Genomic DNA, 57,671 nt, shown 5'->3' with positions numbered 1-57,671 from the left:
AATAACCTGAATACGCAGGTGAGTAGCCTTGATACCCGTGTCACCAATATCGAAAATTCTGTCGGCGATATTGTCACTACGGGGAGCACCAAGTACTTCAAGACCAACACCGATGGCGTAGATGCAAATGCCCAAGGTACGGACAGCGTCGCGATAGGTTCCGGATCTATTGCGGCTGCTGAAAACAGCGTGGCGTTAGGTACAAATTCAGTCGCAGATGAAGCGAATACGGTGTCTGTCGGTTCTTCTACTCAACAACGTCGTATTACCAATGTTGCCGCAGGGGTGAACAACACTGACGCGGTTAATGTGGCGCAACTGAAAGCTTCAGAAGCAGGTTCCGTTCGTTATGAAACCAATACCGATGGCTCGGTTAACTACAGTGTGCTCAACCTGGGAGACGGGAGTGGCGGTACCACTCGGATCGGCAATGTTTCAGCGGCGGTGAACGATACGGATGCGGTGAACTATGCGCAATTGAAACGCAGCGTAGAAGAAGCAAACACCTATACCGATCAAAAAATTGGTGAAATGAACAGTAAAATCAAAGGAGTAGAAAACAAGATGAGCGGCGGTATTGCCTCAGCAATGGCCATGGCTGGTCTTCCACAAGCTTACGCACCGGGAGCCAACATGACCTCGATTGCTGGGGGTACGTTTAATGGTGAAAGTGCCGTCGCCATTGGTGTCTCCATGGTAAGTGAAAGCGGGGGCTGGGTGTATAAATTGCAAGGAACCAGCAACAGCCAGGGCGATTACTCTGCAGCCATTGGTGCTGGCTTCCAGTGGTAATGAAGTAACAATACTCCCGACATCAAAGGCAATGGCATCATGCCATTGCCTTTTCACTTCTCTTTGTTGCCCTCACTCCGCCAATTGGCCCTACCAATTTTAGCCAGATCATACCAACACCTCACATTTCATTAAAATGTGAGTACAATACCGTTGCCAATAAATAACATTTGATTAACCATTCATTGTCATTACCCCTACACAACAATATTGGCAGGGCCACTTTTACACATAATGTGACGAAGATTTGAGCAAAGACTCATTCCATTATGTCAGCGGCCCCCAGGAGACCTGCAATGAATCTCTGGCAACAGAACTACGACCCGGCCGGTAATATCTGGCTTTCCAGCCTGATCGCATCGCTCCCTATCCTGTTTTTTTTCTTCGCCCTGATTAAGCTCAAGCTGAAAGGCTATGTTGCGGCGTCCTGGACGGTGGTGATTGCTCTGGCAGTCGCCCTGCTGTTTTACAAAATGCCGGTCGATCACGCGCTGGCATCCGTAGTGTACGGTTTCTTCTACGGTCTGTGGCCAATTGCCTGGATCATTATCGCCGCGGTATTCGTCTATAAAATCTCGGTGAAGACCGGACAGTTCGACATTATCCGATCATCGATACTCTCGATTACCCCAGACCAGCGTCTGCAAATGCTGATTGTCGGTTTCTCCTTTGGGGCATTCCTCGAAGGAGCAGCAGGCTTCGGTGCTCCGGTAGCGATTACCGCCGCACTGCTGGTCGGTCTTGGCTTTAACCCGCTGTATGCGGCAGGTTTGTGCCTGATCGTAAATACCGCGCCGGTCGCTTTTGGCGCAATGGGCATTCCGATTCTGGTTGCCGGTCAGGTTACCGGACTGGACAGCTTCGAGATTGGCCAGATGGTAGGTCGTCAACTGCCGTTCCTGACCATTATCGTGCTGTTCTGGATTATGGCGATTATGGATGGCTGGCGTGGTGTCAAAGAAACCTGGCCTGCGGTGATGGTCGCTGGCGGCTCGTTTGCTATCGCACAGTACCTCAGCTCTAACTTTATCGGGCCGGAACTGCCGGACATCATCTCTTCTCTGGTCTCACTGGTGTGTCTGACGCTGTTCCTGAAACGCTGGCAGCCGGTACGCATCTTCCGTTTTGGCGATATGGGCGCTTCGCAGGTCGATATGGATCTGTCACGCACCCGCTACACCGCTGGGCAGGTGGTACGCGCCTGGTCACCGTTCCTGTTCCTGACCGCTACCGTCACGCTGTGGAGCATACCGCCGTTTAAAGCGCTGTTTGCGCCAGGCGGCGCGATGTACCACTGGGTGGTCAATATTCCGGTTCCGTTCCTCGACAAGCTGGTTGCCCGTATGCCGCCGGTCGTACACGAAGCCACAGCCTACGCGGCGGTGTACAAATTTGACTGGTTCTCCGCGACCGGTACTGCGATTCTGTTTGCCGCCCTGCTGTCTATCGTCTGGCTGAAGATGAAGCCATCTGCTGCGCTGCAGACCTTTGGTAGCACGCTGAAAGATCTGGCGCTGCCTATCTACTCCATCGGGATGGTGCTGGCGTTCGCGTTTATCTCTAACTACTCCGGGCTTTCATCCACCCTGGCACTGGCCCTGGCACATACCGGCAGCGCATTTACCTTCTTCTCGCCGTTCCTTGGCTGGCTGGGGGTATTCCTGACCGGGTCCGACACCTCATCAAACGCATTGTTCGCCGCCCTGCAGGCCACGGCCGCTCAGCAAATCGGCGTTTCGGATGTGCTGATGGTGGCCGCAAATACCACCGGCGGCGTGACCGGCAAGATGATCTCTCCGCAATCTATCGCAATCGCCTGTGCGGCAGTGGGATTAGTGGGGAAAGAGTCTGATCTGTTCCGCTTTACCGTGAAGCACAGTCTGATTTTCACCTGCATGGTGGGTGTGATTACCACGCTGCAGGCCTATGTCTTAACCTGGATGATTCCATGATAGTGATGCCCAGACGCCTGTCAGACGAAGTCGCATCTCGTGTGCGGGCGCTGATTGAAGAACAACAGCTGGAGGCGGGCATGAAGTTGCCCGCTGAGCGCCAACTGGCCGTACAGCTCGGCGTATCGCGCAACTCGCTGCGCGAGGCGCTGGCGAAACTGGTGAGCGAAGGCGTGTTGATTAGCCGTCGTGGCGGCGGGACGTTTATCCGCTGGCAGCATGAGGCCTGGTCTGAACAAAACATCGTTCAGCCGCTGAAAACTCTGCTGGCGGACGACCCTGATTACAGTTTCGATATTCTGGAAGCCCGCCACGCCATCGAAGCCAGCACCGCCTGGCATGCAGCTATGCGTGCCACTGCTGCCGACAAAGAGAAGATCAGACTCTGTTTCGAGGCCACACAAAGCGAAGATCCAGATCTCGCCTCGCAGGCAGACGTTCGCTTTCATCTCGCCATTGCGGAAGCCTCGCACAACGTGGTGCTGTTACAGACCATGCGCGGTTTCTTCGACGTATTGCAGTCTTCGGTGAAACAGAGCCGCCAGCGAATGTACCTTGTGCCGCCCGTATTTTCGCAACTGACGGCGCAGCATCAGGCCGTCCTGGATGCGATTGTTGCCGGAGATGCCGACGGAGCGCGTAAAGCAATGATGGCGCACCTCAGTTTTGTCCACACCACGATTAAACGATTTGATGAAGATCAGGCCCGCCAGGCGCGTATCACCCGCCTGCCCGGTGACCCTGGTGAGAATAGCAGGGAGAACAACACATGATTATTTCAGCAGCCAGCGACTATCGCGCCGCAGCCCAGCGCATCCTACCCCCCTTCTTGTTCCACTATATAGACGGTGGGGCGTATGCAGAGCACACTCTGCGCCGTAACGTGGCAGACCTGTCTGAAGTGGCACTTCGCCAGCGCGTGCTGAAGAATATGTCCGACCTGAGCCTGGAGACAAAGCTGTTCAACGAAACGCTCTCCATGCCGGTGGCCCTTGCACCTGTCGGTCTGTGCGGCATGTACGCGCGCCGGGGCGAAGTTCAGGCCGCCGCCGCCGCTGATGCCAAAGGCATTCCATTTACGCTTTCCACGGTATCCGTATGTCCGATTGAAGAAGTCGCCCCAACCATCAAACGTCCGATGTGGTTTCAGCTATATGTTCTGCGCGATCGCGGCTTTATGCGCAACGCGCTGGAGCGCGCCAAAGCGGCGGGTTGCTCCACGCTGGTCTTTACCGTCGATATGCCAACCCCTGGTGCACGCTACCGTGACGCCCATTCCGGGATGAGCGGCCCAAATGCCGCACTACGCCGCTACTGGCAGGCAGTCACCCATCCACAGTGGGCATGGGACGTTGGCCTGAACGGTCGCCCACATGATTTAGGTAATATCTCGACTTATCTTGGTAAACCTACCGGTCTTGAGGATTACATCGGCTGGCTGGCGAATAACTTCGATCCGTCGATTTCCTGGAAAGACCTCGAGTGGATCCGCGAATTCTGGGATGGCCCGATGGTGATCAAAGGGATCCTCGATCCCGAAGATGCCCGAGACGCCGTACGCTTTGGTGCGGACGGCATCGTTGTCTCTAACCACGGTGGTCGCCAGTTAGACGGCGTGCTGTCTTCAGCTCGCGCGCTGCCCGCCATTGCCGATGCGGTAAAAGGCGATATCACCATTCTGGCAGACAGTGGGATCCGCAACGGTCTGGACGTCGTACGTATGATTGCGCTGGGCGCGGATAGTGTTCTGCTGGGACGTGCTTATCTGTACGCGCTGGCCACCCACGGTCAGGCCGGGGTGGCGAATCTGCTGAATCTGATCGAGAAAGAGATGAAGGTGGCAATGACCCTTACCGGGGCGAAATCGATTAGCGAAATCAGCCGTGATTCGCTGGTACAGGAACTGGGCAAACAGGTGGCTGACTACCCGATGCAGCCCAAACGTGGAAATGCGGCGTAAACATTAATTTGCTATGCTGCCCCGTACTTAAGGGGGCAGCATGCTAAACATCGTTTTATTCGAACCAGAAATCCCGCCAAATACCGGCAATATTATCCGTCTTTGCGCCAACACCGGCTTTCGTCTGCATATTATTGAGCCAATGGGCTTTACCTGGGACGACAAGCGCCTGCGTCGCGCGGGGCTGGATTACCATGAATTTACCGCTGTGCTACGCCACCCTGATTACGCCGCCTTCGTCGCCGCAGAAAATCCGCATCGTCTGTTTGCCCTGACCACCAAAGGTACGCCAGCGCATAGCGCGGTAAGCTATCAGGATGGGGATTATCTGATGTTTGGCCCGGAAACTCGCGGTCTGCCAGCCAGCATCCTCGACGCGCTGCCTGCCGAACAAAAAATTCGTATTCCGATGATGCCGGACAGTCGCAGCATGAACCTGTCGAATGCGGTGTCGGTGGTGGTGTATGAGGCCTGGCGCCAGTTAGGTTATCCCGGCGCGATATTGCGTAGTTGATTTTTGTCGGATGGCGGCTGACGCCTTATCCGACCTACGAAAGAATTTACCGTTATTTTTCGAGCGTTATCGGCGCAGTCAGGTTGGACACGGACTGCGCTTGCCGACCTGCGCGTACACGTAGTACGTGAGGATGGCGAGCACAGCCCAGGTTCAAGATGACAAGTAAGATAGCTCGGAAATCAGATTCCATCGCCGTATTCGAACGTATGATGTATCCCATTGAAATGCTGATCCATATCCATGGACGGCTTATCGCTGTCTGGCTTACCGACGATGCGTGCCGGAACGCCTGCGGCGGTGGTATGCGGCGGTACGGGCTGTAGCACGACCGAACCTGCGCCAATCTTCGCGCCGCGCCCGACTTCAATGTTGCCGAGAATTTTTGCTCCCGCGCCGATCATCACGCCTTCACGAATTTTCGGGTGGCGGTCACCGCCGGCTTTACCGGTCCCGCCCAGCGTGACGGATTGCAGAATAGAGACGTCGTTTTCAATCACCGCGGTTTCACCAACCACAATGCCGGTGGCGTGATCGAGCATAATCCCACGGCCAATTTTTGCCGCCGGATGAATATCTACCTGGAAGGTAACGGACACCTGATTTTGCAGGAAGATCGCCAGTGCCTGACGCCCCTGATGCCACAGCCAGTGACCGATACGGTAGGCCTGAAGCGCATGAAAGCCCTTCAGATACAGCAGTGGAGTGGAATATTTATCGACAGCCGGGTCACGCGTGCGTACTGCCTGAATATCGCAGGCCGCTGAGGCAATCATTTCAGGATCGGCCGCGTAGGCCTCTTCTACGACTTCGCGAATCGCAATGGCGGGCATGATTGGAGAAGCGAGTTTATTCGCCAGCATATAGCTTAGCGCACTGCCGAGATTTTCATGCTTGAGCAGCGTTGCGTGGTAAAAACTGGCCAGCATTGGCTCACATTCCGCCAGTGCCCGGGCTTCTGCTTTAATGTTTTTCCAGACGATATCCAGTTCTTCACACGGCATTGCGTACTCCAGAAGGTAGCAAAACGACCGATCCGTTCTTCGCGGATCGGGTCGTTATATTCAACAGTTCCTTACAGCTAGTGGCGGCTCAGCTCGTCCTTGCGTGCACGGCCTAATAACGTCAATGCTGCCTCGCGCGCGTTTTTTCCGCAATACAATACTTGATAAATTTCCTCGGTTATTGGCATCTCAACACCAAAACGGTGCGCCAATTCACGAACTTCTTTCGTATTGCGATAGCCTTCAACCACTTGGCCAATCTTGTCCTGCGCACCCTGCACGTCCATCCCCTGGCCGAGCATCATGCCAAAACGACGGTTGCGCGACTGGTTGTCGGTACAGGTCAGCACCAGATCGCCTAAACCCGCCATCCCCATAAAGGTGGCAGGATCGGCCCCCAGCGCCGCACCAAGACGAGACATTTCGGTCAGCCCACGGGTGATCAATGCGGTTCGTGCATTCGCGCCAAAACCGATGCCGTCAGACATCCCCGCACCAATGGCAATGACGTTTTTCACCGCGCCGCCAAGCTGCACGCCAATGAAATCCGGGTTGCTATAAACGCGGAAGCTTTTGCCGCAGTGCAGCAACTGCTGGAGATCGTCAGCAAAAGTGTCGTCCGTCGAGGCCAGAGAAATCGCCGTCGGCATGCCCGCAGCCAACTCTTTGGCGAACGTCGGGCCGGAAATAACCGCCAGTGGAATTGAGTCCCCCAGCGCTTCACGCGCGACGTCCTGCAGCAGACGCCCTGTTTCCGCTTCCAGACCTTTTGTCGCCCAGACCAGTCGTGCGTCAGGACGCATCAATGGTTTGATGTTACGCAGCACTTCGCCAAAGACGTGGCTCGGCACCACCACCAGAATATTACGACTGGCGGCCAATGCAGTGGCTAAATCACTTTCCAGGCGCAGCGTGTCGGGAAAAGGCACATCAGGAAGGAACGCGACGTTGCAGCGATCGTGCTCGAGAGTCGCGATATGTTTAGGATCATGGCCCCACAGGACAACCTGATGGCCATTTCTTGCCAGGGTGATGGCAAGAGCGGTGCCGTACGAGCCGGCACCAATCACAGTCATTGAAGCATTACTTTGGTTCATCAGGCATCCTGATGTTCTTCAGTACCTTCGCCAGCCTGCTGCTGTAAATAGTTCATGAACAGCGCATCAAAGTTGACCGGCGCAAGGTTCAGTTGCGGGAACGTACCGCGTGAAACCAGGCTGGTGATGCATTCGCGGGCATACGGGAACAGAATGTTCGGGCAGTATGCGCCCAGGCAATGCGCCATCTGAGTCCCTTCAATACCACTGATGGAGAAAATACCGCCCTGCTGAACTTCGCACAGGAACGCAGTTTCTTCACCCAGGGAAGCCGTTACGGTGACACGCAGCACTACTTCATACACGTCATCTGCCAGTTGGGTAGATGCGGTATCAAGATCCAGTTTAACCTCTGGCTGCCAATCTTTCTGGAAAACATGCGGTGCATTTGGCGCTTCGAAAGACACATCCTTGGTATAAATACGTTGGATCTGGAAAGCCATTTCAGTGTTATTTTGTTCTGACATGTTGAGAAAACCCTTTAGTGTTGTCCTTTAAATACTTCGGTACGCCTTAACGCAGCAGCGGATCCAGTCCACCACGCGCATCCAACGCATACAAGTCGTCACAACCACCAATGTGCTGTGCATCAATAAAAATCTGCGGAACCGTAGTACGGCCACTGCGCTTGATCATTTCTTCACGCTTCACGGCATCGCCGTCAATCGGAAGCTCCTGGAAACTCACACCCTTGCTGTTCAGGAGCGCCTTTGCGCGATGGCAAAACGGGCAGGTTGCTTTGGTATAGATCTCAATATTGGCCATGACTTATCTCCAGTGTTCTTTTTACCCTGCGGCATGAAAGAAGACGGGTAAATTACTTGCCGCGAACCAGTGGCAGATTCTCACCACTCCAGCCCGCTACGCCATCTTTCAGTACAGACACCTGCTCAAAACCGGCTTTGATCAGCGCAGTCGCTGAATCCTGGCATTGCATGCCTGAGCCATCAACCACAATAACAGGTTTGTTTTTGTGTTTTTCCAGTTCGCCAAAGTTGTTGGCTTTGATTTCGCTCGGCAGCAGGTTCGTAGAGCCTGCGATATGGCCTTTGCGGAAGTCGTCGCGCTGACGTAAATCCACGACAACGGCGTCTTCTTTATTGATGAGACGTGTGGCTTCTCCGCGCGTAATCACCTTCACTTTGGAAGTCAGGCTCTTAAACGTGGTAAATAATACAGCCGCCAGTAACGCAATCCAGGCGATACTCAATACAGGGTGGCGACTAACAAATTGCATAATTTCTTGCATGGGGGGTAACAACTCCCGACTCAGTGATTAAAAAACCAGGAAAGGAGTATACCTGCGCGTTGGCGCAAATACAGCCAGAGCGTGCATTGGATTGCATTTTTGCGGGGCGCTACGGAAAAAAAAACGTAAATCCGCGCCCTCTGCGGTGCGCTCTGGTCGATTATTTGATCTTCCGGGGCTACTTTATCGATTCAGCTGTAGTAAAATTACGCAATTATTTTTTATCTATTAAGTGTGAGGTTGTCGCAATGTCGGTTTCTAAAAAACCTATGGTACTGGTGATTCTGGATGGCTACGGTTATCGTGAAGACAGCCAGGATAACGCCATCTTTAATGCCAAAACCCCGGTAATGGATGCCCTGTGGGCAAAACGTCCGCATACCCTGATTGATGCGTCTGGCCTGGAAGTTGGCCTGCCCGATCGCCAGATGGGCAACTCCGAAGTCGGTCACGTCAACCTGGGCGCGGGCCGCATCGTGTATCAGGACCTGACCCGTCTGGATGTAGAAATTAAAGAGCGTACTTTCTTCGCTAACCCGGTGCTGACCAATGCGGTCGACCAGGCAAAAAATAGCGGCAAAGCGGTTCACATCATGGGTCTGCTCTCTGCGGGCGGTGTTCACAGCCACGAAGATCACATCATGGCGATGGTAGAAATGGCTGCTGAACGCGGCGCGGAAAAAATCTATCTGCACGCTTTCCTTGATGGCCGTGATACCCCGCCGCGCAGCGCTGAACATTCACTGCAGAAATTCGAAGAGAAATTTGCCGCACTGGGCAAAGGCCGCGTAGCGTCCATCATCGGTCGTTACTACGCGATGGACCGCGACAACCGTTGGGATCGCGTTGAACAGGCTTATGACCTGATGACGTTGGCTAAAGGCGAGTTCCAGTTCGCTACGGCGGTTGAAGGCCTGCAGGCTGCTTATGCCCGCGACGAAAACGACGAATTCGTGAAAGCGACCGTGATCCGTGCTGAAGGCCAGGCTGAAGCCGCCATGGAAGACGGCGATACGCTGATTTTCATGAACTTCCGTGCTGACCGTGCGCGTGAAATCACTCGTGCGTTTGTTAACGCTGACTTCGACGGCTTCGCCCGTAAGAAAGTCGTTAACCTCAACTTTGTGATGCTGACCGAATACGCGGCCGACATCAAAACTGCGGTTGCTTACCCACCAGCATCTCTGGCTAACACCCTTGGCGAGTGGATGGCGAAGCACGACAAAACGCAGTTGCGTATTTCCGAAACCGAAAAATATGCGCACGTGACCTTCTTCTTCAACGGCGGCGTAGAAGAGCCGTTCAAAGGCGAAGACCGCATCCTGATCAACTCGCCGAAAGTTGCGACCTACGATCTGCAGCCGGAGATGAGCTCTGCTGAGCTGACCGAAAAACTGGTTGCGGCGATTGAGAGCGGAAAATACGACACCATCATTTGTAACTACCCGAACGGCGACATGGTTGGTCATACCGGAGTGATGGAAGCAGCGGTTAAAGCGGTTGAAGCGCTGGATCACTGCGTTGAACAGGTCGCGAAAGCGGTTGAATCCGTTGGCGGCCAGTTGCTGATCACCGCGGACCACGGTAACGCAGAGCAGATGCGCGATCCGTCCACCGGTCAGGCGCACACTGCGCACACCAACCTGCCCGTTCCGCTGATTTATGTCGGTGGTAAGAACGTTAAAGCAGTCGAAGGCGGCAAACTTTCTGATATCGCCCCGACGATGCTGACGCTGATGGGTATGGAAATCCCGCAAGAGATGACTGGTAAGCCGCTGTTCATCGTGGAATAATCCCTCCCCATGAGGGGAAAGGCGATTAATACCATCACTCGGGCCGTGAAACCACGTAAGTTTTCAGTCAGGCCCTTGTTCTACGCCAGCGCGCTTAGCGCTGGCGTATTGCTGTGCGCCTTTTCCGCCCACGCGGACGAACGCGACCAGCTCAAATCTATTCAGGCTGATATCGCGGCAAAAGAACGCGCGGTACGCCAACAGCAACAACAACGCGCCACCCTCCTCGCTCAGCTTAAAGCTCAGGAACAAGCCATCGCCGTTGCCGCAAGGCAGTTGCGCGAAACGCAAAACTCACTGGCACAGCTGAATGCGCAAATCGCAGAGATGAATGCAGCACTCGCGAAGCTGGAAAAACAGCGGGCCGCGCAAGAACGCAGCCTGGCAGCGCAGCTAGACGCAGCTTTTCGCCAGGGCGAACACACCGGCATTCAGCTCATTCTTAGCGGTGAAGAAAGCCAGCGTGGGCAACGCCTGCAGGCCTATTTCGGCTATCTGAACCAGGCGCGGCAGGAAACCATCGCGCAGCTGAAACAAACCCGCGAAGAGGTCGACTCGCAAAAAGCCGAGCTGGAAGATAAGCAGAGCGAGCAGCAGACGCTACTGTACGAACAGCGCGCTCAGCAGGCTAAGCTGGAACAGGCACGTAACGAACGTCAAAAAACGCTTTCGAGTCTGGAATCATCGATTCAACAGGGTCAACAGCAACTGGGCGAAATGCGCGCCAACGAATCCCGTCTGCGCAACAGCATTGCCCGTGCCGAAGCCGCAGCCAAAGCGCGTGCGGAACGTGAAGCACGCGAGGCGCAGGCCGTGCGCGATAAGCAACAGGATGCGTCACGAAAAGGCTCAACCTATAAACCGACCGAAAGTGAAAAATCACTGATGTCGCGTACCGGCGGTTTGGGCTCGCCACGCGGTCAGGCATTCTGGCCCGTTCGTGGTCCAACGTTACATCGTTATGGCGAACAGCTGCAGGGTGAGCTACGTTGGAAGGGGATGGTTATTGGTGCATCCGAGGGCACCGAAGTTAAAGCCATTGCCGATGGTCGTGTCATTCTGGCGGACTGGCTGCAGGGCTATGGCCTGGTGGTCGTCGTTGAACACGGTAAAGGCGATATGAGCCTGTACGGTTATAACCAGAGCGCACTGGTCAGCGTCGGTACGCAGGTTCGCGCCGGGCAGCCTATAGCACTTGTGGGTAGCAGCGGCGGTCAGGGCAGGCCGGCACTCTATTTCGAAATTCGTCGCCAGGGTCAGGCGGTCAATCCACAGCCGTGGTTGGGAAGATAAGTTTTGCCACAACAATTTCGTCGTCTACTACTCTCTCTCGCCAGTCTGCTGGCCTTCGCAACACCTGTATTTGCTGGCAAACTCGCCATCGTCATTGATGATTTCGGCTATCGCCCACACACTGAAAACCAGGTACTGGCGATGCCTTCTACCATCTCCGTTGCCGTTCTGCCTAACGCCCCACATGCGCGTGAAATGGCAATCAAAGCGCATAACAGCGGGCATGAAGTCTTAATCCATCTGCCAATGGCGCCGCTGAGCAAGCAGCCGTTAGAGAAAGACACGTTACGCCCTGAAATGAGCAGCGAAGAGATTGAGCGGATCATTCGCGACGCGGTAAGCAAAGTACCGAATGCGGTCGGTCTGAACAACCATATGGGCAGCGCGATGACCTCCAGTCTTTTCGGCATGCAGAAGGTGATGCAGGCGCTGGAACGCTACGACCTCTACTTCCTGGACAGCATGACCATCGGTAACAGCCAGGCAATGCGCGCAGCGTCAGGCACCGGTGTGAAGGTCATCAAACGCAAAGTCTTCCTGGATGACACGCAAAACGAAGCCGATATTCGCCGTCAGTTTAATCGTGCCGTCGAGCTTGCACGCCGCAACGGTTCCGCAATCGCCATTGGCCACCCTCACCCGTCTACGGTTCGCGTCCTGCAGCAGATGCTGTATAGCCTGCCAGCTGACATCACGCTGGTTCGCCCAAGCAGCTTGCTCAATGAACCACAGGTGGATACCTCCAAGCCAAACCTCACGCCACCGAAGAACGGTACGCCTGATGCTCCGCGTAATCCTTTCCGCGGGGTGAAATTATGCAAACCGAAACAGCCGTTAGAGCCGGTGTACGCCAGCCGCTTCTTCAGCGTGCTCGGCGAAAGCATCACCCAAAGCACGCTGGTGCAGTATATGCGCCTGCAGTGGCAGGGCTGGCAATAATCAGTCTTTACTATCCAGCGTTAAATGGGCCAGGCGGCGCGGCGTCAATGATTTATCGCGCCACTGGCTAAAACGGATAGCCCACAACAGCACCTGATAACCCAGCTTAACGCTGCAGATATTACTCACCATACGCTTGAACATACCCGATACAAATACTTCAGCAATCATGCGCTGGCGGATTTTTTCGTCCGGCTCTTTACGTATGCAATGACAAACGCGTAGCGCTTCGTAAATCACCTGCTGTTTGAATTCCGGGTAAATTGGAATGCGTCCGGCGTAGTCGTGATTCATCTTATCCAGCAGACGGGTAATTTTGATGTAGTGGCGCTGGTAAGCGAGGTTTTTCAGCCCGGTGCGCGGCAGACGGCTAACAGATGCGCCGTGCAGGAAGTATTTGTACAGCGGGACTTCCGTGTAACGCGCGCGCTTCGCATTAAACATAAACTCCGTTGTCCAGATAATATCCTGGTGGTGCAGGCCAGACAGAAAGGTCAGCCCCGCGTCGCGGATAGTCTGATGACGATAAACGCCCATCCAGACAACGTGCCGCCAACGGCGGCTGGCTAACGCTTTGCGTAACCAGTCTGGCCCGGTCATCACGCCGGTAGAACGAATACGATCGGTAGGAATGGATGCCCAGGTGTGGCCCGTCTCGGCAATACACCAGTCAGCGTTGCACTGCGCAACATCCAGGTTGTCTTTCAGCGCCATATTCATCAGCGTTTCATACATTTCCGGATAGGCAATATCATCGCCGTCTACGTACGCGATATACTCTCCCCTGGCAACTTTCATACCGGTATTGCGCGCCGCAGAAACGCCCCCATTGCGCTGGTGCAGCAGATGAACGTGCGGATAACGATCCGCATAAGACTGAGCAAGCTCCGCAGAGTTATCCGTAGAGCCATCATTAACAATAATGATCTCCAGGTTCTTCCAGGTTTGCGCAATCAGTGAATCCATACACGCAATGAACGGCTCACCCGTGTTGTAAAGCGGCATAATGACGCTCAGGAGACCAGGGGTATAGGTCATATCAAATCCTGCCAAACAGTAGAGTTATCGGCACTTTTTAGCATATTAAGCGGTAGATTTTCAGAAAAAAATATTAATTCTTTAGCGGAAAATGCGCCGGGCAGGAGGAAGCAAAAAAACCCCGGATGGTAATGATAATCAACATCCGGGGACAACACACAGAATCCACAGGGTGGATACGGTTAATCCCAGCTCAGGATCACTTTACCTGACTGGCCTGAACGCATCGCGTCAAAGCCCTGCTGGAATTCATCGATGGAGAATCGATGGGTGATGATCGGCGACAAATCCAGACCAGACTGGATCAGTGCAGCCATTTTGTACCAGGTTTCAAACATCTCACGACCGTAGATACCTTTAATAAACAGCCCCTTAAAGATAACTTTGGTCCAGTCGATGGACATATCAGATGGCGGAATACCCAGCATAGCAATACGGCCACCGTGGTTCATGGTGTCCAGCATGGCGCGAAACGCTGGCGGCGCCCCTGACATCTCCAGGCCCACATCAAACCCTTCGGTCATACCCAGTTCAGCCATCACGTCGGTCAGATTCTCTTTCGACACGTTGACCGCGCGGGTGATACCCATTTTGCGCGCCAGCTCAAGGCGATACTCATTAACGTCGGTGATCACCACGTGGCGTGCGCCAACATGCTTCGCGACCGCTGCCGCCATAATACCGATTGGACCCGCACCGGAAACCAGCACATCTTCCCCAACCAGATCGAACGACAGCGCCGTGTGCACTGCATTACCGAACGGATCGAAGATAGACGCCAGGTCGTCGGAGATATTGTCCGGGATTTTAAATGCGTTAAATGCCGGGATCACCAGGTACTCCGCAAAGCAGCCAGGGCGGTTTACACCGACACCGGTCGTATTGCGGCACAGGTGAGTACGTCCACCACGGCAGTTACGGCAATGCCCGCAGGTGATATGACCTTCGCCTGAAACGCGATCGCCGATTTTAAAGCCTTTAACTTCCTGACCGATGCCAACAACTTCGCCGACATATTCATGCCCAACGACCATCGGTACCGGGATGGTTTTTTGCGACCATTCATCCCAGTTATAAATGTGAACGTCAGTCCCGCAGATGGCTGTTTTACGGATTTTAATCAGCAAATCGTTATGACCGACTTCCGGTTCAGGAACGTCGGTCATCCAAATGCCCTCTTCCGCTTTCAGTTTGGATAACGCTTTCATTTCACATCCTCAGGCAATAACGCCCAGTTGTTTACCAATGCGTGTGAACGCCTCAACAGCACGCGTAATCTGCTCAGGGGTATGCGCCGCAGACATCTGGGTACGGATACGCGCCTGGCCTTTTGGAACCACCGGATAGAAGAATCCGGTAACGTAAATCCCCTCTTTTTGCAGCTCGCGGGCGAATGCCTGCGCCACTACTGCATCACCCAGCATAACCGGGATGATCGCGTGATCCGCACCGGCTAACGTAAAGCCTGCGGCAGACATTTGCTCGCGGAACTGACGTGCATTCGCCCACAGGCGATCGCGCAGGTCGCTGCCAGCTTCAACCATTTCCAGCACTTTAATGGAAGCCGCAACAATCGCTGGTGCCAGTGAGTTGGAGAACAAATAAGGGCGGGAACGCTGACGCAGCCACTCAACAACTTCTTTGCGCGCTGCGGTGTAACCACCGGATGCGCCGCCGAGTGCTTTACCCAGCGTACCGGTGATGATGTCCACGCGACCCATCACGTCACAGTATTCATGGGAGCCACGACCATTTTCGCCGACAAAACCGACGGCATGGGAATCATCAACCATGACCAGCGCGTCGTATTTATCCGCCAGATCGCAAACGCCTTTCAGGTTAGCGATTACCCCATCCATAGAGAACACGCCATCAGTGGCGATCAGGATATGACGAGCGCCCGCTTCACGCGCTTCTTTCAGGCGAGCTTCCAGTTCCACCATATCGTTGTTGGCGTAACGGAAACGTTTTGCTTTACACAGACGCACGCCATCAATGATAGAAGCGTGGTTCAGGGCATCGGAAATAATTGCGTCTTCTGCGCCCAACAGCGTTTCAAACAGGCCGCCGTTGGCGTCGAAGCAAGAAGAGTAAAGGATGGCATCTTCCATACCGAGGAATGCCGCCAGTTTTTGCTCCAGTTGTTTATGGCTGTCCTGGGTACCGCAAATAAAGCGAACCGAAGCCATACCAAATCCGTGAGAATCCATACCCGCTTTTGCCGCTGCAATCAGTTCCGGATGGTTAGCCAGTCCCAGATAGTTGTTCGCACAAAAGTTAATAACGTGGCTTCCATCCGCCACGGTGATATCCGCCTGCTGGGCAGATGTAATAATGCGTTCTTCTTTAAACAATCCTTCCGCACGTGCGGTTTCGAGATCGTTCGTTAACTGTTTGTAAAAATCCCCACGCATTTCAATTCTCCAGACTGGGCAAATTTCAGCACATATTACCCAAAGCTATACGTTGATACGAGATGACGCATCATCACTTCTTCAAAATGAAGCATAAATCACGTGTACCCGCACGGCTTATCGGTGAATGGCTGAAGCCTAAGCCATGTAGTGATATGATAGAAGTATTCGTGTCTGAGATTGTCTCTGACTCCATAATTCGAAGGTTACATTTATGATCATCGTTACCGGCGGCGCGGGCTTTATCGGCAGCAACATCGTTAAGTCCCTGAATGATAAAGGCATCACCGACATCCTGGTGGTGGACAACCTGAAAGACGGCACCAAGTTTGTTAACCTGGTGGATCTGAATATTGCTGACTACATGGACAAGGAAGACTTCCTGATCCAGATTATGGCCGGGGAAGATTTCGGCGATATCGAAGCGATTTTCCACGAAGGCGCATGCTCTTCCACCACCGAGTGGGACGGCAAGTATATGATGGATAACAACTATCAATACTCCAAAGAGCTACTGCACTACTGCCTGGAGCGTGAAATCCCGTTCCTGTACGCGTCCTCTGCCGCCACCTACGGCGGGCGCACTTCTGATTTCATCGAATCCCGTGAATATGAGAAACCGCTGAACGTCTACGGCTACTCAAAATTCCTGTTCGACGAGTACGTGCGTCAGATCCTGCCAGAAGCCAATTCACAGATTGTTGGCTTCCGCTATTTCAACGTCTACGGACCGCGTGAAGGCCACAAAGGCAGCATGGCAAGCGTTGCTTTCCACCTCAACACCCAGCTTAACAATGGCGAAACGCCAAAACTGTTTGAAGGCAGTGAAAACTTCAAACGTGATTTCGTTTACGTAGGCGACGTGGCTGCGGTAAACCTGTGGTTCCTGGAAAACGGGGTTTCCGGCATCTTTAACCTCGGTACAGGTCGTGCGGAATCTTTCCAGGCCGTTGCCGATGCTACGCTGGCGTACCACAAAAAAGGCAGCATTGAGTACATTCCATTCCCGGAAAAACTGAAAGGCCGCTACCAGGCATTTACCCAGGCAGATCTGACGAACCTGCGCGCAGCGGGCTATGACAAGCCGTTTAAAACCGTCGCCGAAGGCGTCACGGAATATATGGCCTGGCTGAACCGCGACAACACTACAAATTCACAAAATCATTCGAGCGGTATCAAGGCGGCAACTAAGTGAACCTCCGGGAGCTTACAAGAGTAAGTGACCGGAGTGAACGCAGGCAGCCAACGCAGAGACAGCTTGAAGGATGAAGTGAATGAAGATTTTGGTGGTTGGCCCGTCTTGGGTGGGCGACATGATGATGTCGCAAAGTCTCTATCGCACGCTCAAGGCGCGCTATCCCCAGGCGATAATCGACGTGATGGCACCTGCCTGGTGCCGTCCGTTATTGTCGCGCATGCCAGAAGTCAACGAAGCTATCGCCATGCCGTTGGGGCACGGCGCGCTGGAGATCGGCGAGCGCCGTAAACTCGGCCATAGTCTGCGTGAGAAGCGCTATGACCGCGCTTATGTGCTGCCTAACTCGTTTAAATCCGCTCTGGTGCCATTCTTTGCGGGTATTCCCCATCGTACCGGTTGGCGTGGCGAGATGCGCTACGGTCTGCTGAACGATGCGCGCGTACTGGATAAAGACGCATGGCCACTGATGGTCGAGCGCTATGTGGCTCTGGCTTATGATAAAGGCGTGATGCTGACGGCCAAAGATTTGCCGCAGCCTCTGCTATGGCCACAGTTGCAGGTCAGCGAGGGTGAAAAATCGCTAACCTGTAGCCAGTTCTCCCTTTCAGCCGAACGCCCCATCATCGGTTTTTGCCCAGGTGCGGAATTTGGTCCAGCAAAACGCTGGCCACATTACCACTACGCAGAGTTGGCGAAGCAGTTGATCGATGAAGGCCATCAGATTGTGCTGTTTGGCTCAGCAAAAGACCATGAAGCTGGCAATGAGATCCTGGCAACGCTGAGCACTGAACAGCAAGCCTGGTGCCGTAATCTGGCGGGCGAAACACAGCTGGAACAGGCCGTCATTCTGCTCGCCGCCTGCAAAGCGGTCGTCACCAACGATTCTGGATTAATGCACGTGGCCGCAGCACTGAACCGTCCACTGGTCGCATTGTATGGTCCAAGCAGCCCGGATTTTACGCCCCCGCTTTCCCACAAGGCACGTGTCATTCGCCTGATTACGGGGTATCACAAAGTGCGTAAGGGCGATGCGGCAGAAGGCTATCACCAGAGCCTGATTGACATCACACCCCAGCGCGTACTGGAAGAACTCAACGACCTGTTGTTACAAGAGGAAGCCTGACGGATGCGGGTTCTGATCGTTAAAACGTCGTCTATGGGCGATGTACTGCATACGTTGCCTGCATTAACCGATGCGCAGCAGGCTATTCCGGGTATTCAATTTGATTGGGTGGTGGAAGAAGGGTTCGCTCAAATCCCCTCCTGGCATTCAGCCGTTGACCAGGTTATTCCAGTAGCGATCCGTCGCTGGCGTAAAGCCTGGTTTTCAGCGCCGGTTAAAGCCGAGCGTAAAGCGTTTCGTGATGCGGTGCGTTTACAGCAGTATGACGCGATAATCGATGCTCAGGGTTTAGTTAAGAGCGCCGCGTTGGTGACACGTCTGGCACGTGGCATCAAGCATGGTATGGACTGGAGCACAGCCCGCGAACCGCTGGCGAGTCTGTTTTATAATCGCAAACATCACATAGCCAAACAGCAGCACGCGGTAGAACGTACGCGTGAATTGTTCGCCAAAAGTCTGGGGTATGCTAAACCGCAGTTGCAGGGTGATTACGCGATTGCGCAGCATTTTATGAATGAACATAAGGCTGATGCAGGCCAGTATGCTGTATTTCTGCACGCCACGACACGTGATGATAAGCACTGGCCAGAAGCCAACTGGCGGGAGCTGATTGGCCTGTTAAATAATACGGGCATCCGTATTAAACTGCCCTGGGGTGCTCCTCATGAAGAAGAGCGCGCCAAAAGGCTGGCAGAAGGGTTTCCCTACGTTGATGTCCTGCCGCGAATGAGTCTGGAAGATGTGGCTCGCATTCTGGCGGGGGCAAAGTTTGTGGTGTCGGTTGATACAGGATTGAGCCATTTAACCGCCGCGTTGGATCGCCCTAATATTACGTTGTATGGCCCAACGGATCCCGGACTGATTGGGGGATATGGGAAGAATCAATACACACAGCAAAGCCATTCCGGAAAATTGCAGGATCTGGATGCTAACTTAGTCAACATATCGCTAGTTGATAATAATTTGCTCTAACTTTAAGAGATGAACCATGCTTCGCCAACACATGTTTTCTCGCTTTATTTATAGTATAAAAAATAATCCATTCGATTTTATATACTTCTTATTTTACGCTGGGATCCTGGCAACGCTTGCGATGGTGCTGGTCAATCCAGATGAAGCGCTGAAGGTATTTATTTTCTCCACGGCGCTATCTCTACCGCTTATAGGAAAAAATATAAAACATGTGTGCAGTAACAAACAAAACCTGGTTTTACCTGTTATGTTGTTGCTCTTCGGTTTACTCCAGATTATTTGGGTAGAATTATTTAAACAGCCAGGATCTGCTTTTACCGGAGCCTATAGGTCATACCAGAACGGTGGAAAAGTGATGATTTTTGCCGCACTGGTTATGACCGCTTTGGCATCGCGAGAGCCATGTGCCAACAAAACTCGCATCACCAGTATCTGGACGATTCTTACAGCAATAGGCCTGTATCTTTTCGCAGGCTACGAGGTCGCCGGGGCACCAGATATTATGACCTACCGTGTTGCGCTGGGCTTTGAACACCAAACCGGCACAGCCTACGCTCTGACGCTAATTGCATTATTAGCCTCTCAGGCCATTATTAATCTGCGTCTAAAACACACCGTTGCACTCTATCTGTTACATTTTTTGATATCGCTGGCAGTCATCATCACAACGCAAACTCGAGCCGCTATTTTGGTATACCCGATCCTGAGTATCGGCCTATTCCTGATGTACTATCGTCACAACCGCACTATGCTATTAAGGGCACTGCTGGGTTTTGTAATACTGGTGGGGGTTGCTGCAATCCCCTTAAAACCAATCATTGAAAGCCGCTATCAGAACTTCCTGGTTGATCTGCACTCTTATAATCAAAACAATAGTAATACTTCTATCGGCGCGAGACTGGCGATGCAACGGGCAGGTATTGAAGCCGGGAAAATGCACCACTGGGGACAGTCACTCGAACAACGCGGAGCAGAAATTCAGCGACTTGCGGTGCAGGACACCTCGCTGCAAGGGGCACTTGAGTTCATTAACGTCCACCTACATAACGAAATAGTTGATACCTTCTCACTAAAAGGCATCCCTGGTGTTGTTGTGCTACTCTTGCTCTATACTGCCATGTTTTTAATAGCTTACTGGCAACGTAGTCCTCTGTTGTTCGTCGTCTCAGGCGCTATCGCAGTCTATGGCTTGAGTGATTTATTATTGTATGCCAAAGGTGAAGCCCTGAGCAGCGTGCTGGCGTTATGTGTAGCAGCAGTACTGAGCTCGAATCCAACAAGAGAACGATGCCATGGTTAACGCTTCCGGTTATTTACTGAGCATTATTATACCTACATACAACAACGCTGAACTCATCACAGCGACGTTGGCGTCTATACATCAGAGCATCACTGATGATGTGGAGGTAATAATTGTTAATGATGGCTCTACGGATTTAACCGAAGAGCGTATAAATGCGTTTTACCGCGAAAAAGATTGTCATAATGTTAAATATATAAGTCAAAAAAATCAGGGTGTTGCAATCACCCGTAATGTTGGGCTTGCTCATGCGACAGGGAAATATATTGGCTTTGTAGACAGTGATGATATTGTCTGCCAGAATTATTTTACAATTCTCCTGCCTAAGTTAAGAGACGAAAAATATGACATCATCGAATTTAACTTAACTCGAGATATAAACAATTTGTATAAGAACGCGCCGAAAATGGAAAACAACATTACCCAGCGCGAAATAATCTTATCAGATGACAATTACGCCCCTCTATTACCAATATTCAAGGCAGGGCAATGGCATCTGATGACAAAAATCTTTCACCGTAATATCATTGGTAGCGATAAGTTCGAGGAACATCATCGCTACGAAGACATGATTTTTTGTCCATTCCAGTATTTTAAATGCCATAAGATTCTAAAAATCGAGAATAAGTTATATTACTACCGAGTAAACGATAAAAGTATTACCGAGAACATTATTGATAGTGACGCTGACAGCATTTTCTTTGCTATGCGAAAAATGTATAAATATATTAATGAAAATAGTTCCAAGCGTACTGTTGCGACATTTATGATTATCAATTGCTTTCTCGAAGGACGTAAACTTTTACGCAAGAAAAAAGGCTATTATCGCTATAGCGAGAGTATGCTAAATGACATTCAGAATGCACTTGCATGCTGCGATACGAAAATCGTTAAGAAGAAAATAATTCTGAAGATGAAATATCCCCATATCGATCGTTCTATTTCTGAAACAAGATATAAGATAATATCTGCTTGCAAAAGCTTATTCTTGCGAAAGGGATTTTAACATGTTTGAAAAAGTTGACCGGATTCTTATTTGCAAACTCAAGTTTTATGGGGATGTTCTGCTAACTACACCTGTTATTGCCAGCATTCGAGCTCGTTATCCGCAAGCTAAGATCGATTTGCTGCTCTATAAAGATACCAAAGCAATCTTAGCCGCCCATAAAGATATCAATAATTTTTATCTGATTGAGAAAAAGCAAGGCCTGCTGTCAACAGTGAAAAATTACCTTTCAGTGCGTAAGCAACTGAAGAAAAATCACTACGACCTGATCGTTAACCTCACCGAACAATGGCCGATCGGCGCTCTTATAGCGTCTTTGCATTGCCCTTCAATTGCTTTTGAGCGCGAAAAAGATCAGTGGAACCGACTTTTTACGCGAGTAACGCCATCCATTGGAACACATATTGTTGAACAAAATTTATCTATTCTAAAAGGTATCGGGTTTAGCGAAACAGAACTGAAGAAAGAGATGTCTCTTTGTTATCGCCCTGACGACTATCAACATTTAGTTACCCAGCTCCCGGCATTGCCATCACAAAAATATGTTGTTATTCAACCTACTGCCAGACAAGAGTTTAAATGCTGGGATGATGATAAATTTGCGCATGTTATAGACCACCTTCATCGGCGTGATCTGCATGTTTATCTTACCTGTGGGCCAGCGCTAAGTGAGCAGCAGCAGGTTCAGCGCATTGCTGAACTGTGTCAATCTTCCCCTGATCTGACGCTGGCAGGTAAAACCACCTTTTTACAGTTGGCTGCATTGATCGATCATGCCGTTCTGTACATTGGCGTCGATTCTGCTCCTATGCATATGGCAGCGGCGCTAAAGACACCGCAGGTCTGCCTGTTTGGCGCCACCAATTATCAACAGTGGAAGCCATGGTCGGATAAAGCTTTATTGATTTGGGCTGGCGATTATCATCCGATGCCTTCTCGAGATGAACTCGACAGATCTAAAAAATATCTAACATGGATACCGGAGCAAGCTGTGATTGACGCTATCGATAAGGTACTTCATGATAGTGACAATATAAAAGGTAATGAGAAAGCATAAATGGACAGCAAAAAAAACGTTATTAACATTGCTTACTGTACAGATGCCAATTATCTGGAATATGTAGCAGTGTCCATTATGTCTGTCATAATGAACAACCCGGGGCAGGATCTGTCATTCTTCGTCTTTGTCTATGACGTTACAGATGAAGAAATCAATAAACTACGTTCTACCAGTGATAAAATTCAGGTTATCAATATCGATAAGGAAGAGATTGAAAAGTATAACAATGACTTTGCAATCAAACACCTGAACCGTTCTACCTATATGCGTCTGGCCGTACCGCGCTTACTTAAGGATAAGGTTGAACATTTTATCTATTTAGATGCTGATACACTATGTTTTGATAAGCTCAATGATATTAACAGCATTGATATTAGCAATGTCATTTGCGCTGTCAGCCATGATTCTCTCGATATTCATGATACAAAAAATGCCAAACGTCTGAGCCTTAATACTGGTCATTATTTCAATGCTGGTTTTTTATATATTAACATTGAAAACTGGATCAAGTATGACATTGAAAATAAAGCAAACACAGTGTTATTTGAACAAGGTAAGTCCTTACCTTACTTTGATCAGGATGCACTGAACATCGCAATGAACGGTAACGTTAAATTTATTGATAAGCGATGGAATTTCTTATTTAACTGGTTCACAGACCAGCAAAAAGATACCTTTTTTTATCAAAAAGATAGCTTACCTCGAATTATTCATTTCACCGGTGGAAGGAAACCCTGGTATAAAGAACATACTGGGCTTTCACAGCAACTTTATCTTTTCTACCATCATTTCACACCATGGCGAAACACAGAAATGCGTTCTTACGCTCCACGCATGAGACCTACTGATTATCGGGTCTATTCACGCCAGGAAGCTAAAAAAGGGAATTATTACGCCTCATTTAAATGGTATTTGAAATACCTTAAGACTAAATTACGTTAATAAAAAACTCCCTTACGGGAGTTTTTTTACTTACTTTTTAATTTTTCACGCAAATAACCAATATAACTGATTACCGAGGTGAAATACTTCCCTTGTAATCTTTCATGGCGTGATTTCTTTTTATACTGTTTTGGCGTTCTGGCTGGTAGCAGTGGAACATCCGCCCACGGCGAAGCTTTCCAGGCTTCAACAAAGTACTGTGCAGAGGGATAGTCAGCCCATGAATTCCATGGTTTAGTTACACCTATATAATGGATAAGAATCGTTTCAGGCGTTATATACTCTTTATATTTTGAAAGGTTCTTGCTTTTTAATTCTTGCTTAATACCATAGATAGCATTAAATCTTCTTTCCAGAAAAATTACTTTTTTAAAGAAAAGAATATTCAAGACATCCTGATCTGGAAATGAAAGTTTGTTATTTTTGTCTAATAAGATATCAAAAGCTGCATTGATAAAATTCTGCTCTTTCCACTTTTTCAGGTTTGCAAATATGACACCTGAATTAAAATAATCTTTATTTATCTCAATATCTCTGGCAGGGCTATCATCCACATCAGTAATTACCGCTGCAACATATTCTCCAAGATCAATCTGCGTGAGTTCAAAAAGTGAACCTTTGCACATCACATCCGCATCAATGTATAAAAGTGAATCAATTTTCTCACCAAGATATTCAAAGGCAATAAATCTGAAGTACATTGCGTGTGACCAAGCGTGGCCACTTGGTAAAACCTTTAACCCATTAGCATCCATAACATAAATTGAGATGTTTGTGGAAAATTGCTCTGCTAATTTAGAAATCCGCTGCTGGTAATCAGCATCAATGTAGTCAGTAAAAAGATGAAAATGGATATTTAAATCTTTATTATTCAATAGTACCGATGTCATCGAAATTGCAGCACCAAACATAAAATTCCTGTCAACACCCCAGGCGATGTTAAGTTGTATTTTTTGTTCGGTCGGCGCTTGATTAAACTCAAGTATCTTTTTTATAGACTGATGACAATCAAAGTTCATTCGCTACACCTATTTAATCTATTATCAATAAGTTATTGTTTCTATATTCAATATGCTTTTGAATTGTTTAACTTATTTTTTATATACATTACATGACTAAGTACCGAGCGAATATATTTACGCTGCACTCTTTCATGCCGTGACTTACGTTTATACAACTTTGCCGTATTTGCATTTAACAAGGATTGTTCCGCCCATGCGGATTTTTTATATGCTTCGATGAAGAATTTAGCCACCGGATATTTAGCCCATGTATGCCATGGCTTAGTAACACCGACATAATGGATTAAAACAGTATCATCTGTAATATAATCCTGATAAATCTTATCGTTTTTGTTTTTTAGTTCCTGATCCACACCATAAATACAGTTAAAATCTCTTCTCAGGAAAATCACATTCCCTACAAATAATATATTTAACACATCCTGGTCAAAATATAGAAGTTCCTTTTGACGTTTTTCTAAAATAGAAAATGCTTTGGTCAACAGCTTCTGTTCACGCCACACTTCGAGATTAGCAAATACCACGCCAGAGTTAAAGTAACCGTTACTCAGTTCAGGAATACCGAGTCTGTTACCGGATTTAATACGCACTTCATCAATATCATTAATAACAGCGGCATATTCTCCACAGAAATTAATCTCGGTAAGCTCGCGGAGAGATCCTTTGCAAATAACATCTGCATCAAGATACAGTACGGAGCTTAAGTCTGTGCTTAAATATTCAAATGCGAAATAACGATAGTACATTGCATAAGTCCATGCTTTTGTACTCGGTAAGTCACGAAACGCCGCGTTATCGAACACAAGAACCGTCACAGTCGTACTATACATTTGGGTCAGGCGTTTTACACTCTCCAGATAATCGTCATCTATATAGTCTGTTGCTATATAAAAGTGAATATCAATATCAGGGTTATTCACTAATACTGAGGTCATTGAAATGCCAGAGCCAAATAAAAAATTACGGTCGACACCATACGCAACACTTAGTTTTTTACTCTTCTCATGCGTAGAGCTGTCTATGACGTGTTTTTGAATAACTAGCTTCTGGAAATCAATGTTCATAATAAAATGGCCTCAAACTTTATATGTGATTTATAGCGCTTTTCTTATTGTTCTTCGTCTTATTTTTTGCGCTTTTGTGACAGCCTGTTCAAACAACCTGACTTCCTGACGAAAGATTTCACGAAGTGGCATCGAAAAATAGACACGTAAAAAACGGTAGATATCTCTGGACGTCAGACCGATCTCAAGTGAAGAGAAGTAGAGTCCGATCAAGTCCTTGTCTCGCCAGCGGCGCGGTACATGTTGACGAATTTGTGCACGATGCAGATCGATTACGGAAAGTTTGATATCCGCAATATTTTCTGGCATCGGTTGTTGGAGTAAAAAATGGCAAATATAGCAATCCCGATGATTTACTCCACCCCGATGCATTTTACCCACCATTTCTGCCACACGGGTAATAATGGTCCGTTTTAATACAAAATCAGGACGCTCAACTCCCCACCCGGCACAAAAATCTTCAAGGCTGATGGCGGGAGAAAGGTCCTCAGTGATGATAAACGAGGTTCGCTCTAACGGATTCAGACCTTTTTGACCAAATGCAACCCCTGTCATAGTATCAACATTCAGTTCTTTTAAGCGGTGAATCGCCAGCCACTCACGGTCGGCACCCAGTACAGGCATACGCAGAGATATAAGGTTCTTCACCACTTCTTTAAGCGTGGTTCCATGATGATATTTAAGAAAATAACCCTTTCCCATCATCTCAAAACGTAGGGTACGCCGTGTTTCCAGAGCGCGAAAAACCTCACCATCCAGCTTAGTGACTTCAGTAAACGGGTCTTTTCCTTGCCACTGCGTGGCAAATGGTTCTTTTAATTCAATCATTCTTAGGACCTAAAATGATATCTGCAGCTTTATCTGCCAGGCTGTAGAGATCTTCTGTATCAGCAAAATGCCGCGCGTTCCCGGCCCAACGGCTTCTCTGCTCATTATTTTGCAGCGCATCGAAAAGTGCTGTATTCAGATTTTCCTGCTCAAAAGGTTTAGGAATCACCACCCCACATTGTGCGGCGTTGATATAACCCGCATAGCCGCAAACTTCGGTAGTTAATACTGGTAGCCCGGCAACTACAGCTTCTAGCAAGACAATACCGGCAGCTTCCTGTACAGCGGGGTGAAGTAATAAATCAGCAGCAGACATCAATTCTGCGACATCGTCTCGCCCCGAGAAGAACTGCACTTGTTCTTCAACCCCCAATTGACGAGCCTGAGCGCGATAGCGATCGGCCTTATCCTGACCAACAACCATCAATCGCGTGCGGTGGCGGATGACATCAGGCAAAGAAGCCAACGCCTGTAATGTTCTTGGCACGCCTTTGCGTTTGAAATCGGAACCTACCTGTAAGAGTAAGTACTGATCGAGACCAATATCGTTTTTTTCTCTGACAACCTGCCGGCTGTTTTCAGGTTGTTGGCTGTACTTTCGGTCAGGATAGATTCCTGGTGGCAGGATACAAAAACGCTGGCTCTCAGTTTGGTAATGATGTTTGAAATCACCAATTTGCTTATCGGTTAACATCAAAAGCGTAGTGCCGGCACCCCGCTGAAATACAGCTTGTTCAAATGCAGAATAGTGTCGGTACCTGCGCGTCAATTTGTAGAAAAAGCCTTTCTCGCGGGCGACCTTTTCTGCATAGCAAACGTCCGCAGCGTAATACACATCCAACCCAGGCATTTTATTAAAACCAACGACACGATCGACGGGATGTTGAGTTAAATAATTCTGAACCCACTGATAATATTGCTCGTTTTTCCCATGATTCGTTCTGGATGTGACGGGGACGAGTATAATCTCCAGCCCTTTCGGACGCTCGCCCTGCCATGACTGGGTAAATACCTGAACATGATGGCCACGAGAAGCAACCGTCAGCGCTACCCGCAAGAAATCACGTTGTAACCCACCATAGGGAAAATACTTGTACAAACAAAAAGCAATATTCATGCATTAATATCCGCATCGCGTCGCCAGGCATGTCAGGTTTGAAGCATCAGAATCGTGTAATCCTTGCCTAAAGCATCCAAAGATGACTTTCTGAGCTTTCGAAACGTTTCTGCCCGCTAGCTACCTGAAATTGCGCAGTAGTATATCATTTATTATCACGCATTCCGAAATGAATATTTTTTGAACAAAATACAAAATAAGCCATGAAAAACATACAGATAAAAAAGAAACCAGTTCATCAGAAAACGTACACCGCACAAGAGGTTAAGACATATAAATGCGGCCATGTGCATTTTTGAAATAGCCATCAGCGAAATCGGTCCCTCACCAATTCCATCGTTTTGATACAACCTGGATAAAAATGATGGTAAAGCCATAGTTAAATACATAGAATCCCCAGCACATTCATAAGTCAGCTACCATTATGCTCGAATTGCTTTACACCGCCCTTTTCTACCTTATTCAGCCTTTGATCTGGATACGGCTTTGGGTGCGCGGACGTAAGGCTCCGGCCTACCGTAAACGCTGGGGCGAACGCTACGGCTTTTATCGCCGCCCGCTAAAACCTGGCGGCATCATGCTTCATTCGGTTTCCGTGGGCGAAACGCTGGCTGCAATCCCATTAGTTCGCGCTCTGCGACATCGTTATCCCGACTTGCCGATCACGGTAACCACCATGACGCCAACCGGTTCTGAGCGCGTACAATCTGCTTTTGGCACTGACGTTCAGCACATTTATTTGCCATACGATTTACCGGATGCCCTGAACCGTTTTCTGAATAAAGTTGACCCCAAACTGGTGTTAATTATGGAAACCGAGCTGTGGCCAAATCTGATCGCGGCACTCCATAAGCGCCACATTCCTCTGGTCATTGCCAACGCACGTCTTTCTGCTCGTTCAGCCGCTGGTTATGCGAAATTGGGTAAATTTGTTGGCAGACTACTGCGACGAATTACGTTGATTGCCGCACAAAACGAAGAAGATGGCGCACGTTTTATTACGCTTGGCGCCAGAAGCAATCAAGTCACCGTTACTGGCAGCCTGAAGTTTGATATATCCGTCACACCGCAACTGGCCGCAAAAGCGGTGACATTACGTCGTCAATGGGCACCTCACCGCCCGGTATGGATTGCAACCAGCACCCACGACGGCGAAGAAAGCATCATCATTGCCGCCCATCAGGCGTTATTAAATCAGTTCCCGAATCTTTTACTGATTCTGGTCCCCAGACATCCAGAACGGTTCCCGGATGCCATTAACCTCGTACGCCAGGCTGGACTAAGCTATACCACTCGTTCTTCGGGTGAAGTTCCATCATCAGGTACTCAGGTTGTGATCGGCGATACCATGGGTGAGCTGATGTTGCTGTATGGCATTGCCGACCTTGCTTTTGTCGGCGGTTCACTGGTTGAACGTGGTGGACACAACCCGCTGGAAGCGGCAGCGCATGCTATTCCGGTGTTGATGGGACCACATACGTTTAATTTTAAAGATATTTGCGCCCGTCTCGAACAGGCAAGCGGATTGATCACCGTCACCGACGCAACTACGCTGGTGAAAGAGGTCTCTTCCTTACTGACCGATGCAGATTATCGTAATTTTTATGGCCGTCACGCAGTTGAAGTTCTGTATCAAAATCAGGGCGCGCTACAGCGTCTGCTGCAACTGCTGGAACCTTACCTGCCACCCAAAACGCATTGAGGCAAGTCATGCAAAAACGGGCGATTTATCCAGGAACCTTTGATCCTATTACTAACGGCCACCTCGATATCGTGACGCGTGCGACAAGCATGTTTGATCACGTGATTCTGGCGATTGCCGCAAGCCCCAGTAAAAAGCCGATGTTTACTCTGGAAGAGCGCGTTGAGCTGGCACAACAGGCAACGGCGCATCTTGGCAATGTGGAAGTGCTGGGATTCAGCGATCTGATGGCAAACTTTGCCCGTGATAATCAGGCGAACATTCTGATCCGTGGCCTGCGCGCGGTAGCCGATTTTGAGTATGAAATGCAGCTGGCCCATATGAACCGCCACCTCATGCCACAGCTGGAAAGCGTTTTTCTGATGCCATCTAAAGAGTGGTCTTTTATCTCATCATCACTGGTGAAAGAAGTTGCCCGCCACCAGGGTGACGTGACGCACTTTTTGCCGGAAAACGTCCATCAGGCGTTAATGAGTAAACTGAAGTAATGCACCAGGCCGGATGCAGCATCCGGCCAGCAATGACACTATTTCTGACAGCGACGGCAATAGAACGTTGTACGCTGGGCGTGTTTTTTCGCAACAATCGGTGCGCCGCATGCACGACACGGTTCACCTTCTCTCCCATAGACCTGCAGCTCCTGGGCAAAATAGCCAGGCTTCCCGTCACTTTGCAGAAAGTCCTTCAGCGTCGTCCCACCCTGCTCGATAGAACGCAGCAACACCGCCTTGATAACGCGTACCAGCAATTCACACTCATCTTTCGACAGTGATGACGCAAGACGGTCAGGATGAATCCCAGCCGCAAATAGCGACTCGCTGGCGTAGATATTACCCACACCCACCACCAGTTTGTTATCCATCAGCCAGGGTTTAATCGCCGTTTTCTTCTTCGCACATTTCTGCTGTAGATAATTGGCGTTGAAATCGTCGCTCAGCGGCTCAGGGCCAAGATGAGCGAGGACATTATGTCCATCCAGTTCTTTAGTCCACAGCCAGGCGCCAAAGCGGCGGGGATCGGTATAACGCAGAACTTTGCCGTTGCTCATCACTAAGTCAACGTGGTCGTGCTTGTCTGCCGGAAGCTCTTCAGGAAGGATACGCAAGCTACCCGACATCCCCAGATGAATGATTATCCAGCCATCCGTCAGTTCTAGCAGCAGGTATTTCGCGCGCCGCTGTACGCTGAGGACAGGTTGATCACTCAGACGATAGATTTCCTCAGATACTGGCCAACGCAAACGACCGTTACGCACCGTCGCGTGCATAATCGTTGCCCCCACCAGATGCGGCTCAATACCACGGCGGCTGGTTTCGACTTCAGGTAATTCAGGCATAGTATCTCCGGCGGTATGTCAGGTCTCATTAATATGGGGACGGCCAGAAAACAAAAAACCCCGCCGAGGCAGGGTTTTTCTTTACATCAAAACGAAAATTATTTGATTTTCGCTTCTTTGTATAAAACGTGCTGACGAACAACTGGATCGAACTTTTTCAGTTCCAGTTTTTCCGGCTTAGTACGTTTGTTCTTCGTAGTGGTATAGAAGTGACCAGTACCAGCAGAAGAAACCAGCTTGATTTTCTCACGAATACCTTTAGCCATGATTTATTTCCTCTTAGTACTTAGTACTTTTCGCCACGGGCACGCAGTTCAGACAGAACTGTTTCGATGCCTTTCTTATCAATAACACGCATACCTTTAGCAGATACACGCAGGGTGACAAAACGCTTCTCGCTCTCAACCCAAAAACGGTGAGAGTGCAGGTTAGGCAGGAAACGGCGTTTAGTCGCGTTCAGTGCGTGGGAACGGTTGTTACCGGTCACCGGACGCTTGCCAGTAACTTGGCAGACTCGGGACATGTCTATTCTCCAAAAATCAAATTAGCTCGAGCTTCGTATGGGGTATTGGCGCCTCGTCAGGCTTCTCAGCCCGGTTATCGCAGTTCAATACACTTAATCTTTCAATGTTGCCTCGTCATTGGACGCAACAAGAATGATTTTGCGTATTTGCGAACTCTCGATTGCCAGGCCCAAATGCCAAACCCGAGATTCTCAAAGGTGGCGTAGTATACGCTGAGTCAGCGATGTGCTCAAGTCCCGAACAGACAAAGATCCCGATGGATCGCGTAAAGTGCGTTAAATCCAACCGCGTTCCGCAAAAGAAACGTACTCTCCGCGCCCAATGACCAGATGATCAAGCACCCGGATATCCATGAACTGACAGCATTTCACAACACGCTCGGTGATGAGTTTATCTGCTTTACTCGGCTCTGCACACCCCGAAGGGTGATTATGCGCAAGGATCACCGCAGAAGCATTCATTTTTATCGCTTCACGGACAATTTCTCTCGGATGCACCTCGACATGGCTAAGCGTACCGGAAAAAAGTTTGCTGTGTTTAATCACGCGATGTTGAGAATCCATAAAGATCACCAGAAAGATCTCACGTTCCTCTTGCGAAAGCTGGCTTTGCAGAAATTCACGCGCCATTTCCGGACTAAGTAGAGCACGCTCCTCTATCACTCGCACGTTGTAGTAGCGTCTTGCCAGCTCCGCAATCCCCTTCAACTGCGCGTACTTCGCGATACCGATTCCCTGAACATAGCTAAAATCCATGTAATCAGCAGACAACAGGCCATACAGCGACTCAAAATGCTGAAGCATCTCTTTCGCCAGCGTAAGCACATCTTTACCCTGCATGCCGGTACGTAAAAAAAGAGCCAAAAGCTCAACATCGGTCAGAGAACTGGCCCCCTGCGCCAATAGCTTTTCCCGGGGCATCATACTTCCTGTATTTTCCATGCTTCTCCCTCCTTTCGCGTCCGCATAGTGGCATAACACCGACGGTGATTCGACGCGTTGTTTTCACTTCTTCGTAGCGCCTCGCAAAGTGGAGCACGGTCAAAAGCACGACAAATTGCGGATTGTGATAAAATATCCGCCTTCTGGTGAAACCCAACAGGAAAGATCATGATGAGCCTGGCCGGTAAAAAAATCGTACTTGGCGTCAGTGGCGGTATTGCTGCGTACAAGACCCCTGAGTTGGTGCGTCGTTTACGGGAACGCGGCGCTGACGTCCGCGTGGCGATGACCGAAGCGGCAAAAGCATTTATTACTCCCCTGAGTTTACAGGCGGTTTCAGGTTATCCCGTTTCCGACAGCCTGCTTGACCCCGCAGCCGAAGCCGCGATGGGCCACATTGAGCTGGGAAAATGGGCCGATTTGGTCATCCTGGCACCCGCTACAGCAGACCTGATTGCTCGTGTCGCCGCAGGTATGGCCAACGACCTGGTGTCAACGATTTGTCTGGCAACGCCTGCTCCTGTTGCTGTACTGCCAGCCATGAACCAGCAGATGTACCGCGCTGCCGCGACCCAGCACAATCTGGGTATTCTTTCCTCACGCGGTTTGCTCATTTGGGGTCCTGACAGCGGTAGTCAGGCATGTGGTGATATCGGCCCTGGACGTATGCTGGATCCGTTAACGATTGTGGATATGGCGGCAGAACATTTTTCACCTGTCAACGATCTGCAACATCTCAACATCATGATTACGGCGGGTCCGACGCGTGAACCGCTTGATCCCGTGCGTTATATTTCCAACCACAGTTCCGGGAAGATGGGGTTTGCGATCGCGGCCGCTGCCGCAAAGCGCGGGGCAAACGTCACTCTGGTATCGGGTCCCGTTTCGTTATCCACACCACCATTTGTTCAACGGGTTGATGTGATGACTGCGCTGGAAATGGAAGCCGCTGTGCAGTCTACGGTGCAACAACAGCATATTTTTATCGGCTGCGCTGCGGTCGCTGATTATCGCGCTGAAACTGTCGCCCACGAAAAAATAAAAAAACAAGCGACGCAGGGCGATGAATTAACAGTAAAAATGGTCAAAAATCCGGACATTATCGCCGGTGTTGCCGCACTGGATGCTAACCGTCCTTTTGTCGTTGGGTTTGCCGCCGAAACAAATAATGTGGAAGAATATGCCCGGCAAAAACGCATCCGCAAAAACCTTGATGTGATCTGTGCGAACGACGTTTCGCTGTCAACTCAAGGGTTTAACAGCGATAGCAACGCATTACACCTTTTTTGGCAGGATGGAGACAAAGTCTTACCGCTTGAGCGTAAAGAACTCCTGGGCCAATTATTACTCGACGAGATCGTGACCCGTTATGATGAAAAAAATCGACGTTAAGATTCTGGACCCGCGCGTAGGGCAACAATTTCCGCTCCCGACGTACGCCACTTCTGGTTCTGCCGGACTTGACCTGCGTGCTTGTCTTGATGACGCCGTAGAGCTGGCGCCGGGCGCAACAACGCTGGTGCCAACCGGGTTAGCTATCCACATTGCCGATCCTTCTCTGGCAGCGGTAATGCTCCCGCGCTCCGGGCTTGGCCATAAGCACGGTATCGTGCTGGGCAATCTGGTTGGTTTGATTGATTCCGACTACCAGGGCCAACTGATGGTATCCGTCTGGAACCGTGGTCAGGACAGCTTCACTATTGAGCCGGGCGAACGTATCGCACAGATGGTATTTGTACCGGTCGTGCAGGCTGAATTTAATCTGGTGGAAGAGTTTGAAGCCACCGATCGTGGCGAAGGTGGCTTCGGCCATTCCGGGCGCAAGTAACCCGCAGAAAAGTATCCCATAGCGTAATAACGCAATAACACACCGCAAACAACAGTTTGCGGTCGCTGTGTGGATGCCTGCCTGGCAAGAGCTTATTTTCAGGGGTATTTTGTAACATGGTAGAAAAGCAAACTGCGAAAAGGAATCGTCGCGAAGAAATACTTCAGTCTCTGGCACTGATGCTTGAGTCCAGCGATGGTAGCCAACGCATCACCACAGCAAAGCTGGCAGCCTCAGTTGGCGTATCCGAAGCGGCATTGTATCGCCATTTCCCCAGCAAGACCCGTATGTTCGATAGCCTGATTGAGTTTATCGAAGATAGTCTGATTACGCGTATCAATCTGATTTTGAAAGATGAAAAAGACACCAACGCGCGTCTGCGTCTGATCGTTCTGCTGATTTTAGGGTTTGGTGAGCGTAACCCTGGCCTGACACGAATTCTGACCGGACACGCGTTGATGTTCGAGCAAGACCGTCTGCAAGGTCGCATTAACCAACTTTTTGAGCGCATTGAAGCGCAGTTGCGCCAGGTTCTGCGAGAAAAAAGAATGCGTGAAGGTGAAGGCTACACCGTGGATGAAACGCTGCTGGCCAGCCAGTTACTGGCTTTCTGCGAAGGTATGCTGTCCCGGTTTGTACGTAGCGAATTTAAATACCGCCCAACGGATGATTTTGACACCCGCTGGCCGTTGGTTGCCGCTCAATTGCAGTAGCGATTTCGTCTTGTCCGGCCTACGGGGTTACGTAGGCCGGATAAGCGCAGCGCCATCCGGCAGTTCTTAAACTCCGTACGCTTCGCGATAGGCCCGTACTGCCACCAGATGCTCCGCCATCTCTGGTTTCTCTTCCAGATACGCAATCAGATCTTTCAGGGTAATGATAGAAATCACCTTGCAGCCATAATCGCGTTCCACTTCCTGAATCGCGGAAATCTCGCCGCGACCGCGTTCCTGACGATCGAGAGAAATCAGTACCCCCGCCAGAGTGGCGCCATTCGCCTGGATAATCTCCATCGACTCACGAATCGCCGTACCTGCGGTGATAACATCATCCACCAGCATTACGCGTCCCTCTAGTGCGCTACCGACCAGATTTCCGCCTTCACCGTGGGTCTTCGCCTCTTTACGGTTAAAACAGTACGGCAAATCTTTATCATGGTGTTCCGCCAGCGCAACGGCCGTTGTGGTCGCAATCGGAATACCTTTGTAGGCAGGGCCAAACAGCAAATCGAACTCAATACCGGAATCCACCAGCGCTTCGGCATAAAAACGGCCTAACAGTGCCAGGTCGCGCCCGGTATTAAACAGCCCGGCGTTGAAGAAATAGGGGCTTTTGCGCCCGGATTTCAGCGTAAATTCGCCAAACTTTAGTACCTGCTTGCTAAGCGCAAACTCAATAAACTGGCGCTGATACGGTTTCATGGATTCGCTCCTCATCTCACTTTATTACAGACAAAAAAAAGGCGACTCATCAGTCGCCTTTAAAATCAATTTTCTAACGCCGCCTTCTGCGTCGCTACAATGGATTCGATTCCCCCTCGGGCCAATGCCAGTAGGGTGAGAAGTTCTTCATGGCTGAACGGTTCGCCTTCCGCCGTACCCTGAACCTCTATAATGCGACCGTCCTCAGTCATCACTACGTTCATGTCGGTTTCAGCAGCAGAGTCTTCAACATACTCAAGGTCACAGAGTGCTTCACCGTTCACAATGCCCACGGAAACCGCGGCAACCATCCCTTTCATCGGGTTAGTTTTCAGCTTACCGCTCGCCACCAGCTTGTTCAGCGCATCCGCCAACGCAACGCATGCGCCGGTAATTGATGCGGTGCGCGTACCGCCATCGGCCTGAATAACATCGCAGTCCAGCGTAATTGTGAATTCGCCGAGCGTTTTCAGATCAACAGCTGCGCGCAGCGCGCGGGCGATCAGACGCTGGATTTCCATGGTACGACCGCCCTGCTTACCTTTTGCCGCTTCACGGGCGTTACGGGTGTGCGTAGCGCGTGGCAGCATGCCATATTCTGCGGTGATCCAGCCCTGGCCCTGACCTTTCAGAAAACGCGGTACGCCTTCATCAATAGAGGCGGTACACAGCACTTTGGTATCACCAAATTCGACCAGCACGGAGCCTTCAGCGTGTTTTGTATAATTACGGGTCAGGGTGACGGGACGCACCTGATTGGCACTACGACCTGCTGGACGCATGATAAAATCTCCGGCTTGAAACGAATGTGGCTGCGCATTATACGGACTTCCGACTGTTATTCCTATCCTGACAAGACGCGGATGGCTATAATCCTCCCATCTCATCTTTAAAAACAGGAACGTCTATGATCCGCAGCATGACCGCCTACGCCCGGCGTGAAATCAAGGGTGAATGGGGTAGCGCCACCTGGGAAATGCGCTCGGTAAACCAGCGTTATCTGGAAACTTATTTTCGCCTGCCGGAGCAGTTCCGTAGTCTCGAACCCGTTGTTCGCGAACGTATTCGCACGCGTCTGACGCGCGGTAAAGTCGAATGTACGCTGCGTTTTGAGCCTGATGCCAGCGCGCAAGGCGAGCTGATTCTGAATGAAAAACTCGCTAAACAGCTCGTTAGCGCTGCTAACTGGGTCAAAATGCAGAGCGATGAAGGTGAAATCAACCCGGTTGATATCCTGCGCTGGCCTGGCGTAATGGCTGCCCAGGAGCAAGATCTGGACGCCATTGCCGCCGAAATCCTCGCCGCGCTTGACGGTACGCTGGATGACTTCATCGTTGCGCGTGAAACCGAAGGTCAGGCGCTGAAAGCGCTGATCGAGCAGCGTCTGGAAGGCGTCAGTGCTGAAGTCACAAAAGTGCGTGCTCATATGCCGGAAATCCTGCAATGGCAGCGCGAGCGTCTGGTAGCCAAACTGGAAGACGCCCAGGTACAGTTGGAGAATAACCGCCTTGAGCAAGAACTGGTGCTGATGGCGCAGCGTATCGATGTGGCAGAAGAATTAGATCGTCTGGAAGCCCACGTCAAAGAAACCTACAACATTCTAAAGAAAAAAGAGGCGGTTGGCCGTCGTCTGGACTTCATGATGCAGGAATTCAACCGTGAGTCGAACACTCTGGCATCGAAGTCTATCAATGCCGAAGTGACGAATTCCGCGATTGAACTGAAGGTACTGATCGAGCAAATGCGCGAGCAGATTCAGAACATCGAGTAAGCAACCATTCTACGTAGCCCGCCAATAAATGGCGAGGCTACGTGTTTTTCCCGACGCTTTGGTACTTCCCTGTTCAATTCGAATTATATTTTCTCATCATTCTTTATTGAAGCTCATAACACAAAGCGCATATCACCACGCATTTTCACCAAACCAGCATTAGCTGTAGTTATTAAAATCACTTCACCTTAGAAAATCTCAATCGTGACAAGGCGCACAAATCGTTAACCTTAGCCCCCAGCAAATCAGGGGGAATGCATGCTGTTACACGTTTTATATTTAATTGGTATTACTGCCGAAGCCATGACCGGTGCGCTTGCTGCTGGGCGTCGTCGTATGGATACATTTGGCGTCATCATCATTGCCACCGCGACGGCCATTGGCGGCGGATCGGTACGCGATATTCTTCTCGGCCACTATCCTCTTGGCTGGGTAAAGCACCCTGAATACGTCATTATCGTGGCGACCGCTGCGGTACTCACCACTATTATTGCTCCCGTCATGCCCTATCTGCGCAAAATATTCCTCGTACTGGATGCGCTGGGCCTTGTGGTCTTTTCTATTATCGGTGCTCAGGTGGCACTGGATATGGGTCATGGACCGATTATCGCCGTGGTCGCTGCGGTCACGACCGGCGTCTTCGGTGGCGTATTACGCGACATGTTCTGCAAACGCATCCCGTTAGTGTTCCAGAAAGAGCTGTATGCTGGCGTATCATTCGCCGCTGCTGTGTTGTACATCGTGCTACAGCATTATGTCTCCAGTCATGATGTAGTGGTTATCTCTACTCTGCTCTTCGGCTTTACCGCCCGATTACTGGCGCTGCGCCTGAAGTTAGGTCTGCCGGTATTTTACTATCGCCACGAAGGCCATTAAGGCATAAAGCCCGCGATCCGCTGAGCAGCTAACCAGTTGCTCAGCGCTGTGACCTCTCGATCCTCCAGCCATTGAATAACCTGCCGTGCCCGCCGTTCCCCCATGAAAGGAAGCTGCCGCCAGCTTTGTTCATCGCGTTCTTTTAATTGCTGCCACGAACCATCCCGGCTGGCATTTAGCGTTGCCTGTGTTAACGGTATTCCCATGGCAATCACCCAGCGCGTGAACGGGAGATCGCGCGACAGGTTGAACTGATGCCACAGCTTCTCCCCTTTGATTACACCAAGTGCAGACTCTAACTGTTCCTGAGTTAACCCAAGCCAGGAAAAGATATGTTCAAAGCGATACACCTGGTTGAGCTCTCGCCATCCCGCCTCGCCGATCCCCTCCAGCCCCAGCACCTCTTTGCCGCCCAGCCAGACCAGTCTGGCAACAAACTGTTCCTGGCACTCCGCTGTAGCATAAAAACAGGTTAATGAATTGAAGCGCCCCTCGGGGGGTATTGGCTTAGTACGCTGAGTGCTGCGCCAGACCACCTCGTCTATACGGGGTATCCCTTGTCCAGCCAGGCTCACCAGAATCTGATCGCCAGGCGCGATATCCCATTCATTCCAGCGTCGGACGGAGCCAATATTGACGCGCTGTACGCGTTTATCATCCAGCATGACGGGAGTCAGCAATGCAACCACCGCAATTTTCCCGCTTTTACCAACGGAGAACTGAATACCAGTAACCTCAGATACCCTCGTCACGGGAGGATATTTCCACGCCGCCAGCCACTCACCCTGCCCGGGTAGCCAATACTTTGCCCGTGGCTCTTTTGCCGTTCGCACCACGACACCATCTGTCACAAAAGGTAATGCTGAACCCCACCACCTGGCGCGCAACTTTTCGACTTCATCCGCATTCTTCACGGCGTGAGTATAACGTTGCGTGTAACTGAACCCGGCAGCCGTGAGCTGCTCCAGTCTTTCAGGCATGACCGCCGGACCATCAGGCCAGGCCCAGATAAAAATTGCCAGCGAGCGTAACATTTCCGGATTGCCCTGGCGCATCATTAATCCAGCAACCTTCGAGCGGGCGTTCATTCCCCCTCTCTGCTTCTGAATATGCCCCTCTTGCTGCAAAAATATCTCACCCTGCAACGTACTGTTAGCGAGTTTCCCCTTGGTGGAATGTGGTACGGAAGGGATCTGCAGAACCTTTTGCGTCCAGTCTTCGCCTTTCAGGCCATTACCACGGCTAATCGCCCGTACCAGATTGCCATTGCGATAGACTAACGTCACCGCCACGCCATCCACCTTCGGTTGCACCCAGAGATCGCTGCGAGCGAGCATCCATTGCTGTAGCGCTTGCTTATCAGCAAGTTTTCGAACGCCCGTGTGGGGAACTGGATGCGAGACGGTGCCACTTATTGGGGGCACAGACAGATCTGGTGGGACTTCATCGCCAAAACAGCGCTGCCATTGAATTAGTTGCGCATTGAGCTGGTCATAAACGCCGTCGTCTACGGCACTTTCCCCTTGTTTCCAGTAACTGTCATTCCACTGTGTAATCTGCTGCTGTAGTCGTGAAATTTCCTCGTTTGCCCTGGCAGGCGACCAGACGGGGCATACCGCCCACGCAGGTAAATGCCACACCAGTAAAACCAGCCCTATGCATTTCCATAATCCCATGCTATCTCCGCTGAACGATACGTTTCCCGGCAGGTATAGCGCGAAGTGAAATAGAAACAGAGCGGCAAAAATTCATCCTGCGAACAGCTTTCCGGACATTTGCATGTATTGCTGCAAATCACCGATAAAACAGGAAACTGGTACGCAAAACGCAATAAACATGCGCAAAAAGTGTGACAAGGGCTACGTCACATAGCGGCTACGTGTATAATAAGCCCGTATGTAGGCTCTCTTTCGACAATCACATACATTAAGATACTCATGGCTCAAGGCACGCTTTATATTGTTTCTGCCCCCAGTGGCGCGGGTAAATCCAGCCTGATTCAGGCTTTATTAAAGACCCAACCGTTGTATGACACCCAGGTTTCTGTTTCGCACACCACGCGCGCACCGCGCCCGGGGGAAGTGCACGGTGAACACTATTTCTTTGTGAACCATGATGAATTCAGAACCATGATTGGCAGAGAAGCGTTCCTGGAACACGCGGAGGTTTTCGGTAATTACTACGGCACCTCGCGTGAAACCATTGAGCAAGTATTAGCATCCGGCGTAGACGTCTTTTTAGATATCGACTGGCAAGGTGCGCAGCAAATTCGTGAAAAAATGCCGCATGCGCGCAGTATTTTTATTTTGCCACCGTCTAAGATTGAGCTGGACCGCCGCCTGCGTGGCCGCGGTCAGGATAGCGAAGACGTGATCGCGAAACGTATGGCGCAAGCTGTTGCAGAAATGAGCCATTACGCCGAATATGATTATCTTATTGTGAATGATGATTTCGACACCGCCCTGGGCGATTTGAAAACCATCATTCGCGCCGAACGTCTGCGCATGAGCCGCCAAAAGCAGCGTCATGACGCTTTAATCAGCAAACTGTTGGCAGACTGAACCCACATTCAGTATCATGCCCAGTCATTTCTTCACCTGTGGAGCATTTTAAGTATGGCACGCGTAACTGTTCAGGACGCTGTAGAGAAAATTGGTAACCGTTTTGACCTGGTACTGGTCGCCGCGCGTCGCGCTCGTCAGATGCAGGTAGGCGGAAAGGATCCGCTCGTACCGGAAGAAAACGATAAAACTACCGTTATCGCGCTGCGCGAAATCGAAGAAGGTCTGATCAACAACCAGATCCTCGACGTGCGTGAGCGCCAGGAACAGCAAGAGCAGGAAGCCGCTGAATTACAAGCCGTTACCGCTATTGCTGAAGGTCGTCGTTAATCACAAAGCGGGTCGCCCTTGTATCTGTTTGAAAGCCTGAATCAACTGATTCAAAACTACCTGCCGGAAGACCAGATTAAGCGTCTTCGGCAGGCGTATCTCGTTGCACGTGACGCTCACGAGGGCCAGACACGTTCAAGCGGTGAACCCTATATCACGCACCCGGTAGCGGTAGCCTGCATTCTGGCCGAGATGAAACTCGACTACGAAACGCTGATGGCTGCGCTGCTGCATGACGTGATTGAAGATACCCCAGCCACCTATCAGGACATGGAACAGCTTTTTGGTAAAAGCGTTGCAGAGCTGGTAGAAGGGGTATCGAAACTTGATAAGCTTAAGTTTCGCGATAAGAAAGAGGCGCAAGCTGAAAACTTTCGCAAGATGATTATGGCGATGGTGCAGGATATCCGCGTCATTCTCATCAAACTTGCCGACCGCACCCACAACATGCGCACGCTGGGCTCATTACGCCCGGACAAACGTCGCCGCATCGCCCGTGAAACCCTCGAAATCTATAGTCCGCTGGCACACCGTTTAGGTATTCATCACATTAAAACCGAGCTGGAAGAGCTGGGTTTTGAAGCGCTGTACCCAAACCGCTATCGCGTGATTAAAGAAGTGGTTAAAGCCGCTCGCGGCAACCGCAAAGAGATGATCCAAAAAATCCTCTCGGAAATCGAAGGGCGTTTGCAGGAGGCAGGTATTCCGTGTCGCGTAAGCGGGCGTGAGAAGCACCTGTACTCTATTTACTGCAAAATGGTGCTCAAAGAGCAGCGTTTTCACTCCATCATGGATATCTACGCATTTCGCGTCATCGTTCATGATTCCGATACCTGCTATCGCGTACTCGGCCAGATGCACAGCCTGTACAAACCACGCCCTGGTCGCGTGAAAGACTATATCGCCATTCCGAAAGCGAACGGATATCAGTCTTTGCACACCTCAATGATCGGCCCTCATGGCGTCCCGGTTGAAGTACAGATTCGTACTGAAGACATGGACCAGATGGCAGAGATGGGTGTCGCAGCGCACTGGGCTTACAAAGAGCACGGCGGCGAAAGCAGCACCACTGCGCAAATCCGCGCTCAGCGCTGGATGCAAAGCTTGCTGGAACTGCAGCAGAGCGCCGGTAGCTCGTTTGAATTTATTGAAAGCGTCAAATCTGATCTCTTCCCGGATGAGATTTATGTTTTCACACCGGAAGGGCGCATTGTCGAACTGCCCGCTGGTGCAACGCCTGTCGACTTCGCCTACGCTGTGCATACCGATATCGGTCACGCCTGCGTCGGCGCGCGCGTCGACAGACAGCCTTACCCGCTTTCACAACCGCTCTTTAGCGGCCAGACCGTTGAGATTATCACCGCGCCGGGCGCACGTCCGAATGCCGCGTGGCTAAACTTCGTCGTCAGTTCGAAAGCGCGCGCCAAGATTCGCCAACTGTTGAAAAACCTCAAGCGCGATGATTCCGTCAGTCTGGGTCGTCGACTGCTCAACCATGCCCTGGGCGGTAGCCGTAAACTGGCTGAGATCCCCCCAGAGAGCATCCAGCGTGAGCTTGAGCGTATGAAGCTCGCCACGCTTGACGATCTGCTCGCAGAAATCGGTCTGGGTAACGCCATGAGCGTGGTGGTAGCGAAAAACCTCCAGCAGGGCGAAGCAACAGCGAACGTACCAGCACAATCTGGCCATGGTCATCTGCCAATCAAAGGCGCAGACGGCGTGCTGATCACCTTCGCGAAATGCTGTCGTCCAATTCCAGGCGATCCAATCATTGCCCACGTCAGTCCGGGTAAAGGTCTGGTGATCCACCATGAGTCCTGCCGTAATATTCGTGGCTACCAGAAAGAGCCAGAGAAGTTTATGGCGGTGGAATGGGATAAAGAGACGGAGCAGGAATTCATCACCGAGATTAAGGTGGATATGTTTAACCACCAGGGTGCTCTGGCGAACCTGACGGCGGCAATCAACACGACCACCTCCAATATTCAAAGTCTGAATACGGAAGAAAAAGATGGCCGCGTTTATAGCGCCTTTATTCGCCTGACCGCTCGCGATCGTGTGCACCTGGCGAACATCATGCGCAAAATCCGCGTCATGCCGGACGTGATAAAAGTCACCCGTAACCGAAACTAGTCTTATGAATGAACAGCGCTATGCACGTATCCGCGAGATGCTCGCACGTCGTCAGCCCGATCTGACCGTCTGCATGGAGCAGGTTCACAAACCTCATAACGTTTCTGCGATTATTCGTACTGCAGATGCGGTTGGCGTGCATGAAGTCCACGCCGTCTGGCCGGGTAGCCGTATGCGCACCATGGCCTCTTCTGCCGCAGGCAGCAACAGTTGGGTGCAGGTGAAAACTCACCTTACCATTGGCGATGCGGTCACACATTTAAAAAGCCGGGGCATGCAGGTCCTGGCAACCCATCTGTCAGATAAAGCTGTGGATTTTCGCGAGATTGATTACACGCGCCCCACCTGCATCCTGATGGGCCAGGAGAAAACCGGCATCACTCAGGAAGCGTTGAATCTGGCTGATCAGGACATCATCATTCCCATGACTGGCATGGTGCAGTCACTGAACGTTTCTGTCGCCTCCGCGCTGATTCTGTACGAAGCACAGCGCCAGCGGCAAAACGCGGGGATGTACCGACGAGAAAACAGCATGCTGCCACAAGAAGAGCAGCAGCGCTTACTGTTTGAAGGCGGTTATCCGGTGCTGGCGAATGTCGCTAAGCGCAAAGGTCTTCCCTACCCTCACGTAAACACGCAGGGCGAAATTGAAGCCGATGCAACGTGGTGGGCCACTATGCAATCTGCGAGATAAACGCGATGAAAGGCCGTTTACTGGATGCCATCCCACTCAACTCTCTGACCGGCGTTGGCGCAGCGCAAAGCAGTAAACTGGCGAAAATTGGCCTGCACACCGTGCAGGACCTCCTGCTCCACCTCCCTCTGCGTTACGAAGACCGTACCCATCTGTACCCAATTGGCGAACTGCTGCCGGGTGTCTATGCCACCGTTGAAGGCGAAGTGCTGAACTGCAATATTACCTTCGGCGGCCGCCGGATGATGACCTGTCAAATCAGCGATGGCTCGGGGATTCTCACCATGCGCTTTTTCAACTTCAGCGCAGCGATGAAAAACAGCCTTGCTACCGGGCGTAGGGTACTGGCCTACGGCGAAGCCAAACGCGGGAAATACGGCGCAGAGATGATTCACCCGGAATACCGCGTACAAGGCGATCTCAGCACGCCAGAATTGCAGGAAACACTCACACCAGTGTATCCAACCACCGAAGGTGTGAAGCAGGCCACGCTGCGCAAGCTGACCGATCAGGCACTGGATCTACTCGATACCTGCGCCATTGCCGAACTGCTGCCGCCAGAGCTGTCACAGGGCATGATGAGCCTACCCGAAGCACTGCGCACGTTGCACCGCCCCCCACCGTCGCTGCAACTCAGCGATCTGGAAACCGGACAACATCCGGCGCAGCGACGTCTGATTCTCGAAGAACTACTGGCGCATAATCTCAGCATGCTGGCACTACGCGCCGGGGCACAGCGTTTTCACGCCCAGCCGTTAAGTGCTAACAACGCGCTAAAAGATAAGCTGCTGGCAGCATTGCCGTTCAAACCTACTGGCGCACAGGCCCGCGTTACCGCTGAGATTGAACGCGATATGGCACTGGATGTGCCGATGATGCGCCTGGTGCAGGGTGATGTCGGCTCCGGTAAAACGCTGGTTGCCGCGCTGGCCGCGCTGCGGGCTATCGCACATGGTAAGCAGGTTGCGCTAATGGCTCCTACCGAACTATTGGCTGAACAACATGCAAATAACTTCCGCAACTGGTTCGCGCCACTGGGCGTTGAAGTGGGCTGGCTGGCGGGCAAGCAGAAAGGTAAAGCGCGTCTGGCGCAACAGGAAGCCATCGCCAGCGGTCAGGTGCAGATGATTGTCGGCACGCACGCGATTTTCCAGGAACAGGTGCAGTTCAGCGGGCTGGCGCTGGTTATCATCGACGAACAGCACCGCTTCGGCGTTCATCAGCGCCTGGCGCTGTGGGAAAAAGGTCAGCAGCAGGGTTTCCACCCACACCAGCTAATCATGACCGCCACGCCGATTCCGCGCACCCTGGCGATGACAGCCTATGCTGACCTCGACACATCGGTTATCGATGAACTCCCTCCGGGGCGTACCCCGGTCACTACGGTGGCGATTCCGGATACCCGTCGCAGCGATATTATTGATCGCGTGCGCAACGCCTGTACCCACGAAGGACGTCAGGCATACTGGGTCTGTACGCTGATTGAAGAGTCTGACTTGTTGGAAGCTCAGGCGGCAGAAGCGACGTGGGAAGAGCTTAAACTGGCGCTGCCAGAACTCAATATTGGCCTGGTACACGGGCGCATGAAGCCCACCGAGAAGCAGTCGGTAATGGCGGCCTTTAAGCAGGGTGAACTGCATCTGCTGGTTGCCACCACGGTGATTGAAGTGGGCGTGGACGTGCCAAACGCCAGCCTGATGATTATTGAAAACCCGGAACGCTTAGGTCTGGCCCAGTTGCACCAGTTGCGTGGTCGCGTAGGCCGTGGCGCGGTGGCTTCCCACTGCGTTCTGCTCTACAAATCACCGCTGTCTAAAACCGCGCAGAAACGCCTGCAGGTTCTGCGAGACAGCAACGACGGGTTCGTAATTGCGCAAAAAGATTTAGAGATTCGCGGTCCCGGCGAGCTGTTAGGTACTCGCCAGACCGGAACGGCAGAATTCAAGGTCGCAGATTTACTGCGCGATCAGGCGATTATCCCGGAAGTTCAGCGCATTGCCCGCCATATTCACGAACGTTATCCGCAACAGGCCGTGGCACTGATAGAGCGCTGGATGCCGGAAACCGAACGCTACTCCAACGCGTAGTTAATTCATAGCGGCGGCGGACGTTACCCCGCCGCACAGCCGTTATTGCGCGAAAATCGGTAACAGCAGATACAGCTTAATCACCAACGCGTTGACGATATCGATAAAGAACGCCCCCACCATCGGCACCACCAGAAACGCCATATGGGATGGTCCAAAACGTTCGGTAATCGCCTGCATGTTGGCAATCGCCGTCGGCGTCGCGCCGAGGCCAAAACCGCAGTGTCCGGCAGCCAGCACGGCGGCATCGTAGTTCTTACCCATCATGCGCCAGGTGACGAATATCGCGTACAGCGCCATGAAAATAGTCTGCACAACCAGGATTGCCAGCATCGGCAAGGCCAGTGAAGCCAGTTCCCACAGCTTCAGGCTCATCAGCGCCATCGCCAGAAACAGCGACAGACTAACGTTACCCAGTACAGAAACCGCACGTTCGAACACCCGATAAAAGCCCAGTAGCGCCAGACCGTTACTGAGGATCACCCCAACAAACAGGACGCAGACGAAGGTCGGCAATTCCAGCACTGTTCCAACCAGCATTTGCGCAACGATTTTACCCACCGTCAGACAGATAGCGATCAGAGCAATGGTTTCAATCAGCACCAGCGAGGTGATCATGCGCCCAACGTCCGGCTTTTCAAATGCGGTCGGCACGGCCTGATCGTCCGGCATACCGTCTGGCGTGGTGGAGTGTTTGACCAGATAGCGTGCCACCGGGCCGCCAATCAGCCCGCCCAACACCAGACCAAACGTTGCGCAAGCCATCGCCACTTCAGTCGCATTGGTGAAGCCATAACGTTCAATAAACAGCTTGCTCCATGCGGCCCCGGTTCCGTGTCCACCAGAGAGGGTGATCGAGCCAGCAATCAGACCCATCAGCGGGTCCAGACCCAGCAGGGTCGCCATACCAATACCGATGGCGTTTTGCATCAGCAACAAGCCAACAACCACAATCAGAAAAATACCCACCACGCGGCCACCAGCACGCAGACTGGCGATATTGGCGTTCAGACCGATAGTGGCGAAAAAGGCCAGCATCAGCGGATCGCGCAGGGTCATATCGAAGTTCACTTCCCAACCCATGCTTTTTTTCAGCACCAGCAGCGCAATCGCCACCAGCAATCCGCCTGCAACGGGTTCGGGAATGGTGTATTTTTTCAGGAAGGAAACAGACTGGACGAGCTTACGTCCCAGCAGCAACACAAGGGTTGCCGCAACCAGCGTTGATAACGTATCGAGATAAAACATTTACAGCTCCATTAGTGCGTTTAGCACAATCACGCACGATGCATTCCAGACCGATTTTTAGCTCTTATTGAGTTTTCGGAGTGGATTTTAAGCAGAAAATGATGAAAAGTTATATAAAAATGTTTGTTTATCCGTTTTAAATATTAAGAATACCTGCTAGCAAACGTTTGCTTTTCTGCCCTGGTCAGATAAAATCACCGCTTTTCCACCATGGGATTGCCTCTGATGTCCGTTAACGCCGTAGAGTCAACAAATGCGCAACCGGTTGCGCAGACTCACAACAGTGAACTGATTTACCGTCTTGAAGATCGCCCCCCGTTAGCCCAGACCCTGTTTGCCGCCTGCCAGCATCTGCTGGCCATGTTCGTCGCGGTGATCACCCCTGCTCTGTTAATTTGCCAGGCGCTTGGTTTACCGGCTCAGGATACTCAACACATTATCAGTATGTCGCTGTTCGCCTCCGGCGTGGCTTCTATCATCCAGATCAAAGCCTGGGGGCCGGTCGGCTCAGGGCTGCTATCCATTCAGGGCACCAGCTTTAACTTTGTTGCGCCACTGATTATGGGCGGTACGGCGCTAAAAACCGGTGGCGCAGATGTCCCAACCATGATGGCGGCGCTGTTCGGTACGCTGATGCTGGCAAGCTGCACCGAGATGGTTATCTCGCGTGTCCTGCACCTGGCGCGTCGTATTATTACTCCGCTGGTCTCAGGGGTGGTGGTGATGATTATCGGCCTGTCGCTGATTCAGGTAGGTCTGACATCGATTGGCGGTGGCTATGCCGCAATGAGCGACAACACCTTTGGTGCGCCGAAGAATTTACTGTTGGCAGGCGTGGTGCTGGCGCTAATCATCCTGCTTAACCGTCAACGCAACCCGTACCTGCGCGTTGCGTCATTGGTGATTGCGATGGCGGCAGGCTATCTGTTGGCCTGGTTTATGGACATGCTGCCGCAAAATACCGCACCGGTAAGTCAGGACCTGCTGATGGTGCCAACGCCGCTGTATTATGGCCTGGGCATCGACTGGAGTTTACTGCTGCCGCTGATGCTGGTCTTTATGATTACTTCACTGGAAACCATCGGCGATATTACGGCTACCTCCGATGTCTCCGAGCAGCCGGTTTCTGGTCCGCTGTATATGAAGCGCCTGAAAGGCGGCGTGCTGGCGAACGGTCTGAACTCGTTTGTTTCCGCCGTGTTCAACACCTTCCCGAACTCCTGTTTTGGCCAGAACAATGGGGTTATTCAGTTAACAGGCGTTGCCAGCCGCTACGTTGGTTTTGTGGTGGCGCTGATGTTGATCGCGCTGGGCCTGTTCCCGGCAGTCAGCGGTTTTGTACAGCATATTCCTGAGCCGGTACTGGGCGGCGCAACGCTGGTGATGTTCGGTACTATCGCTGCATCCGGTGTGCGTATCGTGTCCCGCGAGCCGTTGAACCGCCGCGCGATTCTGATTATCGCGCTGTCGCTGGCCGTTGGTCTGGGTGTTTCCCAGCAGCCGCTGATTCTCCAGTTCGCCCCGGACTGGGTGAAAAACCTGCTCTCTTCTGGTATCGCCGCTGGCGGTATTACCGCAATCGTTCTGAATCTGGTATTCCCGCCAGAAAAGCAATAAGCAAAATGCGGCGTTGGTTCTGAATCAACGCCGCTGTAACGCTCTTTCACCATTCCCGCCTTGAGCATTGCGCCTAAATCGTGCATAACTTGACTATGTGCACTTCGCGGGATGGAAGACCATGAAATTTATTGGAAAGCTGCTTCTTTACGTGCTGATCGCCCTTGCAGTGGCGATTCTCGGCCTTTATTTTCTACTGCAAACCCGCTGGGGGGCAGAGCACGTCAGCGCCTGGGTTTCGGAGAACAGCAGCTACCATCTGGCGTTTGATGCCATCGATCACCGGTTTTCCTCCCCTTCCCATATTCTGCTGGAAAACGTCACCTTTGGCCGGGATGGTCAGCCCGCAACGCTGGTCGCTAAAACGGTCGATATTGGGCTGAGCAGCCGCCAAATCACCGACCCTCTGCACGTAGACACCATTTTGTTGCAAAACGGCACGCTGAATCTTTCCCAGCAAACCGCACCGCTGCCGTTCCAGGCCGATCGCCTGCAATTGCAGGATATGGCGCTTAACAGCCCCGGCAGCGAGTGGAATCTCAGCGCCCAGCGCGTTAACGGCGGCGTCATTCCCTGGAGCCCTGAGGCAGGTAAAATTCTCGGGAGCAAAGCGCAAATTCAGCTCAGCGCCAGTTCGTTGACGCTCAACGATGTTCCAACTACCAACGTCTTGATTGAAGGCAGCATCGACCATGACCGGGTGACGCTAAGCAATATTGGCGCTGACGTGGCGCGAGGGGCATTAACCGGCGTAGCGCAACGCAATGCCGACGGGAGCTGGGTTGTGGAGAATCTGCGCCTGAACGATATCCGGCTGCAAAGCGACAAATCGCTGGCCGACTTTTTTGCCCCATTAAGCACTATTCCTTCCCTGCAAATTGGTCGTCTGGAAGTGACGGATGCCCGTCTGCAAGGCCCCGACTGGGCGGTGACGGATCTCGATCTGAGCTTGCGCAACATGACCTTCAGCAAGGACGACTGGCAAACTCAGGAAGGCAAACTGTCGATGAATGCCAGCGAGTTTATTTACGGCTCTCTGCACTTCTTCGATCCGATTCTGAACGCCGAGTTCTCACCGCAGGGCATTGCGCTGCGCCAGTTCACCACCCGCTGGGAAGGCGGTATGGTCAGAACATCCGGAAACTGGATGCGCAGCAACAAAGCGCTGGTCCTTGACGATGCCGCTATTGCTGGTCTGGAATACACGCTGCCGGAAAACTGGAAGCAGCTGTGGATGACCCCCCTGCCAGCGTGGCTAAACAGCCTGACGCTGAAGAAATTCAGCGCCAGCCGCAATCTGGTAATAGATATCGACCCCAATTTCCCGTGGCAGCTCACCGCGCTGGACGGCTACGGCGCTAACCTCGGGCTGGTACAGAACAATCAGTGGGGGATCTGGAGCGGGAGCGCCACCCTCAACGCTGCCGCAGCCACCTTTAACCGTACGGATGTGCGTCGTCCTTCTCTGGCGCTAACGGCAAACAGCAGCACCATCAATATCAGCGAACTGAGCGCCTATACGGAAAAAGGACTGCTGGAGGCCACTGCCAGCATTTCGCAGCTACCTCAGCGCCAGACGCAGGTCAGCCTGAACGGGCGCGGCGTGCCAATGACGATCCTGCAGCAGTGGGGCTGGCCCGCACTGCCGCTTTCCGGCGATGGTAACATCCAGCTTACCGCCAGCGGCAATATTCAGGCCGATGCGCCTCTCAAGCCAACGGTCAACGGTCAGTTGCATGCGGTGAACGTGGAGAAACAGCAGGTAACGCAAACTATGCAGGCTGGCGTGGTTTCGGGGAGTGAAGTCACTGCACCACCACCTGCACAATGATTTATTGCCCGGTGGCGCTTCGCTTACCGGGCCTACTCACGCTCATAAGCGAATATATTCACTGCACAACAGCCATTTCACCGGCTCGTCTTCTTCAATCACCGGGAAGCGACCGCCAGGTTCCAGAAAGTGGTTGTCATGCTGGTCGTCATTGACCATCGAGATTTCCCAGCCCAGCACAAACGCCTTCTCCGCCCAAAAGCGATGATACAAGCGCGGCGGCAGACACACTCCTTGTCCCGGTTTCAATACCAGTGTCTCGCCAGCGTTAACGGTACGCCGCTGACCATCCACGCTAACCTCAACAACGCGTCGGGCATCATACTCATCATCAGGCGTGGCCCACGCCAGCTGCATACATAAATCACCGCCGCCGCGATTAACGATATCTTCCATTTTATGGCGATGAAAATGCCATGGCGTTTGCTGATCCTGCTGAATTTGCAGCATCTTTTCGGCGTACGGTTTGGGGTAATCCGCTGACCCCATCAGACCATTGCGCAACGTTAGTAACGTCAGCCCCGTTTGCGCAAAATCTCCGTGCCCGAAGTCGGTAATATCCCAGCCCAACTGGAGATCGCGCACTTCACGCCACAGAGTTTGATCCTGTTGCCGCCAGGCATCGACTGAAAAATACGCAAAATCAGGCAGACAGACCCGAAAAGTCTCAGCGATGGCATGCGCTTTATCGACGGCATAATTAATGTGTGAACGCTTCATTCCACTTTTCCTTGTTGCGAAAGAGGCGGGTCGCCCCGCCTGCATGCCGTTAGTAAAGTGATGCTTTGCCGGTTGAACCGAACAGTTTCATTTTGTGGCGGATCACGTCCCGCGCGGCGCTAATGGCTTCCGGGTAGATTACGTTCGGGTCCCACCAGGTTTCTTTCGCCAGGATTTCGCGGACTTTCTGGAAGTAGGCGTATTTCATATCGCTGGAAATGTTGATTTTGCCAACGCCCAGCGTCACGGATTCGGCAATTTCCGCATCCGGGTTCGCGGAACCACCGTGCAGCACCAGCGGAATATCCACACGCCCGGCGATGTCGCGCAGGATGTTCATTTGCAGCTCAGGCTGCATCCCTTTCGGGTAGATCCCGTGCGCGGTTCCAATCGCCACCGCCAGCGTGTCTGCACCCGTTCGGGTGATAAAATCCTCTGCCTGAGCAGGATCGGTATAAGTAACCTTCGACACGCCGCCTTCCACTGACGTCCCGGTCTGGCCAATCGTTCCCAACTCCCCTTCCACCGAAACACCTACCGCATGCGCCAGTTTGACAACTTCGCGGGTCAGCGCCACGTTCTCTTCATATGGCAGCAGCGAGCCATCAATCATCACCGAGGTAAACCCACACTGAATCGCCCGCAGGACATGCTCAACCGAAGCGCCGTGGTCCAGATGCAGAGTAAAGGGAACCGGGCTACGCAGGGTGATATCACGGACGTAGCTAAAAAACGCATCGCCGACAAAATCATGTTCGCTGGGGTGAATGGAGATAATCGCCGGGGTATTGGTCGCCTCCGCTTCTTCCACTACTGCGCGTACAAAGCAGCTGTCCGCCACGTTGAATGCGCCGATGGCAAAACCGTGCTGACGGGTAGGTTGCAGTAATTCTTTCATCGAAACTAACATGTTAATTCTCCAGTTTCAGGGTGTAGAAAGCCCTGCCAGTGCGTCATCGCAGAGGCATAGAAGGCGTTACAGAAAATGAATCAGGCTTTGCCGATAGCGCCGCTGGCCTGCAGGTACGGAATAATGGCTTCCTCGCAGGCCTGCTCCATCAGGGCCAGGGCATCAACGAGTTCACCGGATGTGTCGCGACACAGGGTATGCAGTAGCGCAGCCTTTCCGGCTTCGAAAACCGCCGCACCAACGTTTATCTTGGCGACACCAAACGTCGGACAGCGCTGTAGCTGGTCAAACGGCGTCCCGCTGCCGCCATGCAGCGCCAGCGGCACCGTTGATAACCGGGCTATTTCCTCCAGCCGCTGGAAATCAATAGCAGGAGTGATACCCGGCGCGTACATGCCGTGTGCCGTACCCACCGAAACCGCCAGCAAATCGATCCCGGTCTGTTGGATGAAGGGTTCCACGTCGGCGGCCTGGGTCATCAAATCAGCGTTAGCGGCGTGGTCATAGCACGGAGCATCGGCCAAATGACCCAGCTCGCCTTCCACGCACAGAGAAACGCTGGCTGCAAGCTCAACCACCGCCCGGGTCTGGCGAATGTTCTCCTCCAGCGCAAAGGCGGAGGCGTCGATCATTAAGCCGCTGAATCCGGCGCGAAAAGCCTGGCGAATGCGTACAGGATCCTTTCCATGATCCAGCGCCAGCGCGACCGGAACCGAGGCTTCCTCTGCCAGCGTTTTGACCACCGCTGCCGCTATCGGGGCCGGAAAATGCTCCAGATGCCCCTGATACAAATTCAGAATGATGGGCGCACGGTGTTTCTCCGCCACTCGCACTGCTGTGCGGGCGCTTTCCAGGTTCATACAGTTGATGGCCAGCAGCGCGTACTGCTCGCGCCAGGCTTTGGTCACCATGCTTTTCATATCGGCAAACATACGGCCTCCGGTTATTCCAGGGTGAAGGTGATTTCTTCGTCTTTCAGCTTTTGATCGCTGAGTTCGTCAAACTCTTCATCACGCTCGGTTACCGGTTTCTTCCACAGCGACAGCATGACGCCGCAAATCACCGTACCGATCCCCAGCGCCAGGCAAAACAGCAGCGGATGCGTAAAGAGCGGAACCACAAACATGCCGCCGTGCGGTACCGGGCTTTCGACACCCCACACCATAATCAGGCCACCCGCAATCGCCGAGGCCACCACGCAGGAGCCCACTACGCGCAGCAGGTCGCGCGCCGCAATCGGAATAACCCCTTCGGTAATCATGCAGATCCCCATCGGGAATGCGGCCTTCAGCGCCTCACGTTCCGCACGGGTGTACTTGTGACGCGTCAGCAGGAAAGAGAGCGTAATGCCAAATGGAGGGATCATCGAACCAACAAACTTCACCGCTTCCGGACCGTACACGCCGCTGACCAGCATGCCGTCAGCAAACAGCGACATGGTTTTATTCACTGGCCCACCGAAGTCGAATGTCGCCATCGCACCGAGGATAGCGCCCATCAGAAAGCGGGATCCGCCCTGCATGGACTCCAGCAGATGAATCAACGCGTCCTGCAGCCAGGCAATCGGCTTGCCAATCAGCGTCATCATCAACAGGCCGCCGATAACGGTACTCAGTACCGGCAGCACCATGATGGGCATCAACCCCTGCATCGACTGCGGCAAACGGATATAGCGCTTGAGCAGCAGGACGGTATAACCGACCAGAAATCCGCCCAGCATACCGCCGATAAAACCGGTATGAATTTCTCCGCAGACGAAGCCGACAATCAGGCCCGGCGCGAATCCCGGACGGTCAGCAATTGAGTACGCAATCGCCGCACTAATCAGCGGTACGATTAACCCCATCCCCCAGCCGCCAATCTGGTTGAGCATCCAGGGAATGGTTCCTGTTTTTTCACCGACGTTAGTGCCGCCAAGTATTTGCCCGAGAGCAATACAGATCCCGGCGGCGACAATTAACGGGATCATCCACGAAATTCCCGTTAATAAATGTTTTTTTATTTCCTGAGATAGCGGAATTTTATTTTCACTCATGTGAAACCCCTCCAGAATGAGGATCGCTACTGGTTATTATTAACTAATGATTTTTCGACCTTTTCAAGAAACTGAATGGGCGATTTTATGACGATTTCAGTTTTTACTCGCACAATGCGTTTGTTTGAAAATCGCTCCTCCCCTTTTATTTTTACATCGACGGCAAGAATCACGACATCAGCCGCAGAAATATCTTCTGTCAGCAGTTCGTTTTCTGTGCCAATGGTGCCCTGGGTTTCAACTTTTATATTATGACCAAGCGCTTTGGCACCTTTAATTAACTTCTCACGGGCAATATAGGTGTGCGCAATACCCGCCGTACAGGCGACAACACAAACAATATTCATAACATGCTCCACATTTTATTTAGCAGACATTGAATTCAGCATATTGGCTAAAAAGCTCAATAATTTTTTGTGGACTACTTTCAACTAATAGTTGTTCAATAATGTCGTCATCTGCCAACGCGCCAGCAACCTGCGAAAGCAGACGAATATGGGTGGTGTTTTGATCTTCAAGACGTACGGCAAACAGAATAATGCACCGTACATTGCTGCCGTCCAGGGTTTCCCAGGGAATATCCTGGCGGGTACGCCCAATCGCCAGCGTGGTATTGACCACCGCCGAGGATTTCCCGTGCGGGATCGCAATATGGTTTTCGAAGCCGGTCGAGCCTTCTGACTCACGTTGCCAGACATCCTGAATAAACGTTTCGCGACAGCTAATTGCTCCATCTTTTTGCAGAATATCCGTCAGTTCCTCAATAGCCTCCGTTTTGCTTGTAGCCTTCATGTCCAAAATAACGCGATTTGTATTGAGTATTTTCGTGATGTCCATCAATCATACCTCATGGAGTTCAGACATTAATTTTCAACGACCAGCGACGTCGCCCGATGTAATTTTTCCGTAATAACCGTTTCTGTTACCCGCTTAATATCCGCATCATTGAAGAAGGCAGTGACATACACGACCGGCATGGCAACCGCGGGTAAATTAATCGTCGATACCACCAGTTCAATATCGTCCGTCAGTACAGTGGGCAGGCTGCCTGCCGACACCACGCCGACGATAGTCCAGTCCGGAAAGGCGCGCAGAATACGGCTTTTGAGTAAGTGAGAAGTGCCGATACCCGTTGAACAGACCAGCAGCACGTGTTTACGCGCTATCTGACGCTCCATTGCGGCCTGAAAATGCACGGTTAAATATCCCACTTCATCTTCCGACACGGCCCGCTCGCCCCAACCGCTAAACACCCTATTCACCGCACACTGGGTCAGACGCCACACGTCCTGCAACTCGCCTTTGATATCCTCCAGCAACGGATTACGAATGCGGATCTGGTAGTTCAGTCGGTTAATCAGCGGCTTAATGTGGATCAGCAATCCGTCATACAGCGCCGTGTCCTGGCTAAGATCGCTGTCGACCATCTCGGCGAAGGTGGCAATCAACCGATGGGTAATCAAACGCGCTTCGTCGCTGGAGTGCATATGGCCAATCACACTCACGTCATTATGCTCTTCAATCACCACACCCGAGGAGATAATGTATTGATATATAAACCAGACTTCGTCTTCCGGCAGCGGGTGGGCAATGCGTTTTTCGATATGCTGGATCATGCGACTGGCAATGGAAAATATGTTCTCATCACAGGTAGAGATGCTCTCTTCTTTTCTCGGAAGCGCATTGCCCCGCGTGATGCGGTACATCATGATCAGAATATGGGTAAAGATATTGACGTAATAAGGCTCGCCGAGCGACCAGCACAGGTCGTTCTCCATTTCCTGCAATAACGTCTGGACAAATAAAACGTCTTCTTCGCCAAAGTAATGCACTAACGCTTTATAACTGCCCGGATCCAGGCGTGAATAAATCACGCTGCCGGGTTCATTATGGTTAATCACGCCGTTAATCAACGATGCCATCGCCTGGCGCACACCGCTCTCGCTACCTTCAATGTGCGTGCCGCTCTGACTACGAATCAACGACAGGCCCAACGGGGTAATCCAGGATTCAATTACTTTCAGATCGTTAACAATCGATGCGCTACTAATGAAATAACGTTCGGATAATTTACTGATCGACGTTTCATGCGGCGTTTCGCTTAATAACTGTGAAGCTATCTTGACTCGCCGTGAATTATTCATCATGCCGTCAGCATCATCACCCTCCGATCCTAATAACTGGTCCATATATAAAAGGTCGGTAATATTATCGGCACTTAATATCACCCCAGCACCAGCACGTTTATCGATAGTTATTTTCCATTCTGATAACCATGGTTCCAGTAAGCGCAGATCGCGCTGCACAGTTTTCTCTGAAACAGATAAATACTCGGCAATTTTCAGCAGCGTGACATATTCCTTCTTAGACAGAAGAAATTTTAATAATCTGTTTTGTCGGGAGGTAATCATTTGCATTATTTACCCTTATTACATACCAGATTAAATATCTATACCCGTCATACTTCAAGCTACATGTGCGTTGGTTTTTCTCGCTCACCCCAGTCACGTACTTATGTACGTTCAGGGGATTCGCTGCGTCGCCGCCTTCCTGCAACTCGAATTATTTAGGTTATAAAGAAGCATTGATGCTCCACGTGTAATCCGTGATGATAAATATAAGAGGACTACGATGCGCCAACAATACTAAATCGTGTCCTGTATTCCGGACAGAAATAAGACAAAAACGGGAAATAGTGAGATATTTACGGCGCAGATCACATTTTTCGTGGGATTCAGAGTGATATCGCTCGCAAATATGGGGAGATAAAAATTTAATTCAGGATGTTTTGGATTTTCAGATCTGGAATGCTGCTCGCAGCGTGGGCCGGATAAAACGCATTGCGTCGCCATCCAGCCCACGTTGAGATTTACTTACAGGGTAATCGTCAGCACATCCGCATCCGGCGTGACAACCGTTCCCCACTCACTGCCCACAGATGAGCCGCCCTTCACGCCGCTAACCTGCGTAATATTACGCAGACACAGCGTCCAGTTACGCGCTTCGCCACTTCCTTGCACGGTGATGGTATTACCCGTGCGCGTCGCTTTCAGCGTGAAGATAACCGAACCGTCAGCCGCCGGGACTTCACAAATCGCCTCCCGACCCTCCTGCAGATGGAACAGCTGGAACGCCGTCCCTTCGTGCCAGGCGTAGTCCGGCTTCTGGTTATTGCAGCCCAGCGCCAGCAGTGTATTGTCGCGCACATAAACCGGCAGACTCAGGAAGTCATGCTGCTGCTTATGCCAGCGGCTGCCCGCCACCTCGTCGTTACGCCACAGATGTGTCCAGCGTCCTTCCGGCAGATAGAACTGCACATCACCCGCCTCGCTAAACACCGGCGCAACCATCACGCTATCGCCCAGCATGTACTGGCGGTCGAGATAATCACATGCTGGATCGTCCGGGAACTCCAGCATCATTGCGCGC

The 57,671-nt window shown here is 51.5% G+C and carries 57 protein-coding genes (2 of these 57 cut by a window edge); 29 read left to right on the top strand and 28 right to left on the bottom strand.

What is annotated here, in order from left to right; translation table 11 throughout:
• The 5 genes from OGX83_RS20710 to trmL all read left to right on the top strand — a co-directional run.
• On the top strand, positions 1-792 hold the 3' end of the coding sequence (locus OGX83_RS20710) for a YadA-like family protein (protein WP_286589018.1). Its footprint begins 3,420 nt before the window's first position; 792 of the gene's 4,212 nt are visible here — the last part of the coding sequence; the start codon falls outside the window, past its left edge; it ends in the stop codon at positions 790-792.
• Positions 793-1,088: 296 nt separating this feature from the next.
• A complete protein-coding gene (lldP, locus tag OGX83_RS20705; protein WP_048215310.1) occupies positions 1,089-2,744 on the top strand; it encodes an L-lactate permease in 1,656 nt (551 codons plus the stop codon).
• Positions 2,741-3,517 carry a transcriptional regulator LldR gene (gene lldR, locus OGX83_RS20700; protein WP_003024170.1) on the top strand — a complete coding sequence of 259 codons (777 nt, stop codon included), beginning with the start codon at positions 2,741-2,743 and terminating at the stop codon, positions 3,515-3,517. The genes lldP and lldR overlap by 4 nt, the downstream gene beginning before the upstream one ends.
• Positions 3,514-4,704 carry an FMN-dependent L-lactate dehydrogenase LldD gene (gene lldD, locus OGX83_RS20695; RefSeq protein ID WP_008786460.1) on the top strand — a complete coding sequence of 397 codons (1,191 nt, stop codon included), beginning with the start codon at positions 3,514-3,516 and terminating at the stop codon, positions 4,702-4,704. Before lldR ends, lldD begins: the two co-directional genes overlap by 4 nt.
• Before the next feature lie 40 nt (positions 4,705-4,744).
• Positions 4,745-5,218 (top strand): tRNA (uridine(34)/cytosine(34)/5-carboxymethylaminomethyluridine(34)-2'-O)-methyltransferase TrmL, encoded by a 474-nt coding sequence (trmL, locus tag OGX83_RS20690; protein ID WP_286589016.1) that lies wholly within the window; start codon positions 4,745-4,747, stop codon positions 5,216-5,218.
• Between the two features lie 182 nt (positions 5,219-5,400).
• Here trmL and cysE read toward each other — a convergent pair whose 3' ends face one another.
• The 5 genes from cysE to OGX83_RS20665 all read right to left on the bottom strand — a co-directional run bounded on the left by cysE (position 5,401) and on the right by OGX83_RS20665 (position 8,568).
• Positions 5,401-6,222, bottom strand: coding sequence for a serine O-acetyltransferase (gene cysE / locus OGX83_RS20685; RefSeq protein WP_003024160.1), 822 nt, complete (start codon positions 6,220-6,222; stop codon positions 5,401-5,403).
• A gap of 77 nt (positions 6,223-6,299) precedes the next feature.
• Positions 6,300-7,319, bottom strand: a complete 1,020-nt coding sequence (gpsA, locus tag OGX83_RS20680) for an NAD(P)H-dependent glycerol-3-phosphate dehydrogenase (protein ID WP_008786462.1) — start codon at positions 7,317-7,319, stop codon at positions 6,300-6,302.
• Complete coding sequence (gene secB, locus OGX83_RS20675) at positions 7,319-7,786, bottom strand: protein-export chaperone SecB (RefSeq protein WP_003024155.1); 468 nt, start codon at positions 7,784-7,786, stop codon at positions 7,319-7,321. Before secB ends, gpsA begins: the two co-directional genes overlap by 1 nt.
• A 46-nt stretch (positions 7,787-7,832) precedes the next feature.
• Positions 7,833-8,084 carry a glutaredoxin 3 gene (gene grxC, locus OGX83_RS20670; protein WP_003024152.1) on the bottom strand — a complete coding sequence of 84 codons (252 nt, stop codon included), beginning with the start codon at positions 8,082-8,084 and terminating at the stop codon, positions 7,833-7,835.
• Positions 8,085-8,136: 52 nt separating this feature from the next.
• A complete protein-coding gene (locus OGX83_RS20665) occupies positions 8,137-8,568 on the bottom strand; it encodes a rhodanese-like domain-containing protein (protein ID WP_003024148.1) in 432 nt (143 codons plus the stop codon).
• 248 nt (positions 8,569-8,816) lie between these two features.
• Between OGX83_RS20665 and gpmM the strand changes: the two genes are divergently transcribed.
• The 3 genes from gpmM to OGX83_RS20650 are packed head-to-tail and all read left to right on the top strand — an operon-like array spanning position 8,817 to position 12,593.
• Positions 8,817-10,361, top strand: a complete 1,545-nt coding sequence (gene gpmM / locus OGX83_RS20660; protein ID WP_003827325.1) for a 2,3-bisphosphoglycerate-independent phosphoglycerate mutase — start codon at positions 8,817-8,819, stop codon at positions 10,359-10,361.
• A 33-nt stretch (positions 10,362-10,394) separates the two neighbouring features.
• Positions 10,395-11,654: a murein hydrolase activator EnvC gene (envC, locus tag OGX83_RS20655; protein ID WP_231504629.1), complete on the top strand. Its 1,260-nt coding sequence runs from the start codon at positions 10,395-10,397 to the stop codon at positions 11,652-11,654.
• A gap of 3 nt (positions 11,655-11,657) precedes the next feature.
• Positions 11,658-12,593, top strand: a complete 936-nt coding sequence (locus OGX83_RS20650) for a divergent polysaccharide deacetylase family protein (protein ID WP_048227316.1) — start codon at positions 11,658-11,660, stop codon at positions 12,591-12,593.
• Here the strand turns inward: OGX83_RS20650 and OGX83_RS20645 are convergent, their stop codons facing one another.
• From OGX83_RS20645 to kbl, 3 genes are all read right to left on the bottom strand, one after another.
• On the bottom strand, positions 12,594-13,631 hold the full coding sequence (locus OGX83_RS20645; protein ID WP_048215306.1) for a glycosyltransferase: 1,038 nt from the start codon (positions 13,629-13,631) through the stop codon (positions 12,594-12,596).
• A 182-nt stretch (positions 13,632-13,813) separates the two neighbouring features.
• A complete protein-coding gene (tdh, locus tag OGX83_RS20640) occupies positions 13,814-14,839 on the bottom strand; it encodes an L-threonine 3-dehydrogenase (protein WP_003024132.1) in 1,026 nt (341 codons plus the stop codon).
• 9 nt (positions 14,840-14,848) lie between these two features.
• Positions 14,849-16,045 (bottom strand): glycine C-acetyltransferase, encoded by a 1,197-nt coding sequence (gene kbl, locus OGX83_RS20635; RefSeq protein WP_003827313.1) that lies wholly within the window; start codon positions 16,043-16,045, stop codon positions 14,849-14,851.
• Between the two features lie 214 nt (positions 16,046-16,259).
• On the opposite strand from kbl, the gene rfaD reads away from it, so the two are divergent.
• From rfaD to OGX83_RS20600, 7 genes are all read left to right on the top strand, one after another.
• The gene (rfaD, locus tag OGX83_RS20630) at positions 16,260-17,240 is read left to right on the top strand and encodes an ADP-glyceromanno-heptose 6-epimerase (RefSeq protein WP_208743623.1); all 981 of its coding nucleotides are present in this window, start codon (positions 16,260-16,262) and stop codon (positions 17,238-17,240) included.
• A gap of 79 nt (positions 17,241-17,319) precedes the next feature.
• A complete protein-coding gene (rfaF, locus tag OGX83_RS20625) occupies positions 17,320-18,366 on the top strand; it encodes an ADP-heptose--LPS heptosyltransferase RfaF (RefSeq protein WP_071446339.1) in 1,047 nt (348 codons plus the stop codon).
• Between the two features lie 3 nt (positions 18,367-18,369).
• Positions 18,370-19,338, top strand: a complete 969-nt coding sequence (gene rfaC, locus OGX83_RS20620) for a lipopolysaccharide heptosyltransferase RfaC (RefSeq protein WP_167820511.1) — start codon at positions 18,370-18,372, stop codon at positions 19,336-19,338.
• A gap of 16 nt (positions 19,339-19,354) precedes the next feature.
• Positions 19,355-20,638: an O-antigen ligase family protein gene (locus OGX83_RS20615; protein ID WP_208743622.1), complete on the top strand. Its 1,284-nt coding sequence runs from the start codon at positions 19,355-19,357 to the stop codon at positions 20,636-20,638.
• Entirely contained in the window at positions 20,631-21,644 is a 1,014-nt protein-coding gene (locus tag OGX83_RS20610; RefSeq protein ID WP_048215303.1) for a glycosyltransferase family 2 protein, read from the top strand. Before OGX83_RS20615 ends, OGX83_RS20610 begins: the two co-directional genes overlap by 8 nt.
• 1 nt (position 21,645) lies before the next feature.
• Positions 21,646-22,701, top strand: coding sequence for a lipopolysaccharide core heptosyltransferase RfaQ (gene rfaQ / locus OGX83_RS20605; protein ID WP_208743621.1), 1,056 nt, complete (start codon positions 21,646-21,648; stop codon positions 22,699-22,701).
• Positions 22,702-23,646 carry a glycosyltransferase family 8 protein gene (locus tag OGX83_RS20600; protein ID WP_208743620.1) on the top strand — a complete coding sequence of 315 codons (945 nt, stop codon included), beginning with the start codon at positions 22,702-22,704 and terminating at the stop codon, positions 23,644-23,646. It begins immediately after the preceding gene.
• Positions 23,647-23,672: 26 nt separating this feature from the next.
• Here OGX83_RS20600 and OGX83_RS20595 read toward each other — a convergent pair whose 3' ends face one another.
• Genes OGX83_RS20595 through OGX83_RS20580 form a run of 4 tightly spaced genes read right to left on the bottom strand, consistent with a single transcriptional unit; the run spans position 23,673 to position 27,677 of the window.
• Positions 23,673-24,665, bottom strand: a complete 993-nt coding sequence (locus OGX83_RS20595; protein WP_103284568.1) for a glycosyltransferase family 8 protein — start codon at positions 24,663-24,665, stop codon at positions 23,673-23,675.
• 47 nt (positions 24,666-24,712) lie between these two features.
• Positions 24,713-25,732: a glycosyltransferase family 8 protein gene (locus OGX83_RS20590; protein ID WP_182315594.1), complete on the bottom strand. Its 1,020-nt coding sequence runs from the start codon at positions 25,730-25,732 to the stop codon at positions 24,713-24,715.
• Between the two features lie 30 nt (positions 25,733-25,762).
• On the bottom strand, positions 25,763-26,560 hold the full coding sequence (gene rfaP / locus OGX83_RS20585) for a lipopolysaccharide core heptose(I) kinase RfaP (RefSeq protein ID WP_048215298.1): 798 nt from the start codon (positions 26,558-26,560) through the stop codon (positions 25,763-25,765).
• Positions 26,553-27,677 carry a glycosyltransferase family 4 protein gene (locus OGX83_RS20580; protein ID WP_208743619.1) on the bottom strand — a complete coding sequence of 375 codons (1,125 nt, stop codon included), beginning with the start codon at positions 27,675-27,677 and terminating at the stop codon, positions 26,553-26,555. Before OGX83_RS20580 ends, rfaP begins: the two co-directional genes overlap by 8 nt.
• A gap of 424 nt (positions 27,678-28,101) precedes the next feature.
• On the opposite strand from OGX83_RS20580, the gene waaA reads away from it, so the two are divergent.
• On the top strand, positions 28,102-29,379 hold the full coding sequence (gene waaA, locus OGX83_RS20575; RefSeq protein ID WP_048237015.1) for a lipid IV(A) 3-deoxy-D-manno-octulosonic acid transferase: 1,278 nt from the start codon (positions 28,102-28,104) through the stop codon (positions 29,377-29,379).
• A gap of 8 nt (positions 29,380-29,387) precedes the next feature.
• Entirely contained in the window at positions 29,388-29,867 is a 480-nt protein-coding gene (coaD, locus tag OGX83_RS20570; RefSeq protein ID WP_003024099.1) for a pantetheine-phosphate adenylyltransferase, read from the top strand.
• Between the two features lie 38 nt (positions 29,868-29,905).
• Here the strand turns inward: coaD and mutM are convergent, their stop codons facing one another.
• The 4 genes from mutM to radC form a co-directional block, all read right to left on the bottom strand.
• Positions 29,906-30,715 (bottom strand): bifunctional DNA-formamidopyrimidine glycosylase/DNA-(apurinic or apyrimidinic site) lyase, encoded by an 810-nt coding sequence (gene mutM, locus OGX83_RS20565; RefSeq protein WP_103284564.1) that lies wholly within the window; start codon positions 30,713-30,715, stop codon positions 29,906-29,908.
• A 98-nt stretch (positions 30,716-30,813) separates the two neighbouring features.
• Positions 30,814-30,981, bottom strand: a complete 168-nt coding sequence (rpmG, locus tag OGX83_RS20560; protein WP_003024094.1) for a 50S ribosomal protein L33 — start codon at positions 30,979-30,981, stop codon at positions 30,814-30,816.
• Between the two features lie 20 nt (positions 30,982-31,001).
• The gene (gene rpmB / locus OGX83_RS20555; protein WP_003024071.1) at positions 31,002-31,238 is read right to left on the bottom strand and encodes a 50S ribosomal protein L28; all 237 of its coding nucleotides are present in this window, start codon (positions 31,236-31,238) and stop codon (positions 31,002-31,004) included.
• A gap of 276 nt (positions 31,239-31,514) precedes the next feature.
• On the bottom strand, positions 31,515-32,180 hold the full coding sequence (gene radC / locus OGX83_RS20550; protein WP_032945377.1) for a RadC family protein: 666 nt from the start codon (positions 32,178-32,180) through the stop codon (positions 31,515-31,517).
• 171 nt (positions 32,181-32,351) lie between these two features.
• Between radC and coaBC the strand changes: the two genes are divergently transcribed.
• The 3 genes from coaBC (at position 32,352) to slmA (ending at position 34,721) form a co-directional block, all read left to right on the top strand.
• Positions 32,352-33,572, top strand: a complete 1,221-nt coding sequence (coaBC, locus tag OGX83_RS20545; protein ID WP_208744834.1) for a bifunctional phosphopantothenoylcysteine decarboxylase/phosphopantothenate--cysteine ligase CoaBC — start codon at positions 32,352-32,354, stop codon at positions 33,570-33,572.
• Positions 33,550-34,008 carry a dUTP diphosphatase gene (gene dut / locus OGX83_RS20540; RefSeq protein WP_003827259.1) on the top strand — a complete coding sequence of 153 codons (459 nt, stop codon included), beginning with the start codon at positions 33,550-33,552 and terminating at the stop codon, positions 34,006-34,008. The genes coaBC and dut overlap by 23 nt, the downstream gene beginning before the upstream one ends.
• Before the next feature lie 116 nt (positions 34,009-34,124).
• On the top strand, positions 34,125-34,721 hold the full coding sequence (gene slmA, locus OGX83_RS20535) for a nucleoid occlusion factor SlmA (RefSeq protein ID WP_003827257.1): 597 nt from the start codon (positions 34,125-34,127) through the stop codon (positions 34,719-34,721).
• A gap of 66 nt (positions 34,722-34,787) precedes the next feature.
• On the opposite strand, the gene pyrE is transcribed toward slmA, so the two are convergent.
• Both pyrE and rph read right to left on the bottom strand, forming a co-directional pair.
• Positions 34,788-35,429, bottom strand: coding sequence for an orotate phosphoribosyltransferase (gene pyrE / locus OGX83_RS20530; protein ID WP_003837602.1), 642 nt, complete (start codon positions 35,427-35,429; stop codon positions 34,788-34,790).
• Positions 35,430-35,494: 65 nt separating this feature from the next.
• Positions 35,495-36,211 carry a ribonuclease PH gene (gene rph, locus OGX83_RS20525; protein WP_003024054.1) on the bottom strand — a complete coding sequence of 239 codons (717 nt, stop codon included), beginning with the start codon at positions 36,209-36,211 and terminating at the stop codon, positions 35,495-35,497.
• A 125-nt stretch (positions 36,212-36,336) separates the two neighbouring features.
• Here rph and OGX83_RS20520 point away from each other — a divergent pair, with 125 nt between their 5' ends.
• Together OGX83_RS20520 and OGX83_RS20515 are read left to right on the top strand one after the other, a co-directional pair.
• A complete protein-coding gene (locus OGX83_RS20520) occupies positions 36,337-37,200 on the top strand; it encodes a YicC/YloC family endoribonuclease (RefSeq protein ID WP_003024052.1) in 864 nt (287 codons plus the stop codon).
• Between the two features lie 258 nt (positions 37,201-37,458).
• A complete protein-coding gene (locus OGX83_RS20515; RefSeq protein WP_003024049.1) occupies positions 37,459-38,076 on the top strand; it encodes a trimeric intracellular cation channel family protein in 618 nt (205 codons plus the stop codon).
• On the opposite strand, the gene ligB is transcribed toward OGX83_RS20515, so the two are convergent.
• Positions 38,073-39,752, bottom strand: a complete 1,680-nt coding sequence (gene ligB, locus OGX83_RS20510) for an NAD-dependent DNA ligase LigB (RefSeq protein WP_286589007.1) — start codon at positions 39,750-39,752, stop codon at positions 38,073-38,075. The two genes, OGX83_RS20515 and ligB, sit on opposite strands and share 4 nt — an antisense overlap.
• A gap of 261 nt (positions 39,753-40,013) precedes the next feature.
• On the opposite strand from ligB, the gene gmk reads away from it, so the two are divergent.
• From gmk to recG, 5 genes are read left to right on the top strand one after another with little or no spacing between them, the layout of a single operon-like run.
• Entirely contained in the window at positions 40,014-40,637 is a 624-nt protein-coding gene (gene gmk, locus OGX83_RS20505) for a guanylate kinase (protein ID WP_128611274.1), read from the top strand.
• A 54-nt stretch (positions 40,638-40,691) separates the two neighbouring features.
• Positions 40,692-40,967, top strand: coding sequence for a DNA-directed RNA polymerase subunit omega (gene rpoZ / locus OGX83_RS20500; protein WP_000135058.1), 276 nt, complete (start codon positions 40,692-40,694; stop codon positions 40,965-40,967).
• A gap of 18 nt (positions 40,968-40,985) precedes the next feature.
• Complete coding sequence (spoT, locus tag OGX83_RS20495; protein ID WP_003024038.1) at positions 40,986-43,100, top strand: bifunctional GTP diphosphokinase/guanosine-3',5'-bis pyrophosphate 3'-pyrophosphohydrolase; 2,115 nt, start codon at positions 40,986-40,988, stop codon at positions 43,098-43,100.
• Between the two features lie 4 nt (positions 43,101-43,104).
• The gene (trmH, locus tag OGX83_RS20490) at positions 43,105-43,794 is read left to right on the top strand and encodes a tRNA (guanosine(18)-2'-O)-methyltransferase TrmH (RefSeq protein ID WP_048237018.1); all 690 of its coding nucleotides are present in this window, start codon (positions 43,105-43,107) and stop codon (positions 43,792-43,794) included.
• A 5-nt stretch (positions 43,795-43,799) separates the two neighbouring features.
• Complete coding sequence (gene recG, locus OGX83_RS20485; protein WP_286589003.1) at positions 43,800-45,881, top strand: ATP-dependent DNA helicase RecG; 2,082 nt, start codon at positions 43,800-43,802, stop codon at positions 45,879-45,881.
• A gap of 42 nt (positions 45,882-45,923) precedes the next feature.
• Here recG and gltS read toward each other — a convergent pair whose 3' ends face one another.
• Positions 45,924-47,129, bottom strand: a complete 1,206-nt coding sequence (gltS, locus tag OGX83_RS20480) for a sodium/glutamate symporter (RefSeq protein WP_003024029.1) — start codon at positions 47,127-47,129, stop codon at positions 45,924-45,926.
• A gap of 225 nt (positions 47,130-47,354) precedes the next feature.
• Here gltS and xanP point away from each other — a divergent pair, with 225 nt between their 5' ends.
• A complete protein-coding gene (gene xanP, locus OGX83_RS20475; RefSeq protein ID WP_003024026.1) occupies positions 47,355-48,746 on the top strand; it encodes a xanthine/proton symporter XanP in 1,392 nt (463 codons plus the stop codon).
• Positions 48,747-48,867: 121 nt separating this feature from the next.
• Positions 48,868-50,577, top strand: a complete 1,710-nt coding sequence (locus OGX83_RS20470) for an AsmA family protein (RefSeq protein WP_286589001.1) — start codon at positions 48,868-48,870, stop codon at positions 50,575-50,577.
• A gap of 42 nt (positions 50,578-50,619) precedes the next feature.
• Here OGX83_RS20470 and OGX83_RS20465 read toward each other — a convergent pair whose 3' ends face one another.
• The 8 genes from OGX83_RS20465 to yicI form a co-directional block, all read right to left on the bottom strand.
• Positions 50,620-51,297 carry a D-lyxose/D-mannose family sugar isomerase gene (locus OGX83_RS20465; RefSeq protein WP_235126148.1) on the bottom strand — a complete coding sequence of 226 codons (678 nt, stop codon included), beginning with the start codon at positions 51,295-51,297 and terminating at the stop codon, positions 50,620-50,622.
• Between the two features lie 49 nt (positions 51,298-51,346).
• Positions 51,347-52,207, bottom strand: a complete 861-nt coding sequence (locus OGX83_RS20460) for a ketose-bisphosphate aldolase (RefSeq protein WP_032945393.1) — start codon at positions 52,205-52,207, stop codon at positions 51,347-51,349.
• Positions 52,208-52,287: 80 nt separating this feature from the next.
• Entirely contained in the window at positions 52,288-53,139 is an 852-nt protein-coding gene (locus OGX83_RS20455; protein ID WP_286588998.1) for a class II fructose-bisphosphate aldolase, read from the bottom strand.
• Between the two features lie 11 nt (positions 53,140-53,150).
• Entirely contained in the window at positions 53,151-54,242 is a 1,092-nt protein-coding gene (locus OGX83_RS20450; protein WP_003827232.1) for a PTS fructose transporter subunit IIC, read from the bottom strand.
• A gap of 26 nt (positions 54,243-54,268) precedes the next feature.
• The gene (locus tag OGX83_RS20445) at positions 54,269-54,589 is read right to left on the bottom strand and encodes a PTS fructose transporter subunit IIB (protein WP_286588996.1); all 321 of its coding nucleotides are present in this window, start codon (positions 54,587-54,589) and stop codon (positions 54,269-54,271) included.
• 19 nt (positions 54,590-54,608) lie between these two features.
• The gene (locus OGX83_RS20440; protein WP_286588994.1) at positions 54,609-55,079 is read right to left on the bottom strand and encodes a PTS sugar transporter subunit IIA; all 471 of its coding nucleotides are present in this window, start codon (positions 55,077-55,079) and stop codon (positions 54,609-54,611) included.
• 26 nt (positions 55,080-55,105) lie between these two features.
• Positions 55,106-56,659: a BglG family transcription antiterminator gene (locus OGX83_RS20435; RefSeq protein WP_008786491.1), complete on the bottom strand. Its 1,554-nt coding sequence runs from the start codon at positions 56,657-56,659 to the stop codon at positions 55,106-55,108.
• Positions 56,660-57,115: 456 nt separating this feature from the next.
• On the bottom strand, positions 57,116-57,671 hold the 3' portion of the coding sequence (gene yicI, locus OGX83_RS20430) for an alpha-xylosidase (protein WP_286588992.1). Its footprint extends 1,763 nt past the window's final position; only the last 556 of its 2,319 coding nucleotides appear in the window; its start codon lies beyond the right edge, outside the window; it ends in the stop codon at positions 57,116-57,118.

Origin of the sequence: Citrobacter sp. Cpo074 (assembly GCF_030332745.1) — a bacterium.
GTDB classification, from domain to species: domain Bacteria; phylum Pseudomonadota; class Gammaproteobacteria; order Enterobacterales; family Enterobacteriaceae; genus Citrobacter; species Citrobacter portucalensis.
Note: the sequence above shows the minus strand (reverse complement) of the source record. Positions and strands in the feature narration are given on the sequence as shown.

Coding starts and splice junctions, on each gene's coding strand:
- lldD (WP_008786460.1), top strand. CDS start 3,514: ATGATTATTTCAGCAGCCAGCGACTATCGCGCCGCAGCCCAGCGCATC.
- rfaC (WP_167820511.1), top strand. CDS start 18,370: ATGCGGGTTCTGATCGTTAAAACGTCGTCTATGGGCGATGTACTGCAT.
- trmL (WP_286589016.1), top strand. CDS start 4,745: ATGCTAAACATCGTTTTATTCGAACCAGAAATCCCGCCAAATACCGGC.
- waaA (WP_048237015.1), top strand. CDS start 28,102: ATGCTCGAATTGCTTTACACCGCCCTTTTCTACCTTATTCAGCCTTTG.
- cysE (WP_003024160.1), bottom strand. CDS start 6,222: ATGCCGTGTGAAGAACTGGATATCGTCTGGAAAAACATTAAAGCAGAA.
- pyrE (WP_003837602.1), bottom strand. CDS start 35,429: ATGAAACCGTATCAGCGCCAGTTTATTGAGTTTGCGCTTAGCAAGCAG.
- xanP (WP_003024026.1), top strand. CDS start 47,355: ATGTCCGTTAACGCCGTAGAGTCAACAAATGCGCAACCGGTTGCGCAG.
- rph (WP_003024054.1), bottom strand. CDS start 36,211: ATGCGTCCAGCAGGTCGTAGTGCCAATCAGGTGCGTCCCGTCACCCTG.
- rfaD (WP_208743623.1), top strand. CDS start 16,260: ATGATCATCGTTACCGGCGGCGCGGGCTTTATCGGCAGCAACATCGTT.
- lldP (WP_048215310.1), top strand. CDS start 1,089: ATGAATCTCTGGCAACAGAACTACGACCCGGCCGGTAATATCTGGCTT.
- OGX83_RS20435 (WP_008786491.1), bottom strand. CDS start 56,659: ATGCAAATGATTACCTCCCGACAAAACAGATTATTAAAATTTCTTCTG.
- rpoZ (WP_000135058.1), top strand. CDS start 40,692: ATGGCACGCGTAACTGTTCAGGACGCTGTAGAGAAAATTGGTAACCGT.
- OGX83_RS20450 (WP_003827232.1), bottom strand. CDS start 54,242: ATGAGTGAAAATAAAATTCCGCTATCTCAGGAAATAAAAAAACATTTA.
- OGX83_RS20515 (WP_003024049.1), top strand. CDS start 37,459: ATGCTGTTACACGTTTTATATTTAATTGGTATTACTGCCGAAGCCATG.
- OGX83_RS20470 (WP_286589001.1), top strand. CDS start 48,868: ATGAAATTTATTGGAAAGCTGCTTCTTTACGTGCTGATCGCCCTTGCA.
- OGX83_RS20580 (WP_208743619.1), bottom strand. CDS start 27,677: ATGAATATTGCTTTTTGTTTGTACAAGTATTTTCCCTATGGTGGGTTA.
- tdh (WP_003024132.1), bottom strand. CDS start 14,839: ATGAAAGCGTTATCCAAACTGAAAGCGGAAGAGGGCATTTGGATGACC.
- gmk (WP_128611274.1), top strand. CDS start 40,014: ATGGCTCAAGGCACGCTTTATATTGTTTCTGCCCCCAGTGGCGCGGGT.
- kbl (WP_003827313.1), bottom strand. CDS start 16,045: ATGCGTGGGGATTTTTACAAACAGTTAACGAACGATCTCGAAACCGCA.
- grxC (WP_003024152.1), bottom strand. CDS start 8,084: ATGGCCAATATTGAGATCTATACCAAAGCAACCTGCCCGTTTTGCCAT.
- OGX83_RS20590 (WP_182315594.1), bottom strand. CDS start 25,732: ATGAACATTGATTTCCAGAAGCTAGTTATTCAAAAACACGTCATAGAC.
- rfaQ (WP_208743621.1), top strand. CDS start 21,646: ATGTTTGAAAAAGTTGACCGGATTCTTATTTGCAAACTCAAGTTTTAT.
- lldR (WP_003024170.1), top strand. CDS start 2,741: ATGATAGTGATGCCCAGACGCCTGTCAGACGAAGTCGCATCTCGTGTG.
- OGX83_RS20610 (WP_048215303.1), top strand. CDS start 20,631: ATGGTTAACGCTTCCGGTTATTTACTGAGCATTATTATACCTACATAC.
- rfaP (WP_048215298.1), bottom strand. CDS start 26,560: ATGATTGAATTAAAAGAACCATTTGCCACGCAGTGGCAAGGAAAAGAC.
- slmA (WP_003827257.1), top strand. CDS start 34,125: ATGGTAGAAAAGCAAACTGCGAAAAGGAATCGTCGCGAAGAAATACTT.
- gpmM (WP_003827325.1), top strand. CDS start 8,817: ATGTCGGTTTCTAAAAAACCTATGGTACTGGTGATTCTGGATGGCTAC.
- rfaF (WP_071446339.1), top strand. CDS start 17,320: ATGAAGATTTTGGTGGTTGGCCCGTCTTGGGTGGGCGACATGATGATG.
- coaD (WP_003024099.1), top strand. CDS start 29,388: ATGCAAAAACGGGCGATTTATCCAGGAACCTTTGATCCTATTACTAAC.
- OGX83_RS20665 (WP_003024148.1), bottom strand. CDS start 8,568: ATGCAAGAAATTATGCAATTTGTTAGTCGCCACCCTGTATTGAGTATC.
- OGX83_RS20455 (WP_286588998.1), bottom strand. CDS start 53,139: ATGTTTGCCGATATGAAAAGCATGGTGACCAAAGCCTGGCGCGAGCAG.
- rpmG (WP_003024094.1), bottom strand. CDS start 30,981: ATGGCTAAAGGTATTCGTGAGAAAATCAAGCTGGTTTCTTCTGCTGGT.
- ligB (WP_286589007.1), bottom strand. CDS start 39,752: ATGGGATTATGGAAATGCATAGGGCTGGTTTTACTGGTGTGGCATTTA.
- gpsA (WP_008786462.1), bottom strand. CDS start 7,319: ATGAACCAAAGTAATGCTTCAATGACTGTGATTGGTGCCGGCTCGTAC.
- recG (WP_286589003.1), top strand. CDS start 43,800: ATGAAAGGCCGTTTACTGGATGCCATCCCACTCAACTCTCTGACCGGC.
- gltS (WP_003024029.1), bottom strand. CDS start 47,129: ATGTTTTATCTCGATACGTTATCAACGCTGGTTGCGGCAACCCTTGTG.
- coaBC (WP_208744834.1), top strand. CDS start 32,352: ATGAGCCTGGCCGGTAAAAAAATCGTACTTGGCGTCAGTGGCGGTATT.
- dut (WP_003827259.1), top strand. CDS start 33,550: ATGATGAAAAAAATCGACGTTAAGATTCTGGACCCGCGCGTAGGGCAA.
- OGX83_RS20645 (WP_048215306.1), bottom strand. CDS start 13,631: ATGACCTATACCCCTGGTCTCCTGAGCGTCATTATGCCGCTTTACAAC.
- OGX83_RS20460 (WP_032945393.1), bottom strand. CDS start 52,207: ATGTTAGTTTCGATGAAAGAATTACTGCAACCTACCCGTCAGCACGGT.
- OGX83_RS20440 (WP_286588994.1), bottom strand. CDS start 55,079: ATGGACATCACGAAAATACTCAATACAAATCGCGTTATTTTGGACATG.
- mutM (WP_103284564.1), bottom strand. CDS start 30,715: ATGCCTGAATTACCTGAAGTCGAAACCAGCCGCCGTGGTATTGAGCCG.
- OGX83_RS20520 (WP_003024052.1), top strand. CDS start 36,337: ATGATCCGCAGCATGACCGCCTACGCCCGGCGTGAAATCAAGGGTGAA.
- OGX83_RS20465 (WP_235126148.1), bottom strand. CDS start 51,297: ATGAAGCGTTCACACATTAATTATGCCGTCGATAAAGCGCATGCCATC.
- radC (WP_032945377.1), bottom strand. CDS start 32,180: ATGGAAAATACAGGAAGTATGATGCCCCGGGAAAAGCTATTGGCGCAG.
- OGX83_RS20615 (WP_208743622.1), top strand. CDS start 19,355: ATGCTTCGCCAACACATGTTTTCTCGCTTTATTTATAGTATAAAAAAT.
- rpmB (WP_003024071.1), bottom strand. CDS start 31,238: ATGTCCCGAGTCTGCCAAGTTACTGGCAAGCGTCCGGTGACCGGTAAC.
- OGX83_RS20600 (WP_208743620.1), top strand. CDS start 22,702: ATGGACAGCAAAAAAAACGTTATTAACATTGCTTACTGTACAGATGCC.
- OGX83_RS20445 (WP_286588996.1), bottom strand. CDS start 54,589: ATGAATATTGTTTGTGTTGTCGCCTGTACGGCGGGTATTGCGCACACC.
- OGX83_RS20595 (WP_103284568.1), bottom strand. CDS start 24,665: ATGAACTTTGATTGTCATCAGTCTATAAAAAAGATACTTGAGTTTAAT.
- secB (WP_003024155.1), bottom strand. CDS start 7,786: ATGTCAGAACAAAATAACACTGAAATGGCTTTCCAGATCCAACGTATT.
- trmH (WP_048237018.1), top strand. CDS start 43,105: ATGAATGAACAGCGCTATGCACGTATCCGCGAGATGCTCGCACGTCGT.